The organism is Rhizobium sp. C104 (assembly GCF_022354505.1).
GTDB classification, from domain to species: Bacteria; Pseudomonadota; Alphaproteobacteria; order Rhizobiales; family Rhizobiaceae; genus Rhizobium; species Rhizobium redzepovicii.
In genome coordinates this window covers 60,172-117,842 of record NZ_CP092348.1, presented here as the reverse complement: position 1 = coordinate 117,842, position 57,671 = coordinate 60,172, and the positions used below count along the sequence as shown (strand labels likewise).

The window sequence follows — 57,671 nt, the reverse complement described above, 5'->3', positions numbered from 1 at the left end:
CGGCTGCGGCTCAGCGATGCGACCGGCAAGATCGACATGCAACACCGAACGGTCGATCGTCAGCGCCCCCAGCACCGGCAGCGGCTTCAGCTCCGACCAGCTCGGGGTTTCCAGATAGAAGGCGCGGCCGCCCCAGCCGACGATGAGCCACTCCGCATCCGGATGGCCGAGCGGAAAACCGGTCTCGGCGAGAAAGGAAAAGGCAGCTCGCGTCTCCTCGTCGAGCGGAATGGCAATATCAGTATGGATCGGTCCGGACAGCAGCAGAATCCGATGCGTCGCCGCCGCAGACGACGCCTCGACGGTGGCAATCAGCGGCCGGGGAACGAAGGTCCCGCAGGCCGCCAGAAACACAAGCAGAAACACGGCCCGCAACAGCCAGCGGATGCCTGTTATCATCGGCGCCATCCGTCGCACAGAGGGCCGTGTGGCCTAAAACAGGAAATAGCGCTGCGCCATCGGCAACACCGTCGCCGGCTCACATGTGAGCAACTCGCCGTTCGCCCTGACCTCGTAGGTCTCCGGATCGACTTCGATTTCCGGCGTCAGGTCGTTGTGGATCATCGACGCCTTGGAGATGCCGCCGCGCGTATTCTTCACCGCGACAAGTTGCTTGGCGACGCCGAGCCGGCCCTTCAGGCCAGCATCGACTGAGGCCTGACTGACGAAAGTGACGGAGGAATTGGTGAGGCTCCGGCCGTAGGAGGCGAACATCGGCCGGTAATGCACCGGCTGCGGCGTCGGGATCGAGGCATTCGGATCGCCCATCAATGCTGCCGCGATCGAGCCGCCGAGCAGCACCATGTCGGGCTTCACGCCGAAGAAGGCCGGATTCCACAGCACAAGGTCGGCGCGCTTGCCGACTTCGACAGAGCCGATCTCGTGGCTGAGCCCATGGGCAATCGCAGGGTTGATCGTATATTTGGCGATATAGCGGCGGACGCGGAAATTGTCGTTATTGCCCTTTTCCTCCTTCAGCCGGCCGCGCTGGCGCTTCATCTTGTCGGCAGTCTGCCAGGTGCGGATCGCCACCTCGCCGACGCGGCCCATGGCCTGGCTGTCGGACGAAATGATCGAAAAGGCGCCGATATCATGCAATATGTCTTCGGCAGCGATCGTCTCCTTGCGGATGCGGCTTTCGGCGAAAGCGATATCCTCGGGGATCGACGGCGACAGGTGATGGCAGACCATCAGCATGTCGAGATGCTCGGCGATGGTGTTGACCGTATAGGGCCGCGTCGGATTGGTGGACGACGGGATGACGTTCGGCTGGCCGCAGATCTTGATGATGTCGGGCGCGTGCCCACCGCCCGCCCCTTCCGTGTGAAAGGCATGAATGGTGCGGCCCTTGATGGCGCCGATCGTATCCTCGACGAAGCCGCTTTCGTTCAGCGTATCGGTGTGGATCATCACCTGCACGTCATATTCGTCGGCGACCGACAGGCAGCAGTCGATGGCGCCTGGAGTCGTGCCCCAGTCCTCATGCAGCTTCAGCGAGGTGGCGCCGGCCAGCACCATCTCGGTCAGCGCCCCTGGCAGCGAGGCATTGCCCTTGCCGGCAAAGGCAAGGTTCATCGGGAAGGCGTCGGCCGCTTCGATCATCCGGGCGAGATGCCAGGGACCGGGCGTGCAGGTGGTGGCGAGCGTGCCGTGCGCCGGTCCCGTGCCACCGCCGAGCATGCAGGTCATGCCCGACATCAGCGCTTCCTCGATCTGCTGCGGCGCGATGAAGTGGATATGGCTGTCCATGCCGCCAGCGGTGACGATCTTGCCTTCGGCGGCGATCGCCTCCGTGCCCGGGCCGACGATGATATTGACGCCGGGCTGCATATCGGGATTGCCCGCCTTGCCGATGGCGACGATGCGCCCGTCCTTCAGCCCGATATCGGCCTTGTAGATGCCGGAGTGATCGACGATCACCGCATTGGTGATGACGGTATCGACCGCACCGTCCGCTCGCGTCACCTGACTCTGGCCCATGCCGTCGCGGATCACCTTGCCGCCGCCGAACTTCACCTCTTCGCCATAGGTGGTGAAATCCTTTTCGATCTCGATGAAGAGTTCCGTATCGGCAAGGCGCACTTTGTCGCCGGTGGTCGGTCCGAACATGCCGGCATAGGCGGCGCGCGAGATCTTGTAGGGCATCCATCAGGCTCCGTAGGAGGAAGAGACAAGCGTTTTTCCGCCGAGCCGCTTGAGGCGGCCCAGGGCAATATAACTATCGACGAGCTGTCGTTCGGCCGCAAACGGGTGCCACTCCCAGCCGACGTGACCGAAGCCGGCCAACATCACCTCGGCTTCGGGAAATTTGCTCAGCACTTCGGCAATAACGATCATGCCGCTGCTCGGCACGACATAGGGTGCCGGCGCGAAAGCCGAGAGCGCCGCATCGACCACCTCGTGGATCGATTTGTCGATGACGACGTGCGTCTTGCCAGTCTCTGTGCAGAAGGCGCCGAATGCCTCCGTATAGTCGTCGCAGAAATCGTCGAGATCAGGATGCGAGACGGCAAGCGGCGCCCGCATCGCGGCGAATTTTTCCGGGTCGCGCACGCTCCAGACTTCGCGGGCCGAAACCACGCCGGGATGGGTGCGCCATTGTCAGGGAACCGAGCATCGCCTTTGCGGGCCGGCCGGTATTGCACACCGCGACGGCGTCCGTCCTGCTACCGCCGGTCCCATAGGAACGGCAATCGTTAAAGCGGACGACGAAATCAGCGGCATCGATCACGCCTGCTTCCGCCTCCGCGACCTCGCCATTGCCGACGATTACGATTTTCCTGATCACCTTAGTTGCTCATCGTGTCTTCGAGCTCTTTCAGCTCTTTCGTGCGTTTGTCGGTGATGTTGGCGAGGCACCCGGCGACCAGCATCGGCTCCATCGTGCCGCCGCGGGCCTGGAAACCGAAGGCGTCGCACTCGGCGTCTCGATAATCGATCCAGGCGCGCTGCGCCTTGACCAGCGCCTGCTCCGCGCCCTTCATGTCGCCGTCGAGATCCTTGTCGACCGCCGCCAAGGCGGCGCGGGTCTTCTTGTATTGCACATTCAAAGCCTTGTCAGCGGTCTCGTGGCGCGCCGCCTCGCAAGAGGTCATATCGGATTGCGTCTGGGGATTCTGGCAATCGACATCCTGAGCGGAAACGCTACCAGCCATCAGCAGCATCGCCGCCCCGATGAGGCAGATGTTCAAACGCATGCATCCCTCCCGTTAGAGCTTGCCCATCACCAGCTGACGGAAGCCATAGACCTCGCGCTTGCCGGAAAGCGGGATCAGCGTCACCGAGCGCGTCTGTCCCGGCTCGAAGCGCACCGCCGTTCCCGCCGGAATATCCAGTCGCTTGCCATGCGCCGCCGCCCGATCGAAGGAGAGTCCGGCATTGGTCTCGGCGAAATGATAGTGGCTGCCGACCTGCACCGGCCGATCACCGGTGTTGGAAACCTCCATCGTCACCGTCGGTGCGCCGGCATTCAGTTCGATGTCGCCGCTTGCGGCAATGATCTCACCCGGTATCATCTTATCTCCTTAAGCAGCCCTGGGCGCGCAGCCCTCGGCCTTCAGCACACGCTTCGTCGACGCCGGATGTTTGGCGAGCCTATCAGCCGGCCGGATGGGTCTGGCGACGAGATTGCCGCCGCAGTTGGGGCAGACGCCCTTCAGCACGCGATCAACGCAATCGGCGCAGAAGGTGCATTCATAGGTGCAGATCCGTGCCTCCGCGCTCTCCGGCGGCAAATCCTTGTCGCAGCATTCGCAATTGGGCCTGAGCTCGAGCATATCGGTCTCCCTACCGGATCGGTTCGTGTACGGTAACGAGCTTGGTTCCGTCCGGAAAGGTCGCCTCCACCTGCACGTCATGGATCATCTCGGCAATCCCCTCCATTACCTGATCACGGCCGATCACATGAGCGCCGGCCTCCATCAGCTCAGCGACCGGACGACCGTCACGGGCGCCTTCGACGACGAAGTCGCTGATCAGCGCAATCGCTTCCGGGTAGTTCAGCTTGACGCCGCGCTCCAGCCGCCGCCGGGCCACCATCGCTGCCATCGATATCAGCAGCTTGTCTTTTTCTCTCGGAGTGAGGTTCATCTTCTACCTGCTTATTGAACTCATAGATTCCAGACTTTCGGCACGGGCGCACCATTGCGCAAGGCGGAAATGACCGGGATCAGGATTTTTCTCAGCGAAAAGCCGTCGGCTGCCGCAAGACGGACGACGAGCTTGCCGTCCCAGGCGCTCGCACCGCCCATCGCGCCTTCGACGAGCGGCCGCACCTTGCCGAGATAGGCTTCCGCAAGCGGCCCGGCATAAAGCAGCGTCGCAAAAGCCACCTGTCCGCCGAGCACCGCCTGACGCGCCGCCAGAGCGGCTACCCCTTCGGAAAGCCTCAGTTCTTCCGCATGGATCAGCCGACCCGAGCGGCGGATGCGCCAGCGGTCCCGGAAAAGCCCGGTCGTCACCGTCTCGCCCATCGCCTTGCGGCCGAGCAGTATGGCCTCGACGGCCAAAAATTCTGCGCTCTTGTCGAGATCGACATCCAGCCGGCGAAAAGTGCGGAACGATCAAAGAGGATCGTTTCCTGCGGCAGCCAGTCGACGCGGGCCTGGGCTCCGACATTGATATTGGTCGTCACCTCGGCTGTGCCGGCCGATGCCTTGTAGATCTTCTCGCAGGCCTGAGTGGTGACGTCGATGCGCGTGTCCGCTCCGGCCTCAACGCTCCAATCCATCCGATCGCCGCCGGTCAGTCCACCAGCGGTGTTAATGATGACGGCTTCCATCGAGGCATCGAAGGTATCGGGCAGGCGGATCTTCGCCGCGCCCTCCTGATAGAGCTCACGCAGACGCGTGCGGCCGTCGAGCAGCTTTGCCGCCAGATGCCCGCGTCCTTCCGCTCTTTGCGGTCGCGTGCCTGCCGCCGCAATCATCATAACGTCCCTTTCGGTCGCGCCACCGGTTCGTTCGATTGCGCAGGTGACGGAAAGCAAGCAATTCCCATGCCGTCCTAGGATACCCGCAACGGACCCGGCAAATTTGAAAGGCGCTGCGCCACCTGCCGAAAAATGCAGCAGTTGCCGATCAGACGGTCAGATGACGGCGGGCCTCCGGCGTATCCAGTGTTTCGGCGAGGCCTTGATGGACGATCTCGCCGCGGTCCATGATGTAGACGTAATCGGCAAGCTCCCGGCAGAAGTCGAGATATTGTTCGACGAGCAGGATCGCCATGCCGGTGGAATCGCGGAGATAACGGATCGCCCGGCCGATATCCTTGATGATCGACGGCTGAATGCCCTCGGTCGGCTCGTCGAGCACGAGAATCCGAGGCCGCGTCACCATAGCGCGGCCGATCGCCAGCTGCTGCTGCTGGCCGCCGGAAAGATCGCCGCCGCGGCGCGACAGCATCGACTTCAGCACCGGGAAGAGGCTGAAGATGTCATCGGGGATATTCCGGTCGCGACGGCCGAGCGGGGCGAAGCCGGTTTCGAGATTTTCCTTGACCGTCAGCAGCGGGAAAATCTCCCGCCCCTGCGGCACATAGCCGATGCCCTGCTTGGCGCGGGCAAAGGGCGGCAGGCCGTTCAGCCTGGTATCGTTGAAGGTGACGGTGCCGGCCGACAGCGGATGCTGGCCGGTCACGGCGCGCAGAAGCGAACTCTTGCCGACGCCGTTGCGCCCCAGCACGCAGGTGATCTTGCCCATCTCCGCCTTGATGGAGATGCCGCGCAGTGCCTGCGCCGCGCCATAATGCAGATTCGCGTTGTCGACTGTCAGCATCCGTTCACCCATTCCCCATCAGTTCATCAGCGTCCGCCTCAGCATCTGCAGGGCGTACTCCTGTTCCTTCGTTTTCTCGCCGCCGGCAACGGCCACGTCCTCGGCAATGCCGATCAACTGCTGACGCTCTTGCATATCGAGCGCCTTCATCCAGAGATCCCGGAACCGGCGGATCGGGTCTTCGGGGCTGGTGACGTTCTTGGACGCCCAATCGGCGAAAACCAGCACCTCCTCCATATCGCCCGGCCGAATGATGCCTTTCATGCGGCTGCGGACCACATCCTTCGCAGCGTCGAGATACATCGGCTTCTCCTTGGCGAGGCAGAAGAAGAAGGCCACTGCCGCAATCGCCGGATCGGCGATCGAGGCCAGCGGCGCTGCCTCCGCCTGCTTGCGCAATTTTCCACGCTTATAGGCGCCCCGCATCCGCTCGACGGAATCGATGATCTCGCTTCCCGCCTCACGCACCATCTTAAAACGCCAATACCAGATGACCGCGCCGCTGACCGCCGCGACCAGAATACCGAGAAAAGCCATGATGAAACCCCACAAAAAACCCCGCCCGTTTTAGAGCGTTTTCTTTTGTCAGGTTCAAGCCTCTAAGTTGCATGGATCACCGGCCCAAATAGTTCTCGATCACCTTCGGATCCGAGCTGACGAAATCGATCGATCCCTCAGCCAGCACCGAGCCTTCCGCAAGGCACGTCACCTTGACGCCGAGGTCGCGGATGAAGCCCATGTCGTGCTCGACGACGACCACCGAGCGGGTCCGGGCGATGTCCTTGAGCAGGATTGCCGTTTCCGCCGTTTCGGCATCTGTCATGCCAGCAACCGGTTCGTCGACCAGCAGCAGCTTCGGCTCCTGCGCCAACAGCATGCCGATCTCCAGCCATTGCTTCTGCCCATGCGAGAGGTTGGCGGCGAATTCGTCGCGCCGATGCGTCAGCCGCACCGTTTCGAGGATCTCTTCGATGCGTGCTTTGTCCTCGCCCGAAAGGCGATAGAACAGCGTCGAGAACACGCCGCGGCGGCGGTTCAGCGCCAGTTCCAGATTGTCCCATACCGTGTGGCTTTCGAAGACCGTCGGCTTCTGGAATTTGCGGCCGATGCCGAGCTCGGCAATATCCGCCTCGTCCTTTTTGGTGAGGTCGATCGTGCCGTTGAAAAACACCTCGCCCACATCGGGCCTGGTCTTGCCGGTGATGATATCCATCATCGTCGTCTTGCCGGCCCCGTTCGGGCCGATGATGGCGCGCAGTTCACCGGGCTCGATGACGATCGACAGCGAATTCAGCGCCTTGAAGCCGTCGAAGGAAACCGAGACGCCGTTGAGGTAAAGCACGCTGTTGGGTTTGACGTCGGGGATCATGGCGCTCACTCCGCGGCCTGGATTTTCGGTTCGATGACGTCTTCCTGCGCCACCGGTGGGGCAGCCTTGGAGACGGCTTTCCGCCTGCCGAGATATTGAGCGATCGTGCCGACGACACCTTTCGGCAGAAACAGCGTGACGGCGACGAAAAGACCACCGAGCGCAAACAGCCAGAACTCCGGGAAGAGGCCGGTGAAGATCGTCTTGCCGCCGTTGACGAGGATCGCGCCGATGATCGGTCCGATCAGCGTCGCCCGCCCGCCGACCGCCGTCCAGATGACCACTTCGATCGAGTTGGCGGGGGCGAATTCGCCGGGATTGATGATGCCGACCTGTGGCACATAGAGCGCGCCGGCAATGCCCGCCATCATCGCCGAGACGACGAAAGTGAAGAGCTTGAAGTGTTCGACGCGGTAACCGAGGAAGCGCGTGCGGCTTTCGGCATCGCGCACCCCGACCAGCACCTTGCCGAACTTCGAGCGCACGATCGCTGAGGCAAGCAGCAGCGACAGCGCCAGCAAGACCGCGGTTGCCGCAAAGAGGGCTGCACGCGTGCCGTCAGCCTGGACGTTGAAGCCGATAATATCCTTGAAATCGGTCAGGCCGTTATTGCCGCCGAAGCCCATGTCGTTGCGGAAAAAAGCCAGCAGCAGCGCGTAGGTCATCGCCTGGGTGATGATCGAGAGATAGACGCCATTGACGCGTGAGCGGAAGGCGAACCAGCCGAAGACAAAGGCGAGCAGGCCGGGCACGACGAGCACCATCAGCGCCGCAAACCAGAAATGGTTGAAGCCGTACCAGAACCAGGGCAGATCCTTCCAATTCAGGAACACCATGAAATCGGGCAGGATGGGGTCGCCGTAGCTGCCGCGCGTGCCGATCTGGCGCATCAGATACATGCCCATCGCATAACCGCCAAGCGCAAAGAAGGCGCCGTGGCCGAGCGAGAGAATGCCGCAGAAGCCCCAGACGAGATCGAGCGCCAGCGCCAGCAGCGCATAGGTCAGATACTTGCCGAACAGCGACATGATGTAGGTCGGCACATGCAGCGGATTGGTCGGCCCGGTCATCAGGTTGAGGACCGGCACGAGAGCGGCGACCAGAAGCAGCAGCGCGATGGCAATGACGATCTTGCGATCCAGTGACCGGAGAAGGAAGGCCGTTATCATGCTTCCACCGCCCTTCCTTTGAGTGCGAAGAGCCCGCGCGGACGCTTCTGGATGAAAAGAATGATGAGGACGAGCACCAGGATCTTGCCGAGCACGGCACCGGCGAAGGGCTCGAGGAACTTGTTGACGACGCCGAGCGAGAGCGCGCCGACGAGCGTGCCCCAGAGATTGCCGACACCGCCGAAGACGACGACCATGAAGCTGTCGATGATGTAGGATTGGCCGAGGTTCGGAGAGACGTTGTCGATCTGGCTGAGCGCCACGCCGGCGATACCGGCGATGCCCGAACCGAGAGCGAAGGTGAAGGCATCGACCCAGCCGGTGCGGATGCCCATCGAGGACGCCATGCGGCGGTTCTGCGTGACGGCGCGCATCTGCAGTCCGAAGGCTGACCGCTTGAGCAGCAGGAGCAGCGTCACGAAGACAACCATCGAAAAGACGATGATCCACAGTCGATTCCAGGTGATCGAGAGCCCGCCGAGATCGAAGACGCCGGACATCCAGGTTGGATTGCGGACCTCGCGGTTGGTCGGGCCGAAGATGCTGCGCACGGCCTGCTGCAGGATCAGCGACACGCCCCATGTGGCGAGCAGCGTTTCGAGCGGGCGGCCGTAGAGATAGCGGATGACGGCGCGCTCGATGACCAGGCCGACGAAGCCGGTAAAGACGAAGGCGGCGGGCACGGCAAAGGCAAGTGAATAATCCGCCACGCCCGGGAAGGCCGAGGTGATGTATTCCTGCACGACATAGGTCGTATAGGCCCCGATCATCACCATCTCGCCATGTGCCATGTTGATGACGCCCATGACGCCGAAGGTGATGGCAAGGCCGATCGCCGCAAGCAGCAGCACCGAGCCGAGCGACAAGCCGTACCAGACGTTCTGGGCGACATCCCACAACGCCAGGCTGCGATTGATGGTGCTGATATTGGCCTGGATCGCCGGCTTCAAATCGTCAGGCGCGGTTTCGAGCGTGGTCGTGAGGATGGTCAGCGCATCACGATTGCCGCGAGCCGCGATCGTATCGATCGCAGCCTTCTTGTCTTCGACGCTCGCATCGGTCTTCAGCAGCAGCACTGCGCGCGCCGCTTCCATCGTATTCTTGATCTCGGCGTCCTTTTCAGCCGCAAGCGCCGCGTTCAGCAGGTCGAGATTGGCGGGATCGGCATCATTCAGCAGGCCCTGTGCCGCGGCGAGCCGCGCCGAGCGGTCCGGGCTCATCAGCGTCAGCTGGCTGGTGGCGGCGCCGATGACGCCGCGAAGCGCATTGTTGATCTTGACCTTGATCATCATGTCAGGGTCGACATCGGCAGCGGCTTCGCCGGTGATTGGATCGGAATAGGTCGGTTCGTCATCGGTGCCGCCCTGGAGGAGCACCGGGCCGCCGTCGGAATTGACGTAGAGAAGGCCCTCGCTCAACTGCTCCAGGATCTGACCGACATGCGGGTCCTTGGAGGCGACCAGCGTCTTGATGGCCGCTTCGCGCTCCGGAAAATCGCCGACGCCGAGCGCATCGATGAGCACGTGGATATCGTCCTCGGCGCGAACTTCGCTCGATGTTGGCAGGCCGGGAACCGCGAGGCCGATAAATGTCAGGCCCGAGAATGTCAGGCAGAGCGTGATGAGGAAAATCTTTATGGCGCGATACATCGGCTTTCTCGCCCTTGATAGTGTTGGCCTCGCGGCACAATCGCTGGGACGGAGCTTCCGCCCGGTGTTGAACCGGACGGAAGTCTTCAGGCAATCATCTGATCGGGGTCGTACTCAGGAACCCTTGCCGCCGCACTTGCCGGTGGCAACGTTGAAGTTGCCGCAGGACATCGGCTTGCGCCAATCGGAGATCAGGTCCTTGGAGTCGGGCAGGTAATCCGACCATTCGTCGCCAACAACGGCGGGGGTCTGCTGGACGATTTCGAACTGGCCGTTGGCCTGGATTTCACCGATCAGCACCGGCTTGGTGATGTGGTGGTTCGGCATGACGGTCGCATAACCACCCGAGAGGTTCGGAACGCTGACACCGATGATGGAGTCGAGAACCTTGTCGGTATCGGTCGTGCCGGCAGCCTGGACGGCCTTCACCCATGCGTTGAAGCCGATATAGGCAGCCTCCATCGGATCGTTCGTCACGCGCTTGTCGTTCTTGGTGTAAGCGTGCCAGTCCTTGATGAACTTCTTGTTGGCCGGGCTTTCCACAGACTCGAAATAGTTCCAGGCAGCGAGATGGCCGACGAGCGGCTTGGTGTCGAGACCGGCAAGCTCTTCTTCGCCGACGGAGAAGGCGACGACGGGAATGTCGGTTGCCTTGATACCCTTGTTGCCCAGTTCCTTGTAGAACGGAACGTTGGCGTCGCCGTTGATCGTCGAGACGACGGCGGTCTTCTTGCCGGCCGAACCGAATTCCTTGATCTTGGAAACTTCGGTCTGCCAGTCGGAAAAACCGAACGGCGTGTAGTTGGTCATGATGTCTTCTTTCGGAATACCCTTCGAAATCAGGTATGCCTCGAGAATCTTGTTGGTCGTGCGCGGATAAACGTAGTCGGTCCCTTCAAGAACGAAGCGCTTGACGCCTTCTTTTTCCATCAGGTAGTCGACGGCCGGAATGGCCTGCTGGTTCGGAGCAGCACCGGTGTAGAAGATGTTGCGCGAGGATTCTTCGCCCTCATACTGCACGGGGTAGAAGAGCAGCGAATTCAGCTCTTCGAAAACCGGCAGAACGGACTTGCGCGACGAGGACGTCCAGCAACCGAAGACAGCGGCAACCTTGTCCTTCTGGATCAGTTCGCGGGCTTTTTCGGCAAACAGCGGCCAGTCGGAAGCCGGATCGACAACAACCGCCTCGAGCTTCTTGCCAAGAAGGCCGCCCTTTTTGTTCTGCTCGTCGATGAGCATCAACATGGCGTCTTTCAGGGTGGTTTCGGAAATCGCCATGGTGCCGGAAAGCGAATGCAGCACGCCGACTTTAATCGTGTCGTCGGCGGCAAGTGCGCCCTGGAAGGCGGCCGATGCCGCCATGACGGCACCGAGCGCAGCGCCGGTGATCGTGGATCTGAGATTCATCTGGTTGAGCCCCTCTTCTTGTTCCGCAACAGGCCGGAAACGGAATTTAACTGTTGCCGAGGGGACTATCGGGTGCTGCATCACAAAAACACATACGCAAAATGACGTAGGTGCAGGGGGCAAACGAGCAGGCCGGAAAGCCAAGAGCATCCCCGCAGTTGGGAATGCCCTCTCGGTTCGCAAAGAAAATTATCCTTCGATCGTCAGTGTGACTGAGGTCGGACCGTAAGAGAGGCTCGCCTTATGGCCGGAGATGGTGAGCTTGCCGAAGGTGCCGGAAAGGGTGCCGGCCTTCAGGATCTCGATCTTCGTTCCGGTCGCCGGGACAAAACCATCGGCAAGCGTCACGTCGAGATCGCCGGCCAGCGCTGCTTTGCCCTCGATCGCCAGCGTGCCGGCGCCGTTTGCACCGAGCGCCAGTTTCGCCGTCGCATTGGCTGACTGCTGATAGTCCCCGCTTACGGCCAACGGCTTGTCGGCCGCCACGACGAGCGAACCGCCATCGACCATCAGTCCGCCGGAGCCGAAAGCCGAGGACGACCCGGCCACCAGCGCGCCCTCTTCGAGCACGGTGCCGCCGGCATAGCTGTTGGCGCCGGATAGTCCGAGAATGCCGCTGCCGCGCTTCACCAGCTTGCCCTTGCCGCCGATGTCGTTGCGCCAGCTATCGATCGCACTGAAGCCGCCCTTTGCAGCATCCATCGTCACGGTCACATCTTGATCGAAGGCGCCGTAACCGTCGGCGGCGGCAAACAGGTTGAGGCGGCCATAACCTTCCGCGTCGTCGAGGAGCGGATAGCCGGAGGCGATCTCCGTCGTCTTCAACACGTCGCGGCGCTGCTCGCCATCGAGATAGGGCAGACGCGTTTCGAGAAGCGCTTCGGCACCCTCCGGCACGCCGGGCGGATCGTCGGCAGGCCGTAGCTCAGGCGCTGCAGCACATAGGCGCGATTGGCGTCATGATCGGCAAAACGGTCTGCGGCGGTCGGCGCCGCATGCGCAGCAACTTCGAGCGCACCCGCGTCGGCAACGCCCGATTTGGCGATGAGCCAGGACTGTGTCTGGGCATAAGCATCGCTCTTCAACCCGGCATTGTCGGCCTTGTTCAGATTGTAGACGACCGTCGCGGTGCCAAGCATGCGGCCGCCCATCACGTCGAGAGGGGAATGCATGCCGGCAAGGATGCGATCCTCACCCAGCTCGCTGGCGCGCGTGATCATTTCCTGGAAGCGTTGCGGCGCGAGATAGGCCATGGCGAGCGCATCCCGCCAGGCTTCCGCCGTATGTCCGCTTGGGAAGCCGCCGTCCTCGACCGGCTTGCCGCTCTTGGCAGGCTCAAGCGTCGGGACGACCGAAACGTCCTGGCTCCAGCGGTAGGGACGGCCATATTTGAAGTAGCGCTTGGCGGGCTCCGTCGAGCCGTCACCGCTGGCGGCGTTGATGAAGTCGATTGCGAGGCCCATGTCCGGATTGGCATCGGTCTTGTTTTCGGTGTCCGGCTTGCTGCCGGCGCCGCGATTGTTGCCCTTGTCGTCATATTTGACGGTCGTCGCATCGGCGGCCACCGCGGTGATCGTGGTGGTCTGCTTGGAGCCGGCCTTCCAGGCGTCGGTCAGCGGACCAAGGCCATCGACGATGCTGGCATTCTTGCCCCGCCGGTCGTCGAGATAGGCGGCCACGGCCTGATCGGCCGTCCGCGCCTTGGTCACCTTGACGACATAGGCGATGTTCGCATCATGGACGAGTTTGTTGATGACCTGACCATCGGTCTTGCTGAGCGGAATGCCATCCCAATCCGTCTTGGCAACCGCCGGGCAATTGTCCTTGGCCGGCGCTTCGACGCCCGCATCAACGAAAGGCGTGCGCGGCGTCCAGACTTCGAGGAAACCGGAGAGAAGGTGAACGGCGGCATTGGTGTCCACCGTCGAGAAGCAGGCGTCACCGCGCTTGTTGGTGTTTCCGGTCTCGGCATAAGGCGCGTCTACCGCCGTGGCCTGCTCTGCGACGGCGAGCGACGGCACGATCGAAACGAGGCAGACGAGGGCGGTGCTCAGGCGGAAAAAGCTTGAAACAAACATAGGTGATACCTGAAATGGTTGAAGGAACGGCGGGAGAGTTAGAGGCTTGGTGTGACAGACCGGCTTCAAAAATATGGCGGTTCCGTGAATCTGCCAGTGCTCCGCCCTTGCCTTTCTCACCCATCCCGCCAAAACTGTTTCGAGACGATAGGCCAACCGGAATGCCGGAAGGAAGACATGGCAGCCCGCCAACGCATCATTCCGGTAAGACGCGAATATAATCGCTGGGTCGCCAACCAGACGCTGGAAGATTATGCGCTGCGCTTCACCGCAAAAAGCGCCCGTCATTTCTCCTCGCAGCGCATCGCCCAGACGGCGATCGGCGCGATCTCGTTCCTGGCGCTGGAAGCGATCGGCGGCGCCATCACCCTCTCCTACGGCACCACCAACGCCTTCTATGCCATCATCGTCGCTTCGATCGCCATGCTGGCGATCGGCCTGCCGATCAGCCGATACGCCATCCGCCATGGCGTCGACATCGATCTTCTGACGCGCGGCGCCGGCTTCGGCTACATCGGCTCGACCATCACCTCGCTGATCTATGCGAGCTTCACCTTCATGCTGTTTGCGATCGAGGCCTCGATTATGTCCGGGGCGCTGGAACTCACCCTCGGCATCCCACTCTGGATCGGCTACATCCTCAGCGCCGTCATGGTGATCCCGCTGGTGACGCACGGCGTGCGGCTGATCAGCAAGTTCCAGTTGATGACACAACCCTTCTGGATCGTGCTGAACATTCTGCCCTTCATCTTCATCGCCTTCATGGACTGGCAGAAATTCGATCTCTGGCGCGCCTTTGCCGGCATCCATCATGCCTCAGGGCCGCCCGGCACCGTCGCCGATTTCGATCTGGTGGAGTTCGGCGCCGCCTCCGCCGTCATCCTCGCCCTGATGTCACAGATCGGCGAACAGGCCGACTTCCTGCGCTTCCTGCCGCCGGAGCCGCGGCGCAAGTGGCGCCATCGCCTCGCTGTCTTTCTCGCCGGCCCCGGCTGGGTCGTCATCGGCGCGCCGAAGCTGCTTGCGGGATCGTTCCTGGTCGTGCTGACCCTGGCCTCGGGCGTGCCAGTCGATCGCGCCGCCGACCCGGCGCAGATGTATCTGACCGCTTTCGGCTACATGGTCCCCTGGCAGAATGCCGCGCTGTTGCTAATGGCCGCCTTCGTCGTCGTCTCGCAGCTGAAGATCAACGTGATGAATGCCTATGCCGGCTCGCTCGCCTGGTCGAACTTTTTCTCGCGGCTGACCCACAGCCATCCCGGCCGCGTCATCTGGCTGGTCTTCAACGTCGCGATTGCCCTGCTTTTGATGGAACTTGGCATCTACCGGCTGCTGGAGGAGACGCTCGGCATTTTCTCGATCATCGCCATGGCCTGGCTCTGCACGATCTCCGCCGATCTCTTCATCAACAAGCCGCTTGGCCTCGCGCCGCCCGGCATCGAGTTCAAACGCGCCCATCTCTACGACATCAACCCGGTCGGGCTCGGCGCCATGACGCTGTCGGCGACAGTATCGCTGATTGCCCATTTCGGCGCCTTCGGCGCGACGGCCGCCTCGCTCGCTCCCTATATCACCCTCGTCATCGCGCTCATCGCCTCTCCCGCGCTCGCCTGGGCGACGAAAGGCAGGTTCTACCTCGCCCGCAAGCCGCGCCACAGCTGGAAGAACCTGACGAGCATCACCTGCTCCGTCTGCGAGCATCCTTTCGAGCCGGAGGATATGGCCTGGTGCCCGGCCTATGCCGCGCCGATCTGTTCGCTCTGCTGCTCGCTCGACAGCCGCTGCCACGACATGTGCAAGCCTGCCGCCCGTCTCAACGCCCAGGTCGGCACCGTCGCCAAGGCGCTGCTGCCGGAAACCGTGCTTGGCAAGCTGACGACGCGCCTCGGCCGCTACGGCATCGCCGTCGTGCTGGCCTTGACCGCCATCGGCGCGATCCTGGCGATGATCGCTCATCAGGTCGCCGCCGCCTCGCCCGAGACGGCTGAGGTCGTCAACCGCACCATCCTGATCGTCTTCTTCGTCTTCTCGGTGATTTCAGGCGTCGTCTGCTGGTTCTATGTGCTCGCCCATGACAGCCGCGTCGTCGCCGAGGAGGAATCCTCGCGCCAAAACACGCTGCTGCTCAAGGAGATCGCCGCCCACAAGAAGACCGATACCGCCTTGCAGAGCGCCAAGGAGACAGCCGAGGCGGCCAACCGCGCCAAGAGCCGCTATGTCGTCGGGTTGAGCCACGAACTGCGCACGCCGTTGAACGCCGTGCTCGGCTATGCCCAGATCCTCGAGCGCGACGAAACCATCCCGGCGCCGCGCCAATCCTCGATCAAGGTCATCCGCCGCAGTGCCGAGCATCTCTCCGGCCTGATCGACGGGCTGCTCGATATTTCCAAGATCGAGGCGGGCCGGCTGCAGGTCTATTCCAACGAGATCAACATCCAGGATTTCCTCGACCAGATCGTCGACATGTTCCGCCCGCAGGCGCAGGCAAAAGGGCTTGCCTTCATCCACGACCGCGCGCCGGCCTTGCCGCAATTTGTCCGCACCGACGAAAAGCGGTTGCGCCAGATCCTCGTCAACCTGCTCTCCAATGCCATCAAATTTACCGACGAAGGCAGCGTCACCTTCGATGTCGCCTATCGCAACCAGGTTGCGACCTTCACCGTCACCGATACCGGCCGCGGCATCGCTGAAAAGGATCTGACGCGCATCTACGAACCCTTCCAGCGCGGCGAGGCCGAAAGCGTGCGGCCGATGCCGGGCCTCGGCCTCGGCCTCACCATCACCCGGCTTCTAACCAACACGCTCGGCGGCGAGATTGCGGTCTCGAGCATCAAGGACGAGGGCTCGACGTTCCGCGTCCGCCTCATGCTGTCGGCGGTCATGCGCGCCGTGGCCGCCGCGCCCCAGGAAAAGCGCATCGCCGGATATGATGGCCCGCGCCGCACGGTGGTTGTCGTCGACGATAACGAGGATCATCGCGAGATGATGCGCGAAATCCTGGCGCCTCTCGATTTCATCGTTCTGACGGCGGCGGGCGGCGCCGAATGCCTGACGCTGATCGAAGGCATCATGCCTGATCTTTTCCTCGTCGATATCCTGATGCCCGGCATGAACGGCTGGCAGCTCGTCTCGCGTCTGCGCGAGGCCGGCCAGACGGCACCGATGCTGATGCTTTCGGCCAATATCGGTGATGCCGCCGTGCTCAGCGACAGCGACGACAGCCACAATGATGCGATCGGCAAACCGGTCGACATCCGCCAGCTGCGCGACAAGCTGGCATTGCATCTTGGCCTGAAATGGGTCTATGCCGACGCAGCAGCAGCCGTTCCTGTTAAGACCGAAGCGCCGATGCTGAGCCCGGGTGCCGCCCATGTGCAGGAATTGCTGCGGCTCGGCGAAATCGGCTATATCAGAGGCATCGAGGCCAAGCTTTCGGATCTTGCCAAGGTGGAAGAAAATCAGCCATTCACCGAGAAACTCTACGCCTATGTCGCCGTCTTCGATCTCGCCGGCTTCATGACCTTCCTGCATGACTTCGACGAAAAGGTGGAACCCATTGGCTGAGCCGGCCCTGCCCCGCGACATCGTTCTGCTCGTCGACGACTCGCCCGAAGCGCTCGGCTTCCTGACCGACGCGCTCGAACAATCTGGCTTCTCCGTGCTGATCGCCACATCGGGCGCGGCGGCACTTGGCATCGTCGAGCGCATCACGCCCGATCTCATCCTGCTCGACGCCGTCATGCCCGCCATGGATGGCTTCGAGACCTGCCGCAGGCTGAAGGCGAATGCGGCGGTGGCGCAGGTGCCCGTCATTTTCATGACCGGCCTGACCGAGACCGAGCATGTCGTGCACGCGCTGGAATCCGGTGGTGTAGACTATCTTGCCAAGCCGATCAATATCGACGAGTTGCGCGCCCGCATCCGTGTGCATCTGCGCAATGCCCGCTCGGCGCAGAGCGCCCGGGTTGCACTCGACGCCGCCGGCCGCCATCTGCTGGCGGTCAAGGGCGACGGGGCAATCCATTGGTCGACGCCGCAGGCAACACGGCTGGTCAATGCCGCCATGGGCAGCGACGAGGGCATGGAAATCGTCGTCCGCCATATAGCCGGCTGGATGCGCGACCGCGCGGCCGCAGTGCGCGACGGCATCATCTCGATCGCCCATGCCGGCCAGGCGGCGCTGCAGCTTGCTTTTCTCGGCGCGATCGGCCCGGACGAATATCTTTTCCGCCTCACCGCCGCCAATCAGCGCAGCGACGACGAGATGCTGCGCCAGCGCTTCTCGCTCACCCAGCGCGAATCCGAAGTGCTGCTCTGGATCGCCAAGGGCAAGGCCAACCGCGACATCGGCGAAATATTGGGACTGTCGGCACGCACCGTCAACAAACACCTCGAACAGATCTACGTGAAACTCGGCGTCGAGAACCGGGCGTCAGCTGCGGTAAAAGCCACACACGTGCTGCACGAGATCTGAGCAAAGTCGGGCGGCACAGCGCCCTCGCCGCGGCAGCCCGAGATTGAAACCTCCGCAAAACAAAGAAGCCCGGTCGAAACCGGGCTTCAATCTCATGCAAAAAGGGAAGGCAAGCTTACATGCCCTGCGGCACGTAGGTGTACTTGCCGTCTGCGCCCTTCTTCCATTCGTACATGATGTACCCAGGAATCTTCGGGTCACCCTTTTCGTCGAACGAAATGTCGCCGAGAACCGTCGTGAACGGACCCTTTTCCTTCATGGCCGTGGCAACGGCTTCAGGATCGACCGAACCGGCAGCCTTGGCGGCACCGGCGATCGCCTGCATCGCAGCGTAGGAATAGAGCGTGTAGGCTTCCGGGTTGAAACCGGCAGCCTTGAACTTTTCGACGAGTTCCTTGTTGGCCGGGTTCAGTGTCGGATCAGGACCGAAGGTGTTCAGCGTACCGGCAACGGCGTCGCCAGCGATCGAGGCCAGTTCGTTCGAAACGATACCGTCGCCCGAAACCAGCGTTGCCTTCAGGCCCTGATCTGCGGCCTGACGAATGATAAGACCGGCTTCGGTGTGCAGACCGCCCCAATAGATGATCGAGACGCCGGCTTCCTTCATCTTGGCGATGAGGGCCGAGAAGTCCTTATCGCCGACGTTGATGCCTTCATACATGACTTCCGTCACACCGGCGGCATTCATCGCCTTCTTGGTTTCATCGGCAAGACCCTGACCGTAAGGTGTCTTGTCGTGAACGACCGCGATCTTGGCGTCCTTGAAGTGATCGGCAAGATACTTGCCGGCGATGGCGCCCTGCTGGTCGTCACGGCCGCAGGTACGGAAAGTGTTCCAGAGACCGCGTTCCGTAAACTTAGGGTTCGTAGCGGCCGGGGTGATTTCGAGGATGCCGTTTTCGGCATAGACTTCCGAAGCCGGGATCGAAACGCCCGAGTTGAAGTGGCCGATGACGAACTTGACACCGTCGGCAACGAATTTATTGGCGACCGAAATGCCCTGCTTCGGGTCGGAGACGTCGTCGCCGAGCTCGAGCTTGATCTGCTCGCCATTGATGCCGCCAGCAGCGTTGATATCGGCGGCCGCCTGCTCGGCGCCCTTCTGGAGCTGAGCACCGAACGCAGCGTTCGGGCCGGTCAGCGGACCAGCGACAGCGATGAGAACGTCGGCCCATGCGTTGCCGCTGAAGGCGACCATCGCCGTCAGAGCCACCGCCGACAGAAGAGACTTCTTCATATTGTTACTCCCAATTTTTGGGCGGGTTCCGGTCCAAGGCCCAGCGCACTACCCACCATTGACTGCGCCAGGAAAGCTGTTCCACTCTGAAGGCAATTCATGCCTAGTTTCAACGGACTGTCAATGTTTGTCCTTCCACGAAAACGCGGAAGTTTTTTCGTACAGCCAGTAATAGTTGTTGACCATCTGATTGGTGCGGCGAAAGCGGAAGCCGGCGGTCGAGAAGACCAGCAGCGTCACGAAATCGATGCCGTAGAAGAGAGCGCTGAGCATCGGCCCATCGAACAGGGCGTGGTGCAGGAACTGCATCGCCCAGGCGAGCAGGAAAGTGTAGACGACAGTCAGCGGGTAGTTGTTCCAGCCTTCGGCAACCGCCTTGCCGGCGCGCCAGGCCGTCCAGAAGCCGATCAGCACGACGATCGCGCGGATGATCAACCGGGCACCGGTATCGCTTTCGAAGAAAAGTCCCTGCATGTCAAACTCCCTTCGAGCTCAGTGTCTTCCGCCTTCGAGATAGGCGGCACGGACTTCAGGATTGGCGAGCAGCTCCTTGCCGGAGCCGCTCATCGTCACCTTGCCGTTCACCATCACGTAAGCGCGGTGCGAAAGCCTCAGCGCAGCAAATGCGTTCTGCTCGACGAGGAAAACGGTGAGACCTTCCTGTTCATTAAGCTTGCGGATCGCCTCGAAGATGCCCTTGACGATCAGCGGCGCAAGACCAAGAGATGGTTCGTCGAGAAGCAGCAGCTTCGGGCGCGCCATCAGCGCGCGGCCGATCGACAGCATCTGCTGCTCGCCGCCCGAAAGCGTGCCGCCGCGCTGGGCGTGGCGTTCTTTCAGGCGCGGGAAGAGCGTGAAGATCTTCTCGACGTCCTCGGCGAAGTATTTGAGATTATCGAGGCCTGCGCCCATCTGAAGATTTTCCAGAACCGTCATCCGCGGGAAGATGCGGCGTCCCTCAGGCGACTGCGCGATGCGCAGGCGGGCGATTTCGTGGGTCGGCATGTGTGTGATGTCGCGACCCTCGAAGACGACCGAGCCGGTACGGGCCTGCGGGCTGCCGCAGATCGTCATCATCAGCGTCGACTTGCCGGCGCCGTTGGCACCGATCAGGCTGACGATCTCGCCCTTGTTGACGTGGACATCGATGCCGGCCAGCGCACGGATATTGCCATAATAGGTTTCGACGCCATTCACCTGAAGGAGCGGTTGACCCGTCATTACTTCATCGCCCATCAATTTGCGCCTCCTTCGAGCTGCTCGACGGTTGCGATCACCTCTTCCACTTCTTCATCTTCGACACCGAGATAGGCCGCGATGACCTTCGGATCGTTCTTCACGTGATCCGGTGTGCCATCGGAAATCTTCTGGCCGTATTCGAGGACGACGACGTGGTCGGAGATTTCCATGACCACCGACATGTCATGCTCGATGAGCAAGATAGATGTTCCGGTTTCGGCACGGATGCTCTGCAGCAGCGCATTGAGGGTTGCCGATTCCCGCGGATTCAGGCCGGCGGCTGGTTCGTCCAGGCAAAGCAGCTCGGGGCCAGTGCACATGGCACGGGCAATCTCGAGACGCCGCTGGGCTCCGTAGGGCAGATCACCTGCCGGATCGTCGGCCCGGTCGATCAAATCGGCCTTCTCCAGCCAATGGCGCGCAAGCTCGATCGATGCGGCCGCCTCCCGCTTGTAGGGACCGATGCCAATGAGGCCGAGGATCGTATAACCCGACGCCTTCATCAGCTTGTTGTGCTGGGCGACGAGCAAGTTTTCGAGAACCGTCAGGCCGGAGAACAGCCGGATGTTCTGGAAGGTGCGCGCCACCTTGGCTTCTTTGGTGATGCGAAAGTCCGGCAGACGCTCCAGCAGATACTGCTTGCCGCTCTTCTGGTTAAGCGTGATCATCCCCATCGTCGGCTTGTAAAAGCCGGTGATGCAGTTGAAGACCGTGGTCTTGCCGGCACCGTTCGGGCCGATCAGCGCAGTGATATCGCCGCGCTTGGCTTCGAAGGAGAAGTCGTTGATGGCCATCAGGCCGCCGAACTTCATCGACAGGTGTTCGACCTTGAGAAGCGTGTCGCTCGACATGGTGTTGGTGACGGGGCTCATCAACCATGGCCCTCCTTGATGAAGCTTCCGGAAATTGCCTTGCGCGCCTTGAGGAAGGCGGTCGGTTCACGCGAACCGACGAAACCGCGCGGCTTGAACAGCATAACCACGACCATGGCGAGGCCGAAGATCAGCATACGATACAATTCCGGCGTGAAGGTCGGCCCGAAAACTACTTTCAGGAAGTCCATTTCGCGCAGCAACTCGGTGCCGCCGACCATGACGATTGCGGCGATCGCAATCCCGGTCAGAGAACCCATGCCGCCGAGGACCACGATGGCGAGGATCACAGCCGATTCCAAGAACACGAAAGATTCCGGCGAAACGAAACCCTGACGGGCAGCAAAGAAGGAGCCGGCGAAACCGGCAAACATCGCTCCCGTCGCAAAGGCCGTGAGCTTGGTCGTCACCGTATTGATGCCGAGCGAGCGGCAGGCGATCTCGTCTTCGCGCAGCGCTTCCCAGGCGCGCCCAATCGGCATGCGGCGCAGCTGGATGGTCACGTAGGCGGTCAGCATGCAGAGCGCCAGGATGAGGTAAAAAAGGAAGATCTTGTAGTAAGCCGAGGACATCGACAGGTGAAAGAGCTTGGCGAAGCCGCCGGCCGTCGCGTCGAAGGGAATGCCGAACAGCGTCACCTTGGGAATGCTCGAGATACCGAAAGTCCCCTTGGTGACATCCGTCCAGTTGATAAGCACGAGGCGGATGATTTCGCCGAATGCGAGCGTCACGATGGCGAGGTAGTCGCCGCGCAGGCGCAGCACCGGAAAGCCGAGAATAACGCCCCAAAGTGCGGCGAAAATGCCGGAGAGCGGGAGGAGAACCCAGAAGGACAGGCCGAAATGGCTCGAAAGCAGCGCATAGGAATAGGCGCCGACCGCATAGAAAGCGACATAACCGAGATCGAGAAGACCGGCGAGGCCGACGACGATGTTCAGCCCCCAGGCAAGCATCACATAGATCAAGATCTGGATGCCGAAATTGTCGACATATGTCAGCGACCCCTGCGGACCTTTGATCGCTACCACCACCATGGGATAAAGCAGCAGCGCGATCAGCGCGATCTTCAGGAAATGACGGTGGAAGAAGCTCTTCTCGGTTGAGATGGCGAGTTCGCCCTGTCTCGCCTTTGCCAGCTTGCGGCTGTCGAGATGTGGCCGCAGGAAAACCACCGTGGCGAAGCGCCCGATCGCGGCGACAGCGACGAAGACCGCAAGCAGCCCCCAGCGCTGGACGATGATCAACTCATTATTGATGTTCTGGTCGGTCTTGAGGCCGACATAGAGAACGAACATGCCGAACGAAAGGACGGCGGCGAAAAGGGCTTCGGTAAGGCCTTTACGGACAAGTCCGGCATCGGGCTTGCCTGCAGAATTTTCAATGTTTGCCATGACGTTATACCTTCTCGACTTCCGGCCGTCCAAGAATGCCCGTCGGCTTGAAGATCAGCACGAAAGCGAGGATGGCGAAGGTCGCGACATCCTTGTACGCGATGGTGAAATAAGCCGACCACAGCGATTCGATCAGACCGATCATCAGCCCGCCGAGAACGGCACCCGGCAATGAGCCGATGCCGCCGAGAACGGCTGCGGTAAAAGCCTTCACACCCGGCGTGAAGCCGTCGGCGAACGAAGCGACGCCATAATACATCAGATACATCGTGCCGGCGACGGCAGCCAGCGCCGCACCCATGACGAAGGTGATGGAAATCGTCTGGTCGACATTGACGCCGAGCAGCGCCGCCATCTTGCGGTCCTGCTCCGTGGCGCGCTGGGCACGGCCGAGTGCGGTACGATTGACGATGTACCAAAAGACGGCGAGCAGCACGACCGTGATCACGATGATGACGATCTGCTTCAGCGACACCGAGATGTTGCCGAACTGATAGACCGAGCTGATCATCGGCGGGATCGGCTTGTTGCGCGGACCCTGCGTCACCTGGATGAAATTGGACAGTACGATCGACATGCCGATCGCCGTGATCAGCGGCGCCAGGCGGAAGGAACCGCGCAGCGGGCGGTATGCGATCCGCTCGATCGTCCAATTCCACAAACTCGTCATCAGCATCGCCACGACAAGCATCGCCAGCAGCAGAATTGCCACCGGGAGACCTGCAAAGATGGATGTGAGGACGAGAAAGACGATAAGAGCGGCGAAACCACCGAGCATGAAGATATCGCCATGGGCGAAATTGATCATGCCGATAATGCCGTAAACCATCGTATAGCCAATAGCCACAAGGCCATAGATGGATCCGAGCGTCAGCCCATTGAAGAGCTGCTGGACGAAATACTCCATATGTCGTTTTCCCCTGGATGCGAACCACACGGGCTGCATCTCTTTTTGGTTCTTCGGTTCCCCGTTTCAGAGAACCTCATAGGCCGAATGCATACCGGTTTCGGTGGAAATGTGAAGACAAAAAGGATTTACTCCGACAAATTCTTGTCCGAACAGGCCTAAATGGCGCATTTTGAACCAAAATCCACAGAAAATCGGCAAAGAAAGGCCTATTTTTGATCAGAAACCGCCACTGAGTTAACGATTCGGAGATTTGGTCGGCGATTTCCCTTGTCCGCTTGGCGCGTAAGCTATTCCATAGAATTGGAAGATGGCGCAAATTCACACCCGAACTCCACCAATTTTGCGAATACCATTTCACATCAAGATACTCCTTCTTCGTCTGACAAGGCTAAAAACTTATGGTAGCTTCATGACACTGCGTTAGGGGATGCAGAGCGCGACGGGAAACACCATATCGAGGATCTGGTGACAGGGATGGTTTGCGGACGAGCGACAGTGGGGTGCTCGGCCCGCGCGGCGAACGGCAAAAGGACAATGCTGAGGACATTTGAAAGGGCGGCGCTCGAAGCCGGCAAGGCCATTATCACGGTCCTGCGCGAAGGCTTCCCGGTCGCCATGAAAGCGGATGCAAGTCCGGTCACGGTCGCCGACGAGGAGGCCGAACGCATCATCCTCGCTCATCTCGACAGAGATTATCCCGAAATACCGGTCGTGGCGGAAGAATCGGTCGCCGCCGGAAAAGTGCCCGACATCGCCGGCCGCGGCTTCTTCCTGGTCGATCCTCTCGACGGCACGCGCGAATTCGTCGACGGACGACCGGAATTCACCGTCAACATCGCTTATATAGAGAACGGCGTCCCGGTGGCCGGCATCGTCTACGCCCCGGCACTCGGGCTTGCCTTCTTGGGCGAACGCGGCCATGCCGAAAGGCTCGTAGTCACCGACGATTTCACCGTCGGCGCCCGCAGTGCAATTACCGTGCGCGAACAGCCGGAGGACAGGCTGGCGCTTGCCAGTCTCCGTCACAACAGTCCCGAGACCGGAAGCTTCCTCGCTCACCACGCCATCTCAAAATGCACCAATATCGGCTCCTCGCTGAAATTCTGCCTGCTGGCCGAAGGCAAGGCCGACGTCTATCCGCGCTTCACCCGCACGATGGAATGGGACACGGCGGCCGGCGATGCGGTATTGCGCGCTGCTGGCGGCTCCACGGTGACGCTCGACGGAGCGCCACTGACCTACGGCAAGACGGGCGCTGCAGCCGATTTCGACTTCGCCAATCCGAACTTCATCTCCTGGGGCGGCACGAAACGCGTCCTCGAACCGGTGTAACTACCCGCCGCATCGCCGAACTCGCCTCTATCCACGCGGCCGGGCCTCGGCGGCCAGCACTAAGAGTGATTCGCAAACGGCCGGTGATTCTCGATTTGAACCCCGTTTTTCCATTTTCCCGCGCCGGATCGTTACCCATCTCGCCTTGATTTTGTCATATTGTGACACAGTTTGGGAACGATCGAGCATCCCAGCCAGAAAAATTTGGTGTCGGAACTCGTTAACATACCGCCGGACGATGGTCGGTCGCGTGCCGAAACAACACGTCGCACCACCCCCGGAAGCCCTCGCCAAAGGCCTAAAAACCTTGACGAAATTCCAATTATTAACGAAATATCATGAGGTTGCCTCAACTTAACGCAGATGCGAAAGATTTATTGCGATGCGATATTTCTCTGGACAGCATTACACAATTGTCGCATTTTTCCGTTTTAGTAGGGTTACCAAGACCTGAGTGCAGCCCTGGTGACAGGGTAAACCATTGATCGCCTATTGCCGCCGCACCCCTCGAAGACAACAGAGTACGATCCTTGAGCATCACGGAACTAAACAACAGCATTTCGACTGAGTCCTTCCGGCCGAGCCGCCGCCAGCAGCCGAGCCTGAAGATCCAGACTCCCGTTATCCATAGCGACGCGTCCCAGGCGTCGTGGGTGGATCTTGCCCTGAAGCGGGCGTTCGACATCGTTTCGTCGTTGAGCGCCCTCCTCGTCCTTGCGCCTTTCCTTCTGTTCGTCGCCTTGCTGATCAAGCTCGACAGCCCGGGACCCGTGCTCTTCAAGCAGACCCGCTGGGGCAAGAACTGCAAGACCATCAAGGTCTACAAGTTCCGCTCGATGCGCACGGATCTCTGCGATGTCTCGGGTGTTGCCCAGACGGTGAAGAACGACCCGCGCATCACCCGCGTCGGTGCCATCCTGCGCCGCACGAATGTCGATGAGCTGCCGCAGCTGCTGAACGTGCTGATGGGCCACATGTCCGTCGTCGGTCCACGCTGCCATGCGATCGGCATGCGCGCCGGCGGCATGCTCTACGAAGAGCTCGTCCCGGAATACCACCAGCGCCACGCCATGCGCCCCGGCATGACAGGTCTTGCCCAGATGCGCGGCCTGCGCGGCCCGACCGATCGTCCGGCTAAGGCACGTGCCCGCATTGTGAGCGATCTCTACTACGTCGGAAATTTTTCGATCGGGATGGATATTCGCATCATTGCCGGCACCGTCGTGTCGGAACTGACCCGCGGAAAAGGCTTCTAAGCTTTTAAGAAAGGGGCCGGCAGCGAGAGCCGCCGGCACCCGACCGCTCCGGTGACCGCCTCCTGCGGCTGACCGAATCGAGCTTGCGCATCGCGCACTTCAAATAACCCGACCCCATATGCGACGAGAATTCGAGAATGATCGCAATCTCGTCGCTGCTTTGCCGGCGACCAGCGCAGGCATACGATTTCGCGCCAGGCGCGCCATCGCCTGCGGCCATGCCGGCATGAAACATCCGTCCGAAAGCGAAGATGTATTGTTTCAGGTCAGCGCTGTGTGGGCGCGAAGGCGAAAATATTGTTCGAGGCGTACATCTGAACACGAATTGAAGGTGCTTTTTTGGCGCCGCCGCCCGCCTCACTGAAAATCGGCCTCGATCGTCCGCCTTCTCGCGCTCACATCTGCCTCAAGACAAGAAAATCGCCGGCCCGGTGAAAAAACCGATTAAGCTTTCCGGCCAGTCAGCTGGTTTCCGTGAAAGCCGTGCGACAGCCTCTTGGGAAAGCTGAGCCCAGATAAAAATCGAAGCCCGCAAATCTCGCGATCTTGCCAAACCGCTCCCTGCCGCCGTTTGGCGAGATCCCATCGCGACCTGACTGCGAAGACAAAAAACCCAGCATGCTCAGCGCAATCACCGCGCGCATGCTCATCCATTTTCATCCTCACGCCACGGGTCTGCTTCAGTCTGGCCTCGCCGTCGGTAGTAAGAGGCCCTGTGCCGGGGCATCGACAGAGATGGCTTTTGCTCTCGCATGCCAAGCACACCAAGCATCAAAAGCGCGCGCTGGACTGAACCAGCGGGAAGAACAGAGACGATGTCTCACGTTCATTCCTATGCCCCGCGCGACAAAACTTATCACGGGAAATCAGTCATATTTATTCGGCAAGCCCCCATTCACGCCGCCCCAAGTTGACGGAGCGGAAGATGGCCATCCCGTATCGGCCGGGGGGCCCAGGGCATCTAAATTTGTTATCAAAGTCTTACGATGAGCTTAGGCAATTTTTAAATGTGGCAGGCTAGAGTGGCGTCCGTGGTCTTGCGTTGTGTAGAGAGTCCAATGACCGAAATGATACGTCCCCGAGTAAAATATGTCATCGGCCCCGATGGCAGCCCCCTGACGATCGCGGATCTTCCGCCGCCCAATACGCGGCGCTGGGTGATCCGTCGGAAGGCAGAGGTTGTCGCGGCTGTTCGCGGTGGCCTGTTGAGCTTGGAAGAGGCTTGCGAGCGTTATACGCTCACCGTCGAAGAGTTTCTCTCCTGGCAATCGTCGATCAACAGCCACGGTCTCGCCGGCCTGCGCACCACGCGCATCCAGCAATATCGCCACTGATCGTACGCCATCATCGAGATTTATTTCGGGCCGGACGCATTTCCCATCAGGGAATGAAGAAGGCCCGAAATCATTGACGAGGCTGCGTAGCACCAAAGGCCCGGCTGCGTGAAGGCATCCGCCAACCCCGTTGTCTTCGCCGCCGCAATGACGATCGCCACCAGCAGCACGTCCATCATTGACCACTTGGACAGATGCGGCACGACGCGACGATAAAACAGGCTGCCGGCCCCGCCGCCGGCACCTGCCGCTTCCGCGGAGATCCCGACCATCTTCAGTAGCGGAAGCACGATCGAGACCAATGCGACGATCGCCGCCAGCAGCCTATCCCCGCCCTGCCAGAGCGAGACGACGATTTCGATGAGCGACGGGGTCTGATCGAAGAAATACAGCGTCTCGAAACGGACCAGCGGCAGGATGAGGCCGAGCGCCAGGAGGAATGGCGCGGCCACGAGCAGGACGGGGCGGATCATCGAAAGCGCCCTCATAGGCCCGAACCTCGCGCCGACCCGACATTTTTCATGAACACTCCGTCTCCTCCAGCCATGGCCTTGCCGGCTTGGCACGATCGCGTCGCCGTGTCACCGTCGCCGACGACAATATCCCCATCCCTCAGCGAGGAAAGACAATGGACATTCGAAACGAGGAAGGCGCATCCGGCGGCCGTTATGCGGCCGAGGTCGAGGGGCACGAGGCGGCGATGACCTATTCGCGCACCTCGGCGAAACTCGTCATCGTCGATCACACCGCCGTTCCCGATGCGCTACGCGGCAAGGGCGTCGGCCAGGCATTGGCGCTGCACGCAGTGGAGGCGGCCCGGGCCGGCGGCTGGAAGATCATCCCGCTCTGCCCATTCTTCAAGGCACAGGCGCAACGCCATCCGGAATGGCACGATGTCGTGAATTGATCTTTGCGGCTCAGACGGCTGCGATTTCCGGGTGGGTGATAGAGTGTAAAACGGCGAAACACCAAAAGCCATGTATGACGGACAGCGCGCCCGTCATACATGGCTTCTCAGTGGCGATCCCAGGGCGCCGCAGCCGGCGCCCGCCGTTTTTTTACGCCCTTGCGCGGGCGCTGGTGTCACGTTCTTCCAGCGCCGTCGCCCTTGCATATTCCGCCTGCATCTCTTCGAGCGCCATTTCCAGCGACTCTTCCTGCATCTTCAGTTCCTTGATCGAAACCTGCAGGTTGTCGGCCCGCTGACGCGCGGCCTTGGCGAAGGTCGGATACGCAAAGTGATTCGGATCTGAGATTCCGGACTTCTTTTCCTCGACGACGATCTGGCTCTCCAGATCCTTCGTCATCCGTTCGAATTCGGACATCATCATCTGCAACTGCTGCAATTGACGTCGTTTTTCGTTCACCTGAAACTCTTTCAGGCGAACGAGACTCTCTCGCGACTTCATACGCATTACTCCCGTGATGCGAGACCCCGGCTCAACTTGAAACCGCCCTGCGCGCCGCTTTGACACGGTTTGCTAAAAAATTTCCTGCGATATTAACAAATACCTACCGCTGGTAACCTTTCGTTTACGGGCATCGTTAATGATAGGCCCGATGATTTAAGGGTCGGTAAATGCCGCGGCATTAAGTTCGAACCTTTTCATTGGCGAGTCGGATGAATCACTTAGCGCATTTTCCTAATGTTGAAGATGAAGAGCGCCATTTGAGATTCCTATTGGAAAACAGAGAAATGGAAAAAATATTTAATAAATTCGATACTCCTTGCCAGAGTGAATTAGAATTTGTTAACCATTTCGTGGCAGCTTCCAAATCACGTAGCGCGTTCGGTATCGTGTAGGGGGCCAGACCACCTTTCGGCGGCGGTAAAGGGGATAATTATGCGGGTACTACTCATCGAGGATGATAGCGCGACGGCGCAGAGCATCGAGTTGATGCTGAAATCAGAAAGTTTTAATGTCTACACCACCGATCTCGGTGAAGAAGGCGTCGATCTGGGCAAGCTGTATGATTATGATATCATCCTGCTGGATCTGAACCTGCCCGACATGTCCGGATATGAAGTGCTTCGCACGCTCCGGCTGTCCAAGGTCAAGACACCGATCCTCATTCTGTCGGGCATGGCCGGTATCGAAGACAAGGTTCGCGGCCTCGGCTTCGGCGCTGACGACTACATGACCAAGCCGTTCCACAAGGACGAGCTCGTTGCCCGCATCCACGCCATCGTCCGCCGCTCCAAGGGCCATGCCCAGTCAGTCATCATGACCGGCGAACTCATCGTCAACCTCGACGCCAAGACTGTCGAAGTCGGTGGCCAGCGCGTCCACCTGACGGGCAAGGAATACCAGATGCTGGAGCTGCTTTCGCTCCGCAAGGGCACCACCCTCACCAAGGAAATGTTCCTCAACCACCTTTACGGCGGCATGGACGAGCCGGAACTGAAGATTATCGACGTCTTCATCTGCAAGCTCCGCAAGAAGCTCGCCAACGCTGCTGGCGGCGCCAACTACATCGAGACCGTCTGGGGCCGCGGCTACGTTCTGCGCGAGCCGGATGGTGCCGAATACGCCGAAACCGCCTGATATTTCCGATCCCCCTTATCGGATAACGAAATCCCGCCCTTCCGGCGGGATTTTTCGTTTCTGCCTGGCAACGAGAAGAGGCCTTAATAAAAGAGATGTGAGGCTGGATAAGCGGTCGAACCTTCTCCGTTGCGATCAAGAAAACGGAGTGCGGGCGGCCGAACGTGCTTACGCGTTCGGCGAGGCTGCATGGAAAGGCGACCTGGCGTCAGGCAGCGATCGCGCGGTTTCCGAAAACGGCGGTCAGGATCTTGCGGTCGAACGGCTTCAGCAAGAAGTCGGTGGCGCCGGCCCGTTTGCCCGCCATCAGCTTCTTCAGATCCGCCTCGACGACGCAGTAATAGATCTTGACGTCTTTGCCGCCGTCCATGGCGCGGATGGCGGCGATGAGGTCGAGGGCGCCCTCCATGCCGGAATCGACGATCAAATATTCCGGCAGCTCCGTCTGGCAGCGCTGCAGCGCCTCGCCGGCGTTGGAGGCCTCGCTGACGAGAAAATCGAGTTCGGAGAGAATGCGCTTGCCGACCTTGCGGACGATATCCGAATTATCGGTGATCATGAACCTTTGCATGGGCGCTCCTTTGCCCCTCGCATTCGTCGCAGCAAGAGGCCTCTTACAACCCTGGAGAATAGGTCCATCAGGCTAACGAATCGTTACCGGACGGGCTGAGACACCCGTCCAATCTCGAAATCAGGCCGCCGCCGCGGCCACCGCCGTGAACACCAGTTCTTCGGCACTGGCGCTGTGATCAAGCGTCATTCCGCACTCCTGCGCCAGAAGCACAGTGTAATAGGGCTGGATCGAATGGGCGTCGATCGCTTCCTCGATCGTGCCGGTCGAGATCTCGACGAATTTCGGAGGCAGGCGCATCAGCTTGCCTTTGGCCGTGAGCTTGAACCTGGCATCGAACTCGGGATTCTCAAGCGTTACCTCGAGCACGCCGCCGCGCGGAATTGCCGAATAGGCAACGAGAAACAGGTTGAGCAGCAGCTTGACGCGATTCTTGGCGACGATGGCGCGCGGCCCGTTCCAGATGACCTCGGTTTTCTTCTCGGCGATGGCGAAATCCTTGGCCGCACGCTCGGCCTCGCCGGTATCGATCGAAGCGCCGACAGAACCCGAGGCACCAAAGGCGAGACGCGCGAATTTCAGACGGACGGAAGCGTTGAGCGCGCTGGTGCGGATCAGGTCCATCGCATCGGCGTCGGCACCCCCCTCATCCAGCAGCTCCAGCCCGTTATTGATCGCACCGACCGGTGAGATGACATCGTGGCAAACGCGGCTGCAAAGAAGCGCGGCCAGATCCGGGCCGGACAAGGTGAGATTGGGGTTCTTGGACATCATCGTCTCCTGAGGGGCGGCAAGTTCATCGCGCCCGGGAATATGCTTCATCAAAATTGCGCGAAGTTTGCGATCGTACTCGGTGCCATAATGACACCATATTTGGTAAACCGATTGTTAAGATCATCGGCGCAAAATGCACCAATCGCCGCGAGCGGTTGCCCGCTCCCAGCCAAACGACGAACGGATGACACCATGCGCCCTCGATTTCCGCACCGATTCATCGGCTTCTGCAGGTTGCTTTCGGCCCTCGTCTTTTCCTCGCTGATGGTCGTCGGGCCTGCCTCCGCCCAGGACAACGGCCAGTACACGATGCAGGAAATCGTCGATGCCGGCCACTCCTTCTTCGGCTCCGCCAGCGGCGGACTTGCCAAAGTCGTCGAGAGTGCCTTCCAGAAATACGGCCTGCCGAATGGCTACATCCTCGGACAGGAAGGCGGCGGCGCGTTCATCGCCGGCCTTACCTACGGCGAAGGCCAGCTGAACACCAAGAACGCCGGCGAACATAATCTCTACTGGCAGGGCCCCTCGCTCGGCCTCGATTACGGTGGCCAAGGCTCACGCGTGATGATGCTGGTCTACGACCTGCCCTCGGTAAACGGCATCTATGCCCGCTTCGGCGGCGTCAGCGGCTCGGCCTATGTTATCGCCGGCTTCGGCATGACCCTTCTCAAGAACAACGACGTGCTGGTCGTGCCGATCCGCACCGGCGTCGGCGCCCGCTTGGGTGTCAATGTCGGCTATCTCAAGATCACTCAGGCGCCGACCTGGAACCCCTTCTGAGACCGCAAAGCCGCCTGAAAGCGCCGCCGTTCGCATCGGCGGCCTTGCCCATATGCGTCATGCGTGCTTAATCATCGCGGCTGACCTCTTATCAACCTTCGAATCGATGGCCGCGCCGTGATCGAATACGCTCTCTTGTTCGGATTGGGCTTCCTGACCGCGGCCTTCCTGGTCTTTCTGGTCTCGCCCGCCGTTCACCGCCGTATCGTCTGGTATACAGAGAACCGCCTGAAGGCGACCATGCCGCTCAGCCCGCAGGAGGTTCGCGCCCAGAAGGATATGGTGCGCGCGCTCTATGCGGCCGAAAACGCCCGCACCACCCAGGACCTGCTGCGTGAGCGCGAGAAATCCCTGTCGCTCCAGCTTCGCCACGACGCGCTCGCCGTCGATGCCGGCAGGCTTGCCGCCGAGATCGGCGAATTGCAGGCCCAGATCGGCGAGATGCATGTCGAGGCCGCCGAGCAGCGCTCGCGTCTGCGCAAGGATGAGAATTATATTAGTCAGTTGAAGACCAATCTGCATATTGCCGAACAGTCCGCGGCCAACAAGGAGAGCGAACTGGCAACGATGCGGACGCGGCTGAGCAAGCTCGGTGAACAGACCGATGGGCTGAGGATCGATCTGGCCGCACGCGAAACCGAGGCGGAGAGCCTGAAATCCCGCGTCAACGCGCTACGCGACGAACGAGATACGTTGCGCCAGGACGTCAACCTGCTGCAGAAGCGCGCCAAGGATGCCGAACAGAAACTGACGCAACAGCAGCACATGGTGATCCGCCTGGAGGACAAGGCCGCGCGCGACAGCGCTTCCGCCGCCGAAAAGGAAGCCCTGGTCGCTCGCCGCCAGCAGGAGATCGCCAAGGTGAAGGAACAGTTGAAGGCCGCCAATGCCGAGATCCGCAAGGTCAATCGCGTGCTGCGCGACGCCGGCCTTGCCGGGATGGCCGCGGAGCTTGCCGGCGGAATCGACGGCCGAAGACCCGGCAACATCCACGCCCGACACCGCCGTCGTCACGGCTGAGATCGGCGAAGATGTCCGCAAGCGCAGCGCCGCCCTTGCCGAACGCCTGCAGAATGCAAAGACGGTGACCGGACGCGATGGGGAGATCCGCGAGGAAATCGCCTCAATCGCCGCCAACATGGTGGCCCTGACCGCACTCAAGGAGGGGCCCTCCTCGCCGATCCGCACTCTTTTGCCGAATGCGGCGGAAAAGACCCCGAGTGATCGCGTCAGCCTTGCCGACAGGGCGGCCGCCATCATCGCCGATCCCCAGCGCTAACGCATACCGCCCGGAAGCGTGCCGCGGTTCCGGGATAACGACATGCATCAAAACAAAGGACCGAAGCGCCCCCGCACTTATGCGACGCGCTTTAGGATCACAATTCAGATCCGATCCATCGCCGACGCCATCGAAAACAGCGCAATGCCGGTTGCCGTCGCGGCGTTGAGACTGTCGAGATCCTCCGACTGCGGGATGCGGGCGCTCTGGAAGCGCGCCAGCAGCGCCTCCGGCAACCCCTCCCCCTCGGTGCCGATGACAAGCGCCATGCGTGCCGAGGCAGGAATAGCGCGGATATCGGTCTTGCCGTGCGGGGAAAGCGTCCAGATGGCAAAGCCGCGATCGGCAAGCGAGAGCAGCACATCCATCGCCTTGCCGCCGCGCCGGTGCGGAACGCTCAGCACCGAACCGACGGAGACACGCAGCGCCTTGCGGTAGAGCGGATCACAGCAGGTTTCGTCGAGCAGCACCGCATCCGCCCGGAAGGCGGCTGCATTGCGGAACATCGAACCGGCATTGTCATGATTGGAAATGCCGCAGCCGACGAGCACCAGCGCCCGTTCCGGCAGCGCCTCGAGAAGGGCCGCCTCTCCGCGATCTTCCCGCCGGCCGAGCGCCAGAACGCCGCGATGCAGATGGAATCCGACGACGCCGTCAAGCACATCGGCCTCGGCGACATAGACCGGCACATCGGCCGGCAGCCGCTCGAGGATGGGCATAACGCCGTCGACGCGGTTGCGCAGCAGCAGGATCTTCTCGGCGAAAAAGCCGCGGTCTTGCGCATGCGCCTCAGCGAGCATGCGCAGCACGACGGTGCCTTCGGCGATGAAGCGGTTTTCCCGGCCCGTCAGATCGCGCTCGCGAATATTGCGGAATTCGGCGATGCGCGGATCGTCGGCGCTGTCGATGGCGATCGGGACGGCGGCCATGCCGGCCTCAATTGCCCGCGACGCTGACGTCGGCGACGGTGCGGCCGGTCCTGAGGTCGAAGACCAGCGCCTTGCTCTTGCCCTCGGCCGTTTCGCCGTAAAACAGGATCTGCCCCGCCGAAAACGAGGTGGACTGTACCTTGAAGCCGAGCGGTAGGGAAACTGTCGCCGCAAGCGGCGCATCCGAAGGCACGCCGGCGGCGGAAACGGTCGCCGCCGTCTCCTTGGGTTCGCTGTGCATCGTCTTATAGACAACCGCGCCGAAGACCGCCATAAGGCTCACGAACATGATGGCGCCGGAAACGATCTGCAGGCGGACCATCTTGCGCCGGACACTTTCCATTGCCGGATCAAGGGGCTTCTCTTCCTGGTCGTCTGGCTCGATTGCTGTCATCTGTGCGTCCCGTTCTAAAAAAATACGTCGGAGAAGAAGCGTCTTGAGCGACCCCTTTAAACAAGCAGCCGGCAATAGAAAAGTCCTGACCGCCGATGAAACGGCCGAAGGCCGGCTCGACGCCTGGCTGACGGCACAGGTCGGCGAGGAATTTTCGCGCAGCCGCATCAAGACGCTGATCAAGGACGGCCAGGTTTCTCTGCGCGGCGAACCCGTCACCGATCCGCAGCGCAAGGTGCGCAACGGCGATAGTTTCGAGATCACCCTGCCCGAGCCGGAAGACCCGACGCCGCAGGGTGAGGATATCCCGCTCGATATTCTCCATGAGGATGAAGACCTCATCGTCATCTCCAAGCCTTCCGGTCTCGTCGTCCATCCCGGCTCCGGCAACTGGACGGGGACGCTGGTCAACGCGCTGATCCATCACTGCGGCGATACGCTCTCTGGCATTGGCGGCGTGCGCCGCCCGGGCATCGTCCACCGGCTCGACAAGGACACGACAGGGGTCATGGTGGTCGCCAAGAACGACATTGCCCATCGCCACCTCTCGCTCCAGTTTGCCGATCATGGCCGCACCATGCCGCTGGAGCGGGCCTATCAGGCGGTCGTCTGGGGCCGTCCTCGCTCACTGACGGGCACGGTCGATGCGCCGCTCGGCCGCGCTACCGGCGATCGCACACGCCGCGCGGTCAAGCGGCCCGACAGTCATGACGCCGACGAGGCGATCACGCATTATGAGGTGATCGAGCGCTTCCAGGAGAACCCGGACGCGACCGCGCTTGCTTCGCTGGTCGAGTGCCACCTCGAAACCGGCCGCACCCACCAGATCCGTGTGCATATGGCCCATATCGGCCATCCGCTGCTCGGCGACACGGTTTACGGCGCCGGCTTCAAGACCAAGGCCAACCGCCTGCCCGAAGAAATCCGCAAGGTCGTCAACAGTTTCAACCGCCAGGCGCTGCATGCTTTCATGCTGCAGTTCGAGCATCCCCGCACCGGCGAAATCATGCATTTCGAAGTGCCGCTGCCGGATGATATGGTGGAACTGGTCGAGGCATTGCGGGGATAGGGGCTCGTCTCCGCCCCCTCTCACAGCTGCGTGAGCGGCACCTTGAACCGCTGTTTTGCCACACTTATCTGTATATTGACTTAGTGCGGGCTCGCAGCAGAGCCGCACGTCCCGGTTTGCCATTTTTAACGCGAGGGCGCGTTTCCAACGGGAACCGGAATTCACTTTAGGAGGGTGCACTATGGCCCGAAATACCTTGCCGTCCATTACCGCCGGCGAAGCCGGTCTCAATCGTTACCTCGACGAAATCCGTAAGTTTCCGATGCTCGAGCCGCAGCAGGAATACATGCTCGCCAAGCGTTATGCCGAGCATGGCGATCGTGACGCCGCCCACAAGCTCGTCACCAGCCATCTTCGCCTTGTCGCAAAGATCGCGATGGGTTATCGCGGCTATGGGCTGCCGATCGGCGAAGTCGTTTCCGAGGGTAATGTCGGCCTGATGCAGGCCGTCAAGAAGTTCGATGCCGAGCGCGGCTTCCGCCTTGCCACCTACGCCATGTGGTGGATCAAGGCCTCGATCCAGGAATATATTCTGCGTTCGTGGTCGCTCGTGAAGATGGGCACGACCGCCAACCAGAAGCGCCTGTTCTTCAACCTGCGCCGGCTGAAAGGCCGCATCCAGGCGATCGATGACGGCGACCTGAAGCCGGAGCACGTCTCCGAAATCGCCACCAAGCTGAAGGTCTCGGAGGAGGAGGTCATTTCGATGAACCGCCGCCTGTCCGGCGACGCCTCGCTGAACGCGCCGATCAAGGCGGCCGAAGGCGACAGCGGCCAATGGCAGGATTGGCTGGTGGACGACCATGACAGCCAGGAAGACGTGCTGATCGAACAGGACGAACTCGACACCCGCCGGCGCATGCTGGCGAAAGCGATGAGCGTGCTGAACGAGCGCGAACGCCGTATCTTCGAGGCTCGCCGCCTCGCCGAGGATCCGGTGACGCTGGAAGACCTGTCGACAGAATTCGACATCAGCCGCGAACGCGTCCGTCAGATCGAGGTCCGCGCTTTCGAGAAGGTGCAGGACGCTGTCCGCAAGGAAGCCCAGGAACGCGCCAAGGCCGTCCGCGTCGTCGAAGCAACAGCATAAACCTGGCTTATGAGAAATTGAAAAGGCGGGTCCTTGCGGCCCGCCTTTCTGATTCTCTGCTGTTCGCAACCTCGGCACCCCGTCAAAGGTCGAGAGTTCGAATTACGGCCAGTCGTCACTGGCTCGTCGACACGTCCCCGAGCGCGGTCCATTCCTTGATGGCGGTATTGAAGGCATCCGTTCCCGTATTGCCCTTTTCCATCGTCAGCAGCGCGCGGCGGCCGTTGCGGTAGGTGACGGGGATATCGATCCAACTGCGGGTCGACATCAGGTCGAGATTGGCCTTGCGCGCATCGGGATAGTCGTTGAGCGCGATCATGTGGAAATCGTCGGTGATTTTGGCCGGAACCGCGATCAGCGCGTCGCCGCGGTCCTGCTCGGTGCGCTTCATCGAAATGCGCTGAACGCTGTCGATGCTGCCGCCTTCGAAATTCGGCGGCAGCGAGAAGACGATCTCGACGAGATGGCTTGCCGGCAGCGACGGATCGGAATTGCGTTTGAAGGTGACGAGAGCAGAGAGATTGCGCTCCGGCACGGTGACGTTGCCCTGCACCGTCGCCTCCTGCCGGCCGCCTTGGCCTGCTTCGTGCTGCACGCTCCAGACCACCGATCCTTCGATCGCCGTCGGCGAGCTTTGGCCGATGCGCTCCTCATAGAGGAACATCTTTTGCGACGAGCCGACGAGAGCGGTTTGCTGCGGCGATGCTGTCGGGCCGTTCGGCGTCGGCGTTTCGGCCGGTGCGACATCGCCCTGCGCGGTCGCCGCCGGCGGCGTGTCCGCTGCCGCGACATTCTGTTCGGCGACCGATTTTCCTTCCGCGGTCGGCGTTCCCGGCACCGTCGCCGGTCCGCTGTCGACCTCGGTCCCATCGGTCAGCAGCCGCTGGGTGAATTTCGAATTGGCCGCGGCGCCGTCATTGTTCATTGACGCCACCTGCGGGTTCTGGTTCGGCGGAGCCGGCGCCGCTGGCGTATTCTGCGCTCCCGGTGTGGTCGGCTGGGCCGGCGTCGCTGCGTTCGGCTCGGCAGGCGTTGCGGAGCCGGCAGGCGGCGTCGCCGCCTCGTTCCTGGTCGCCTGCGACGGTGCCGAACTGACGAGCCCGTCGACCATCGCCACCAGCGCCTCTCTGTTCATCCAGCCGGCATAGGCGCCGCCGCCGATCAAGAGAAGCGCGAAGATGAGGGTGATGACGGTGCCGATGCCGAAGCGTCGACGCTTCGGCTCCATCCGGAAATTCTTGCCCTGCAGCTTGGAAGCGACCATCTGGTCGATATCCATCGCCGGATTGGTGTCATCGTCGTCGGCCGCGACAGAGCCGCGGCGGTCGTAGCCGCGTAGCGCCTTCGCCTCGCGCCAGTCCTCGCTCGGCGCGCCGCCTGCGGGGGCCGGCTTGCCGTTATGCACTTCCGCGAAGATATCGACATCGTCGAAATGCGAGGCGACCGGCGCCGCCTTTTTGTTGTTGTCTCCCTCGATCGGCGGCAGATCATCGAAGACTGCGGTCTCCCAGGAGAAACTTTCCTTGGCCGCCGGCATGACGGCCGCAGGTGCGACTTTTTCGAGGCTCGATATCACCTCCTCGAAGGCGCGCGCCGAGGTATCCGGGGTGGTCGGCGCCGTCTGCGAATACTGCCGGAGTTCCTCTTCCGTCCATTCGGTCTCCGCATCCTTCGGCGCCGGAGCCGGAGTCTCGGCGGCGGGCTCGGTCCAGACTGGATCGAAATGCGCTGCGGCATCAGCCTGCAGCGGCTCCTCGCGGCTATGCTCAACGAATTCCTCCGGACGATCGAACTCAGCGACGACCGGCTCTACCAGCCGATGGGCAGCATGGTCCAGGCCGCGCGCGACGCGTTGCGACGAGTCGATAGGCTCGTAGGCCTTCTCGGCAGCCGGCTCCTCGCTTTCCACCGTCGCCGGTTCGGCCGCGAGTTCTTCTGCCTCTGCGGGAGGCTGCTCGTCGGGATGATATTCGCCGGCTTCCTCGTGGCGATGGTCGGCAGGCGGTCCCCAGCGCTCATCATCTGCAGGCCAAGCCTCGGCAGCGATGTCGCGTCGCTCACCGGAATGCCATTCCTCGGCCGGCCCTTCCTCTTCATGCGAGGGATGCCAGTATGTTTCGGCAGGAGCCGGTGTCTCTGCCTGCGCGGGAGCAGTGGCCTCGGCCGCAACGGACGTGGGGAGGCTGGGTGCTTCTTCGGAGAGAGGCTCCTCGTCCGCGAACTCTTCCTGGGGCTCCCGCGGCGCGGCAGCTTCTACGTGATCCGGCTCGGCGGCGGCCTCAACCGCCTGCGGTTCCGCAGAGGCTTCGTCGACCGGCTCTTCGACGGTCGTCTCCGGTGCAGGCGCCGGTTCGCCTTCGTCGTGGACCGCTTGTTCTTCGGCGAATTCCGGCGCGACGGCGGCGGCAACCGGCTCATCGAGCGGCAGCGCCTCGGCGTGTTCGCCTTCCACTTCGCGGATGGCGGCCTCGAGCTTTTCGAGCTGGCGTTGCAGCATGGCTTCCGGCGGACGCGGCTTCATGTTCTCGAGCTGCCGCTGCACTGCGCCGCGGGCACGTTCGTAGACCTTCACCCGCATCTCTGGGGTATTTTCAGCCAGGCCGTCGACGGCCCGCCGAATAACTGCAATAAAATCCGCCATCAGTACTTTCTCAAGAAGTCCGGCACCCTACCGAACCATCCTCCATAGTGACCCGTGAGCTTAGTCCTCAAACGGATCGGTCACAAGTATCGTGTCATCCCGCTCCGGGCTGGTGGAAAGGAGCGCGACCGGCGCGCCGATCAGCTCTTCGACCTGGCGAACATATTTGATCGCCTGTGCCGGCAGGTCCGCCCAACTGCGGGCACCGACGGTCGATTCCTTCCACCCTTCCAGCGTGATATAGACCGGTTCGACCCTAGCTTGCGCTCCCTGGCTTGCGGGAAGATGATCAATCTGTTCACCGTCGAGCATGTAACCGACGCAAATCTTCAATTCCTCAAGGCCGTCGAGCACGTCGAGCTTGGTGAGCGCGATGCCCGTGATGCCGTTGGTGGCAATCGACTGGCGCACGAGGGCGGCGTCGAACCAGCCACAGCGCCGCTTGCGCCCGGTTACCACGCCGAACTCATGGCCTTTTTCGCCAAGGAACTCACCGATGGCATCCTTCAGCTCCGTCGGGAACGGGCCTTCGCCGACGCGCGTCGTATAGGCTTTGGTGATGCCGAGGATATAGCCGAGCGAGCCCGGCCCCATGCCGGAACCGGCGGCGGCCTGGCCGGCCACGGTGTTCGATGAGGTCACGAAAGGATAGGTGCCGTGGTCGATGTCGAGCAGGCTGCCCTGCGCGCCTTCGAAGAGGATGCGGGAGCCCTTGCGGCGCTCCTTGTCGAGGAAGAGCCAGACGGTGTCACGGAACGGCAGCACCCGATCGGCGATCGAGGTCAGTTCGTCCATGATCGTCTGGTGGCTGACTTCGGCGACACCGAGGCCGCGGCGAAGCGCATTGTGGTGCGTGAGAATACGGTCGACCTTGCCGGCAAGGCTGTCGAGATCGGCAAGATCCATCACCCGGATGGCGCGGCGGCCGACCTTGTCTTCATAGGCAGGGCCGATGCCGCGGCGTGTCGTGCCGATCTTGGTGCCGCTGTTCGAGGCCGCATCCTCGCGCATCGCGTCCAGCTCGCGGTGCAGCGACAGAATGAGCGTCGCATTGTCGGCGATACGCAGATTGTCCGGCGTCACCGTCACGCCCTGGGCTTCCAGCCGGCCGATCTCGGCGATCAGCGCATGCGGATCGACGACCACGCCGTTGCCGATCACCGCCATTTTGCCCGGGCGCACGACGCCGGAGGGCAGCAGCGACAGCTTGTAGCTGGTGCCGTCGATGACGAGCGTATGGCCGGCATTATGTCCGCCCTGATAGCGCACAACGATATCCGCGCGCTCCGAAAGCCAGTCGACAATCTTGCCCTTGCCTTCGTCACCCCATTGCGAACCGACCACGACTACGTTCGTCATCCAACTCTTCCTGTTACCGGCGGAAAACCGCGCACCTGCTCAAACCCGCGCATCTATAAAGCTTTGTTTTTGGGAAAGCGACCCTGTTGTCACAGGTGATTGGGCTTTTTACGTGACAAATCAGCAGCCGGCAGGCTATTGCCCGTCACAAAACGCCGCTCGGCGGTCGCGGAAAGACGGGAAAAGCGCTCTTGCAAGCCACGGCCTACATCTGCCTCGTTATCGCCACCCTCTGCTGGGGCGGCAACTCCGTCGCCGGCAAGCTCGCAGTCGGCCATATCAGCCCGATGATGCTGACCTTTCTGCGCTGGTTCATCGCCGTGGCCCTGATCGCCTTGATTTCGGTGCCGCAGCTCAAAAGAGACTGGCCGGTGGCCCGGAAGAACCTGCCGCTGCTCTTCTTCTACGGCGTCATCGGCTACACGCTTTTCAACGCCATGCTTTATTCGGCCGTGCAATATACGACGGCGATCAATGTCGCCATCGAGCAGGCCGGCATCCCGATGCTGATCTTCCTGTTGAATTTCATGTTCTTCCGCACCGGCATCTCGCTGGCGCAATGTCTCGGCTTCGGCATGACGCTGATCGGCGTCGCACTGACCGCCGCTCACGGCGACCTAGCAACACTGCTGCAACTAAGCCTCAACCGCGGCGACGGGCTGATGCTGATCGCCATTGCCGCCTATTCGGTCTACACCATCTTCCTGCGCTGGAAGCCGCCCGTCGACTGGCGCACGCTGATGGCGTTCCCCGCGCTCGGCGCCATGCTGACCTCGGCGCCGCTGCTCCTTTGGGAAGCCGGGCGGGGTGCCGCGCTGTGGCCGGATCAGGCCGGCTGGGTCATCACGTTCTACACGGCGACCTTCCCGTCGCTGCTGGCGCAGATCCTCTATATCAAGGGTGTCGAGGCGATCGGCGCCAATCGCGCCGGCCTGTTCATCAATCTCGTGCCGGTATTCGGAACTTTGCTTTCCGTCGCCCTGATCGGCGAGGCGCTGCAGTCCTTCCACATTGTCGCGCTGGCACTGACCTTAGGCGGCATCGCGATCGCCGAAAAAGGCCGGCCGAAAGCTTCGGCTCCGACCGTTCCAGCCTCACCTGTGGATTAGAGCCTTTCCTGGTTAGATTGAAGCATTCTGTTGGCGCAAACGGAGTCGGATGGTCGACCGGCTGGTGCGCGTCGTAGCCCAGCTCTACGGCCAAGCCGGCCGGTCGATCAGCCGCCCGTTTCAGCCAACCCTCCCGCAGATTTGCCAGGCAAATCTGCAAGACTTGGGAATCGCCGGACGCACTTATCGCTTCGCCACGGCGAAGCGGTGCGGCCGGTGGGCCGGGCATCTCTCCGCCAGGATCAGAGGCGATCGGCTCGAGCGTACCAACGGGCATGCCCTTCGCCAATCGCCTCTGCCCTGACGAAAACCGGCTCCGGCCGAATGCTTCAATCTAACCAGGAAAGGCTCTAACCAAGCTCCAGCGTCGTCACGCCGAAGACGTGCTTCAGCGGGGTGGCCGGCGCCGGGCCGCGATACATGCGCGTCGTCTCGAACACCGGTCGAAGGCCGAGGCCCTCGGCGAGTGCCACCGCCTCGTGGTTCTCCGTGGGGATATCGATGAAGAGAGCAGCCCCTTTCGCTTCGGGGATCAATTCGGCAAGCAGCGCTGCGGCGCTGTCGGCATCGTTGGCAAAGAGCGGCCCGATCTTGTAACCCTCGTAGCAGCGGCGGATCGTGCCGTAACCGCGGATCTTGCCGCTCTTGCGCACCACAGCCGAGCGGCGGCCCTTGCGAGCGGTGCACCAGGCGGCAAGGAAGGCATCCCGCGGCTGCGGAAAGATCGCCGAATCAAAACGCTGCAGGCCTTCGAGGCGCGAATCCATGACCGGGTGCGCGGCAAGCGCCGAGACAGGCAAGGTGGTGGCGACGCCGCCGTAGCGAATGGTGGAATAGGCGGGTTCGAAGCCGGCCTTGCGGTAGTTGTCCTGTTGTGCTGCGACGCCGTCGAGGCCGATCGTGCGGTCCCCCGCGCTTGATATGCCCGTCTCCCAGATCGCCTTGCCGTAACCCTTGCCCCGGAAATCGGGATGGACGATGTAGAGGCCCAGAAAGGCGAAACTCTCACCGTATTTGACGACCGAGATCGAGCCGACGGGGACTTCACCGACTGCGCCGACGAAAAATCCCGACGGATCGGCCTCAAGAAATGCAAGCGAATCGTCGAGGCCCGGGTTCCAGCCCTCCTGACGCGCCCATTCGAGCACGAGTTCCAGTTCGCCGGGCCGCATGGAACGAACGGCAAATTCCGAATTCATGCGACTTTCCCAGATTGAATGTCCCGCAAGTCCATCCCGGCAACGGCAAAGCAATTGTCAGGTCCCCAGTTCCCCGATTGCAGCTGCGAATGATGGAAAGTCGCGCTCATGATCTTGACCACGCGTATAATCATTTTTCGATGCAATGCAGAAAGCTTGGTTTCCGCATTAGCATGAAACAATGCCGATGCAAGCTCAAGAAAATTACTTGCGCCAATTATCTCTCCACGACCGCGAAAGCCTGCCGGCGGTCCCCACCGACGGATCACCGGGCCGTTCCGCCGACCGCCGCCTTCTGCTTTTCGATCCCGTTCGCCATAGGTGAGAAAAGACGAGCCGTCTCGGCCGCCGGTGCGGGATAACCAAACGCGTAACCCTGCAGGCCATCGCAGCCAAGCTGCGCCAGCACGACGGCATGCGCTTCGGTCTCGATGCCCTCGGCGATCACCTCGACGTCGAGCGCCTTGGCGATTTCCACGATCGAACCCACCACGCGCCGCTGCTCGGCGGAGCTGACGACTTCGGCGATGAGCTGCCGGTCGATCTTCAGCCGCTTTGGCCGCAGCTTGACGAGACCGATGAGCGAGGCATGGCCGGATCCGAAATCATCGATCTCGATGTCGATACCCATTTGTTTGATATCGCCGATATGATCCAGCAGTTTTTCGTCGCTGTCGTCGAGAAAAATCGTCTCGACCAGTTCGAAGACGATCACGTCGGGCGGAATGTCGAGTTTCCTCAGCTTGCCGAGCAACGTCGGATCGGCAAGGCGCGACGCCGAGATGTTGACGGCGATGCGCGGAACCGCAAATCCCTGCAACAGCCAGAACAGCCGGTCTTCAAGAACGTTTTTCAGGATCGCCGCATCGATCTCCGCCGCAAGCCCATGCTCGTCGGCGATCTTTAGGAATATCCCCGGGGCGAGCACGCCCTTCTCCGGGTGTTTCCAGCGCGCCAGGGCCTCGAAGCCAATGACTTCCCGCGTCCGGGCATCGAGCTGCACCTGATAATAGGGAACGATCTCGCCGCGCTCCAACCCGAGCTTCAGCTCTTCGGCGAGGCGACGCTTGGCGCGCAGATCTTCCTGCAATTGCCGCGTGAAGAATTCGACGCGATTGCGCCCGAGCTTCTTGGCCTGGTAGAGCGCCAGATCGGATTCGGCAAGCAGGTTGCGCGCCCGCCGATCGCCGCTCCAGGAAACGCCGATCGAGGCGCCGGATTGCAGCATCTCCTGACCGAAGCGGATCTTCTTCCGCAGCCGGCGCTGAAGGTCGTCGGTAATCAGCTTCAATTCGGCGAGATCGCTGAAATTAACCAGCACAATGACGAATTCGTCGCCGCCGACGCGGGCGACCATGCCATTTGCGGGAATGGCGGCGGTGATGCGAAGGGCTGCGGCCCTCAGAACCGCGTCGCCTGCGGCATGACCGTGACTGTCGTTGATCTGCTTGAACTGGTCGAGGTCGAGATGCAGGACGCCAAGCGTCGTGATGCTCCTGTCGGCCGGCAGCTCGGCGAGCCGCTTGTCGAGAAGGCGCCGGTTCGGCAAGCCGGTGAGATAGTCGTGATCGGCGACATGCTCAATGCGCGCATTGCTTTCCTCGAGCGCCAGCGCCCTCGCCTCGGCCACCATCTTCTGGCCGGCGAGTTCAGCGTTGAGCAGGACGTCGGCGGTGACATCCCATTCGGCGCCGATGAAGGAGGGCAGCCCCTCCGCATCCACGTAGAAATGTGCGCGTGACCGCAGATGGCGGATTTCGCCGCTCGGCAGCACGATCCGAAATTGCGAATTATAGGCGCCTCGGGTGGCGATCGCCTGGTCGAAGTCGTATTCGGCTTGCTCGCGGTCGTCGGGATGGATCGCATTCGACCATAACCATGCCGGCACTTCCCGGCATGTCTCGCCGGTCTCGTAGAGACGGTGCATCTGCGCATCCCACAAGATCTCGCTCGTTGCGATGCTGTGCTCCCAGACACCGATCCGGGATGCATCGAGAGCGAGTTCGAGCCGGCGCAGAAGATCCTGAAACTCTTGTTCGGATCGCGTGGGTCTATTTTCTGGCAACGCGGTCTCAGCCTTAGAAGCTTCCATAATCGCAATATGGTCTCAGGCCGGCATTAATGAAGCCTTGTTGCGATGATCGAACTAGTCACTAGGTGAACTGTCCGTTACGATTTTCCCTTTTTGGATCAAAGGACTTGCAGTCCGTAACACAGTCAAGATCAGTGGTTGTGCCGTGGCGGGTTTTTGGCAATCCCGCGGAATTCCGCCGCCCCTTCCAGAACCGCGCCGTCTGACAGTTGCGTGACCGAGCGCCGGTAGATCTGCTGCCACGGCGTCGCATCCGGGGGCACCGGCGGAATACCGTCGCCCTTGCGCCGTTCGATCTCGGTCTCGTCGACCAGCATGTCGCAACGCCCATGGTTGAAGTCGATGCGAATGATATCGCCGCTGCGAAGCCAGGCAAGGCCGCCGCCGGCCGCACTCTCCGGCGAGGCGTTGAGGATTGAGGGGCTGTCGGCCGTGCCCGACTGGCGGCCGTCCCCGATCGTCGGCAGGCTGCTGATGCCGCGCTTCAGAAGATGGTCGGGCGGCTGCATGTTGACGACCTCTGCCGAACCCGGCCAGCCGAGCGGCCCGGCGCCGCGGATGACCAGAATGGTATTCTCGTCGATGTCGAGATCGGGATCGTTGATGCGCTTGTGATAATCTTCCGACCCGTCGAAAACGACCGCCTTGCCTTCGAAGACGCCCTCCCGCCCGGGCTCCTGAAGGTAGCGCCGGCGAAAATCCTCAGAGACCACGCTCATCTTCATGATGGCGAAATCGAAGAGATTGCCCTTGAGAACGAGGAAGCCGGCCCGCTCCTTCAGCGGCTCGCCGAATGGCCGGATAACCTCGCGGTCGCTGGCTTCCTTACCCTGCAAGTTCTCGGCCATCGTCCTGCCCGTCACCGTATCACAGTCGCCATCCAGTTTTCCGGCCTGCAGCAATTCCCACATGATCGCCGGCGTACCACCGGCGCGGTGGTAACGTTCGCCGAGATAGGCGCCGGCCGGCTGGACGTTCGCCAGCAGCGGGATGTCGAAGCCGTGCACCTGCCAATCATCGGGATGAAGCTCGACGCCGGCATGCTTGGCCATCGCCGCCAGATGCGGCTGCGCATTGGTCGAACCGCCGATCGCCGAATTGGTACGGATGGCATTGAGGAAGGCCGCGCGCGTCAAGATATCCGACGGCTTCAGATCCTCGAAGACGATCTCGACGGCGCGCCGCCCGGTGCGGTAGGCCATCTGCCCGCGCTCGCGGTAGGCAGCCGGAATGGCGCCGCATCCGGTCAGCGACAGGCCGAGCGCCTCGGCAAGGGCGTTCATCGTCGAAGCCGTGCCCATCGTGTTGCAGTGGCCGACGGAGGGGGCAGAATCGAGCGCCGCCTGCAGGAATTCCTCCCGGTCGATCTCACCTGCCGCATATTTCCGCCGCATCCGCCAGATCACCGTGCCGGAACCGGCCAGCTCTCCCTCGTGCCAGCCGTCGAGCATCGGCCCGCCGGAGAGCACGATCGCCGGAATATCGACCGTCGACGCCGCCATGATCGCGGACGGCGTGGTCTTGTCGCAGCCGGTCGTCAGCACGACGCCGTCGAGCGGATAGCCATAGAGGATTTCAACGAGGCCGAGATAGGCGAGATTGCGGTCAAGTGCCGCCGTCGGGCGCTTGCAGTTCTCGAAGATCGGATGTGTCGGAAATTCGATCGGAATGCCCCCGGCATCGCGAATGCCGTCACGGACGCGCTTGGCAAGTTCGACATGCACCCTGTTGCACGGCGTAAGATCGCTGCCGCTTTGGGCAATCCCGATGATCGGCTTGCCGGAGCGCAGCTCTTCCGGCGTGATCCCGTAATTCATGAAACGCTCCAGATAGAGCGCCGCCATGTCGATATGATCTGGATTGTCGAACCAATCCTGCGAACGCAGGCGCCGCTTCGGAGACTGGCTGTCGGTCACCTCTTGCCTCCGGGCAGAGCATTCTTCTCTTCGAGGTGCAGGAGCAGGCCGCTATGATCCTTTTCGCCATTGCCGTTTGCGACGAATTCGCCGAATTCGGCGTGTACCGCCGCAGTCAGGGGCAGCGTCAGCGACAGGGCATTGGCCGTCTCCATGGCGGCGTTCAGATCCTTCAGCTGGTTGCTGGACGAACCGCCTGGAGTAAACTGCCGATCGACCATGCGTTTCCCGTGGAGGTCAAGGATACGGCTCTCGGCAAAGCCGCCGCGAATGGCGTCGCGGAAGGCCGCCGGCGAGCCGCCGCCGGCGGCAATCAGCATCATCGCTTCGGCGACGGCGCCGATCGTCACCGCGACGATCTGCTGGTTGGCGAGCTTGGCAAGCTGGCCCGCCCCGCTTGGACCGACGCGGGTAACGCGCCCCATCGGCGCAAAGATATCTGCAAGTGCGTCGATCACACCTTTCTCGCCGCCCGCCATGATGGCGAGCGTACCGGCGTCGGCCCCGACGACGCCGCCGGAAACCGGCGCATCGACATGAGCGATGCCGCGCTCAGCAAGCCTGGCAGCATGGTCGCGGGCAAAATGCGGGGCGATCGAACTCATATCGATAACGGTGGCCGCTGAGGTCATCGCATCGGCCGCTCCGCGGTCGAACAGCACGTCCTTCACCGCTTCGGCATTGGTCAGCATGGTGATGACGACGTCGGCGCCCGAAACAGCATCCGCGGGTGTCTCTGCACAGATCGCGCCGTCTCCCGCCAGAGCCTCGGCTTTGCTGCGATCGCGATTCCAGACGGTGACGGCAAAACCCGCGCCCAGCAGCCGGCGAGCCATCGGCGCGCCCATCAGCCCGGTGCCGAGAAAGGCGATCCGCCTGCCGTCATGACCTCTGCTCGAACCTGTCATTCAGTCCTCCCAACTGTTGTTCGTCTTTGATAACCCCCTCACCCATCGTTGCAACCGTTTTGATGACGCATCGGCTCGAAAACGATACGGGCGAGAACCGAAGTTCCCGCCCGATTTACTCGACAAAGGAAGGTTGAATTCCGTTATTCCGCCGCGAGCCGGATGACCTCCGCCTCTTCGTCCTTGTGTTCGTCCGGCTTGTGTTGGACGAGCGGACGGTTGCCCGTCAGCCGGCGCAGCAGCACGTAGAAGACAGGCGTCATGAAGATGCCGAAGAAAGTCACGCCGATCATGCCCGAGAACACCGCGACACCCATGGCCGCGCGCATCTCCGCGCCGGCGCCTGTGGAGACGACGAGCGGCACAACACCCATGATGAAGGCGAGCGAGGTCATCAGGATCGGGCGAAGACGAAGGCGGCTGGCCTCGATCGCGGCCTCCCGCGGCGTCCTGCCCTCGAACTCCAGTTCGCGGGCGAATTCCACGATCAGGATCGCGTTCTTCGCCGATAGTCCGACAAGCACCACAAGACCGATCTGGGTGAAGATGTTGTTATCTCCACCGGTGAGCCAGACGCCTGTGAGCGCAGCCAGCACACCCATCGGCACGATCATGATGATCGCAAGCGGCAGCGTCAGACTTTCATACTGGGCGGCCAGCACCAGGAAGACGAGCAACAGTGCTAGCGGGAAGACGACGACGCTCGAATTACCGGCAAGGATCTGCTGATAGGTCAGATCCGTCCATTCGAAGTCGATGCCTGCCGGCAGGGTCTCGTGAAGGATCTTTTCGATCGCCGCCTGTGCCTGGCCGGACGAGAAGCCCGGCGCCGGACCGCCGTTGATATCGGCAGCGAGGAAGCCGTTGTAGCGGTTCGCACGCTCGGGACCGGTGCTCGGCTCTACCTTCAGCAGGGCCGAAAGCGGGATCATCTGACCCGATGCCGAACGGACTTTCAGCTGGCCGATATCTTCCGGCTGGGCGCGGAATTTCGCATCGGCCTGCACCCGGACGCTGTAGGTGCGGCCGAAGGCGTTGAAGTCGTTCACATAGAGCGAACCGAGATAGATCTGCAGCGTCTGGAAGACGTCGGTGACGGAAACCCCGAGCTGCTCGGCCTTGGCGCGGTCGAGATCGGCATAGAGCTGCGGCACGTTGATCTGGAAGCTGGAGAACAGCTCGGCAAGCTCAGGCGTCTGATAGGCCTTGGCAAGCACCGCCTTGGTTGCCTCGTCCAGCGCCTGATTGCCCAAGCCGGCGCGGTCCTCGATCTGCAGCTTGAATCCGCCCGTCGTGCCGAGGCCGTTGACCGGCGGGGGCGGGAACATGGCGATGAAGGCATCCTGGATGGCTGCGAATTTCTGGTTCAGCGCCATGGCGATGGCCCCGCCCGAAAGATCCGGCGTCTTGCGCTCCTCGAAGTCCTTCAGCGTCACGAAGACGATGCCGGCATTCGACGAGTTGGTGAAGCCGTTAATCGACAGACCAGGGAAGGCGATCGCATTGGCAACGCCCGGCTGGGCGAGCGCAATATCGGTCATGCGCTTGATTACATCTTCCGTGCGGTCGAGGCTTGCGGCATCCGGCAGTTGGGCGAAGCCGATCAGGTACTGCTTGTCCTGAGACGGCACGAAGCCGCCGGGGACCGTGCTGAACAGACTGTAGGTCGCACCGACCAGCGCCAGATAGATCACCATGACAATGCTCTTACGCGACAGCAATCCGCCGACGCCCTTGCCGTAGGCATTCGAGCCGGCGCCGAAGACCCGGTTGAAGCCGCGGAAGAACCAGCCAAAGATGGCATCCATGAACCGCGTCAGCCAGTCTTTCGGCTGATGATGACCCTTCAGCAGAAGGGCTGCCAGCGCCGGCGACAGGGTGAGCGAGTTGAAGGCCGAGATGACGGTCGAGATCGCGATCGTCAGTGCGAACTGGCGATAGAACTGACCGGACAGGCCGGAGATGAAGGCGAGCGGCACGAAGACCGCGACGAGGACCAGCGCGATCGCGACGATCGGACCGGAGACTTCCTTCATCGCCTTGTAGGTGGCCGCCCGCGGCGACAGCCCCTGTTCGATATTGCGCTCGACGTTCTCGACCACGACGATCGCGTCGTCGACGACGATACCGATCGCCAGCACCAGCCCGAACAGGCTGAGCGCGTTGATCGAGAAGCCGAAGACGTACATCACCGCGAAGGTGCCGATGATCGATACCGGAACCGCGATCAGCGGAATGATCGAGGCGCGCCACGTCTGCAGGAACAGGATGACGACGAGAACAACGAGCGCGATGGCTTCGAGCAGCGTGTCGATGACCTTCTCGATCGAGGCACGCACGAATTTCGTCGTATCGTAGACGATCTCGTATTTGACGCCCTCGGGCATGGCGAGCTGCAGCTGATCCATAGTGGCGTGCACATTGTCGGCGATTTCGATCGCATTCGAACCGGGCGCTTGAAGCACGGCAACGGCGACGGCCGGCTTGCCGTCGAGCAGCGAGCGCAGCGTATAGTCTGCGGCGCCGAGCTCGATGCGGGCAACGTCGCGAAGGCGGGTAATCTCGCCACTGGCGCCCGTCTTGACGATGATATTGCCGAACTCCTCAGGCGTGCGCAGGCGGCCCTGGGCATTGACGTTGAGCTGCAGATCTACACCCGGCTGGCTCGGCGATGCGCCGATGATGCCGGCCGCGGCCTGGACGTTCTGGGAACTGATGGCGTTGCTGATGTCGCTGGCGGCGAGATCATGCTCAGCAGCCTTCTGGGGGTCGATCCAGACACGCATCGAATAGTCGCCGGCGCCAAAGACCTGCACCTGACCGACGCCGGCGATGCGGGCAAGCCGATCCTTGATATTCAGCGTCGCATAGTTGCGGAGATAGGTAATGTCGTGATTGTCGCCGTCGGAGACGAGGTTGACGACCATGATGAAGTTAGGCGAACTCTTGACCGTCGTGATCCCGAGCGAGCGGACTTCCGCCGGCAGCCGTGGTTCGGCCTGAGAAACGCGGTTCTGCACCAGCTGCTGCGCCTTGTCGGGGTCGGTGCCGAGCTTGAAGGTGACGGTCACGTTGAGCACGCCGTCCGACGTCGCCTGGCTGGACATGTAGAGCATGCCCTCGACACCGTTGATCTGCTCTTCGAGCGGTGTGGCCACCGTTTCGGCGATGACCGAGGGGTTGGCGCCGGGATAGGTGGCGCGCACAACGATCGACGGCGGCACGACCTCCGGATATTCGGAAATCGGCAGCGCCCTGAGGCCGATCAGGCCGGCAACCACGATGAGGACCGAAAGAACGCCGGCAAAGACCGGTCGGTCGACAAAGAATCTGGAGATGTTCATATCAAAGCCCTCTCCGGGGTGAACATGGATGCAACGTCCCTCTCCGGCGGTTGGAGCCGCCGGCGGGTCATTTATTTCGGGTATTGGCCCTCCCCCGCGAGGGAGAGCGAAGACTTATTGAGCGGTCGCGACCTTCTCTTCCATCTGCGGTATGACGACCGCGCCCGGACGAATGCGCTGCAGACCGTTGACGACGATCTTTTCGCCGGCGTTCAGGCCGCTTTCGACTACCCGCTGGCCGTCGGAAAGCGTGCCGAGCTGGACCTGCCGGTAGGCAACCTTGTTTTCGGCATCGACGACGAAGACGAATTTCTTGTCCTGGTCGGTGCCGACGGCGCGGTCGCTGATGACGATCTTGTTCTCGGCCTTCGGCTGGCCCATGCGCACCCGCACGAACTGGCCGGGGATGAGGCGACCGCCCGGATTGTCGAAGACGGCGCGTACGCCGATCGTGCCGCTTGCCGCATCGACCTCATTGTCGATCGAGCTGCAGCTTGCCTTTGATCGGCGTCCCGCTGTCGGCCAGCGTGCCGACCTCGACCGGGATCTGCTCGACCGGCGGCAGGGCGCTATCGGTCTGCGGAAGCTCGGCAAGCGCGCGTGTCACCATTTCTTCGCTGGCGTTGAAGCTCGCATAGATCGGATCGACCGACACCAGCGTCGTCAGCGCCGGCGAGGCCGAGCCGGCGGCAACCAGGTTACCGGCGGTCACCTCGATCTTGCCAATGCGGCCGGAAACCGGTGCCCGCACCTCGGTATAATCGAGATCGAGCTGGGCCGACTGCAATGCGGCCTGCGCCGAACGCAGCCCCGCCTGCGCCTCGGCCAGCGTGCTGTGGCGCTGATCGAGATCGCTCTGGGAGATGGTGCGGTTGTCGGAAAGCCTGCGGCCGCGATCGAGCTCGGTCTGCGCCAGGCTGACTTTGGCTTCGGCCGAAGCAACCTGGCCCTCAGCCTGCGCCACGTTCGCCTGATAGGGAGCCGGGTCGATGGTGAAGAGCAGGTCGCCCTGCTTGACCAGGGCTCCTTCCCGGAAGGCCACGGACAGGATGGCGCCGGCGACGCGGGAACGAACCTGGACACGGTCGACCGCTTCGAGACGGCCGGAGAAACTCTCCCAGGCCGTTACGTCGCGCGCCGCGACGACGGCAACCGTCACCGGCACGGCAGGCGGCTGCGCCGGAGCGGAAGCAGCCGTGGCGGTTGTGCTCATCGGCAATTCGAAAAACAATGCGGCGCCTGAAACGGACGCAACAAGGCCCATGCCGGCGCCCACCAGGGCCCAGCGCTTACTTCTGGACGTCATCAGTACTCTCCTTGCGGCCCAAAGCCGCTGAAATATCAGATCATCTTCAATGCAATTGCGGTTGGTCGCTTACGTCCTGAAGGAAGCTTCCGAAATGACGGCTGACGTGTTCCTGCCAGTCGGGCACTCCTTCGGATTTCCCACCATAAAGCGAGGGCCAGCCCGTCCCGGCGGGAAGGACATGCTGGCGCACACCGACGCCGGCCTTTTTCAGGCGGGCACCGTAACCAAGTGTTTCGTCGTGCAGAGGGTCGTCCTCGGCGGTAAAGATCAGTGCCGGCGCGACGCCTGAAAGACGCGAACAGAGGCAAGGCGCCGCATAAGGGTGGCAGCCACCACCGCTCAAGTAATGGCTCCAGCCCTCCGTCCAGCGCTGGCGCATGCCGATCGCCTCGGCCTTGCGGATCGAGGAGGTGCCCATGAAGGGATCGAGCAGCGGCGAAATCAGCACCTGGCCGTCGAGCGCATCCGGCATCTGGTCTCGCGCCTTCAGCGCCACGCCGGCGGCGACATTGCCGCCCGCCTCTTCGCCGGCGACGAAGAGCAGCGACTTACGGTCGCCGAGACCGGCGGCGCGCTTGTTGGCGAGATAGCTGAGAACGGAGAAGGAAACTTCCAGCGCCTTCGGGAAGAGATTGCCGGACAGACTGCTATAATCGACGGCAGCGACGATGGCGCCGGCCTTCGCGAGGCTAATTGCCACCGGCCGGTCGACATTCGTCTCGCTGTCGAGAAAAGCGCCGCCATGCAGGTAAAGCACGATGGGCGGACCCTTGCCGTAATCGGCGCCCTGGTAGATGCGTGCGGAAACGGGGCCGATGGCCACCTTATCCAGCATCATATCTTTCCATGCCACCGTCATGTTCCGGTCTCTTTTGCGTCGGCCACAAGCAGGCAACGCCTGCCGCTTGCATTTTGTACAAAAAAGATATTGTTATTCCATTCAGGGAATAAGAAGCGATATCGCGATTACACTGTTCCAGATCTCGAACAATGGTGCAACGCAAACTGCGGATTTCAAACCGATGGATCAGCTCTCGGCAATGCGCGTCTTCATCCGCGTGGTGGAGACGGGCAATTTCACCCGCGCCGCCGACATGCTCGCCATGCCCAAGGCGACGGTCACCAATCTCATCCAGGGCCTGGAGGCGCATCTGCGCACCAAGCTTTTGAATCGCACGACTCGCCGGGTGATGGTGACCACGGACGGCGCGCTTTATTACGAACGCGCCGCCCAGATCATTTCGGAATTGGAGGAACTCGACGGTAGCCTCTCCAATTCGCAAAGCCTGCCGAGCGGGCGGCTGCGCGTCGAAATGGCCGGTGCTTTCGCCGATTGGATCGTCGTTCCCGCACTCTGCGATTTTTATCAGCGCTATCCCGATATCCGCATCGACCTCGGCGTCGGCGACCGCACCGTCGATTATCTTGCGGAAAATGTCGACTGCGCGCTGCGGGCCGGCACGCCGACCGACCAGTCGCTGATCGCCCGACGTGTCTCCGAAGTCGAGATGATCACCTGTGCTTCGCCGACCTACATCCAGAAGTTCGGCATGCCCGAGCGGCCGGAGGATCTGGAGGCCGATCATTACTCGGTCAACTATTTCCGCGCCCAGAACAACCGAACACTGCCTTTCGAATTTCGTCGGCACAACGAGGTGATCGAGACCAGTCCGCGTTACATCGCCTCGGTCAACGACAGCCGTACCTATCTGACAGCTGCGCTGACGGGTCTCGGCATCGCGCAGGTGCCGATCTTCATGGCGCGTGAGCCAATGGCAAGGGGCGAACTCGTCCGCGTGCTGCCGGATTGGCGTCGCGATCCGCTACCGCTTTACGTCGTCTACCCCCCGAACCGCCATCTCAGCAACAAGGTTCGCGTCTTCGTCGACTGGCTGGTGAAGCTTCTGGTCGAGGCGAAATTGAACGACGTCTGAGCGTTAAGACAAATACGGCCCGGAAGGCAGGGGAAACCTTCGACGGGCCGCAATGTACAACTTTGAACATCAAGCCTGTCGCACCATAGCAAGGGCGCAGCAGGCTTTGGAGGCCGGAAGAGAGCGGCAGGGAATTCCACTCTCTCGCGATAAAACAGATATACGCACTCCCCGCACGATTGTAAGGAAAAATTCCGCAATCACGTTCACAGAATTGCGATAACGGGTTGGCTCCCATGTTCCCGCGCCAGCGGCGGGCGGGATTTCAATTCCTGGCAGCCGGCTTCAGCAGGTCCCCGAGGCCGATGCGGCGGAACAATTCCGCCCGGACACGGTCGGCGATGCCGTTGACGATCTCCGCGCCGTCCTCGGATGGATCGATATGGACGCGGAACGGCCTCGTACCGAACGGCTTGCCGACGACATCGACGATGGCGACGGCTACCGTGCCGGCATCGGCGTCAGCAGGTTCGAGTGCTGCCAGGCCCTGCAGCGCCTGTTCCGGCACACCCTTGTAGGGTCCTTCATTATATTCGGCGGCGCGGGCGGTATCATCCGGCGAACCGGAATGGGCGAAGTGGTTGGTGCCCCTGGTGAAGGCGCCGGGCACGATGATCGAGGTCTCGATGCCCCAGCGGGTAAGCTCGCTGGCATAGGAGACGGCAAGTGAATCCATCGCCGCTTTGGCGGCGAAATAGGGCGAGAGGTAGGGAGGCGTGCCGCCGCGGCTGCTCGACGACGATACCCAGACCAGCAGGCCTGTACCCTGCTTGCGCAGATAGGGGAGTGCCGCGCGGTTGACGCGCTGGGTGGAAAGCACGTTGATGTCGAAGAGTTCGGCGAACTGTTCCGGCGTGAAGGCTTCGGCCGGGCCGAAGGACATATGGCCGGCATTGTGGATGATGACATCGAGGCGGCCCTCATCGGCGATAATCCGGGCGATACCGGATACAACCGAGGCGTCGGAGGCGACATCGAGTTCGACCGAGCGCAGATCGACGTTATTGTCCCTGGCGAATTCAGCCGCGTCGGCGACGGCCGGAGCGTTGCGGCCTTCCGTTGCGCGCATGCCGGCATAGACGGTATGGCCGGCCTTGGCGAGGGCGCGGGCGGTAAGAGCGCCGAAACCGCTGGAAGCGCCGGTGATGATAATGACTTGCTTGCTCATGATCCTATTCCTTCTGGGATTGGGGTTTGGTTGAAGTGGAAGCTTGAGATTGGCGGCGGCATCGAGACAGCCGCCAGCCCTTCATCAGATCACGCCGCCATTGGCGCGCAGCGTCTGGCCGTTGATCCAGCCGCCATCCGGACCGGCAAGAAAGGCAACCGCAGCGGCGATGTCTTCAGGTGTGCCGAGGCGTTCCAGCGGGTTCATCTTCGCCATGCGGGCGATCAGTTCGTCCGACTTGCCGTTGAGGAAGAGGTCGGTGGCCACAGGGCCAGGTGCGATGGCGTTGACCGTGATGTTGCGGCCCCGCATCTCCTTGGCCATGATCGCCGTCAATGTTTCCACGGCAGCCTTGGTGGCAGCGTAAACGCCATAGGTTTCGAGCTTCAGGCCGACGACCGACGTCGAGAAGTTAACGACCCGGCCGCCGTCACGCAGCCGCTTGGCGGCTTCTCGCAGCGTATTGAAGGTGCCCTTCAGATTGACGCCGATCTGCCGATCGAAATTGGCGTCATCGGCCTCGGCAAGCGAAGAGAGCATCATGATGCCGGCATTGTTGATAAGCACATCGACGCCGCCGAAAGCGGCTTCCGCGGCATCGAACATGCGGCGGACGGCTTCGGCGTCGCTGACATCGGCTTTCGCCGTCAGCGCCTTGCCGCCGGCCTGCTCGATCTCCTGGACCAATTCCTCGGCCGGAGCGGCATTGCCGGAATAGTTGATGACGACGGTGAAACCGTCCTTGGCGAGGCGTCGGGCGACTGCCGCTCCAATGCCGCGGGAAGCACCGGTGACCAGTGCCACCTTGCCGTTTTCTTTGGAAGCCATTGTCCTTCTCCTTCATCATGCGCCGCAGCGCGTTTTCAATGAGGAGAAGATGCACCTGTTCATTCTGCGGATAATCAGGCATTATCCGGCATCACTATCCGGGAATTACGAACAACTAGATGGACAGATTTGATGCCATGCGCGTGTTTTGCCGCGTCGTGGAACGCCGCAGCTTCACGCTTGCCGCCGAAGACACCGGCCTGCCGCGCTCGACCGTCACCGATGCGATAAAGCAGCTCGAAGCCCGCCTCGGCGTGCGTCTGCTCCAGCGCACGACACGCCATGTCAGCCCGACGCTCGACGGCGAAGCCTATTACCAGCGCTGCCTGTCGATCCTTGCCGATATCGAAGATGCCGAAGGCGCTTTCGCCGGCGCCAAGCCGAAGGGCCTGCTGCGCGTCGATGTGCACGGCACGCTCGCCCGGCATTTCGTGCTGCCGAGCCTGCCGTCTTTTCTAGAGACCTATCCCGAGATCGAATTCTACATGAGCGAGGGCGACCGGCTGGTCGATCTGGTGCGCGAAGGCATCGATTGCGTGCTGCGCGTCGGCACGCCGCAAGACAGCGACATGGTCGCCCGGCGCGTTGCCCTGCTCGATGAGGTGACACTCGCCTCTCCTGAATATATCGCCACCCATGGCCCGCCGCAGCACCCTGACCGGCTTGACGGCCATCGCATGGTTGGCTTCCGCTCCAGCAGCACCGGCAGTCTGTTGCCGCTCGAATTCATCGTCGACGGCACGGTGCGTGACATCTCCATTCCCGCCACCGTCGCGGTCAATGCCGCCGAAAGCTATATTTCAGCGGCGAGGATGGGCCTCGGCATGATCCAGATTCCGCGCTATCACGCCGAAAAGGACCTTGCCGCGGGCACGCTGGTCCGCGTGCTGCAGGATTTTCCGCTGACCCCCACGCCGGTTTCCCTGCTCTACCCCCGCAAC

49 protein-coding genes and 5 pseudogenes (2 of these 54 only partly in view) are annotated in these 57,671 nt (G+C 61.7%); 14 read left to right on the top strand and 40 right to left on the bottom strand.

The genetic code is table 11. The features are described from left to right. From MF410_RS01635 to MF410_RS01565, 15 genes and pseudogenes are all read right to left on the bottom strand, one after another. A protein-coding gene (locus tag MF410_RS01635; RefSeq protein ID WP_097629195.1) for a TIGR02117 family protein crosses the window boundary here: on the bottom strand, positions 1-399 show its 5' portion. Its footprint begins 273 nt before the window's first position; 399 of the gene's 672 nt are visible here — the first part of the coding sequence; its start codon is at positions 397-399; the stop codon falls past the left edge of the window. 33 nt (positions 400-432) lie between these two features. Beyond that, on the bottom strand, positions 433-2,145 hold the full coding sequence (gene ureC, locus MF410_RS01630) for an urease subunit alpha (protein WP_097629111.1): 1,713 nt from the start codon (positions 2,143-2,145) through the stop codon (positions 433-435). Between the two features lie 3 nt (positions 2,146-2,148). Beyond that, positions 2,149-2,788: pseudogene (locus MF410_RS01625) on the bottom strand (Urease operon accessory protein). Position 2,789: 1 nt separating this feature from the next. After that, the gene (locus tag MF410_RS01620) at positions 2,790-3,197 is read right to left on the bottom strand and encodes a lysozyme inhibitor LprI family protein (protein ID WP_097629113.1); all 408 of its coding nucleotides are present in this window, start codon (positions 3,195-3,197) and stop codon (positions 2,790-2,792) included. Positions 3,198-3,209: 12 nt separating this feature from the next. Further along, positions 3,210-3,515 carry an urease subunit beta gene (locus MF410_RS01615; RefSeq protein WP_097629114.1) on the bottom strand — a complete coding sequence of 102 codons (306 nt, stop codon included), beginning with the start codon at positions 3,513-3,515 and terminating at the stop codon, positions 3,210-3,212. 9 nt (positions 3,516-3,524) lie between these two features. Next, positions 3,525-3,776, bottom strand: coding sequence for a DUF1272 domain-containing protein (locus MF410_RS01610; RefSeq protein WP_097629115.1), 252 nt, complete (start codon positions 3,774-3,776; stop codon positions 3,525-3,527). A 10-nt stretch (positions 3,777-3,786) separates the two neighbouring features. Then, entirely contained in the window at positions 3,787-4,089 is a 303-nt protein-coding gene (locus MF410_RS01605) for an urease subunit gamma (protein ID WP_003561955.1), read from the bottom strand. Positions 4,090-4,109: 20 nt separating this feature from the next. Next, positions 4,110-4,930: pseudogene (locus MF410_RS01600) on the bottom strand (urease accessory protein UreD). A 148-nt stretch (positions 4,931-5,078) separates the two neighbouring features. Then, entirely contained in the window at positions 5,079-5,774 is a 696-nt protein-coding gene (gene urtE / locus MF410_RS01595; protein WP_097629196.1) for an urea ABC transporter ATP-binding subunit UrtE, read from the bottom strand. Between the two features lie 18 nt (positions 5,775-5,792). Beyond that, complete coding sequence (locus MF410_RS01590; protein WP_097629197.1) at positions 5,793-6,311, bottom strand: hypothetical protein; 519 nt, start codon at positions 6,309-6,311, stop codon at positions 5,793-5,795. Between the two features lie 76 nt (positions 6,312-6,387). Further along, complete coding sequence (gene urtD, locus MF410_RS01585) at positions 6,388-7,143, bottom strand: urea ABC transporter ATP-binding protein UrtD (RefSeq protein ID WP_097629198.1); 756 nt, start codon at positions 7,141-7,143, stop codon at positions 6,388-6,390. A 5-nt stretch (positions 7,144-7,148) separates the two neighbouring features. Continuing rightward, complete coding sequence (urtC, locus tag MF410_RS01580) at positions 7,149-8,312, bottom strand: urea ABC transporter permease subunit UrtC (RefSeq protein ID WP_097629117.1); 1,164 nt, start codon at positions 8,310-8,312, stop codon at positions 7,149-7,151. Next, positions 8,309-9,961 carry an urea ABC transporter permease subunit UrtB gene (urtB, locus tag MF410_RS01575; RefSeq protein ID WP_239620102.1) on the bottom strand — a complete coding sequence of 551 codons (1,653 nt, stop codon included), beginning with the start codon at positions 9,959-9,961 and terminating at the stop codon, positions 8,309-8,311. Before urtB ends, urtC begins: the two co-directional genes overlap by 4 nt. Positions 9,962-10,075: 114 nt before the next feature. Beyond that, positions 10,076-11,368, bottom strand: coding sequence for an urea ABC transporter substrate-binding protein (gene urtA, locus MF410_RS01570; RefSeq protein WP_054182904.1), 1,293 nt, complete (start codon positions 11,366-11,368; stop codon positions 10,076-10,078). Positions 11,369-11,557: 189 nt separating this feature from the next. Further along, positions 11,558-13,570: pseudogene (locus tag MF410_RS01565) on the bottom strand (phosphatase PAP2 family protein). Positions 13,571-13,623: 53 nt separating this feature from the next. On the opposite strand from MF410_RS01565, the gene MF410_RS01560 reads away from it, so the two are divergent. Both MF410_RS01560 and MF410_RS01555 read left to right on the top strand, forming a co-directional pair. Next, positions 13,624-17,010 carry an ATP-binding protein gene (locus tag MF410_RS01560; RefSeq protein ID WP_097629121.1) on the top strand — a complete coding sequence of 1,129 codons (3,387 nt, stop codon included), beginning with the start codon at positions 13,624-13,626 and terminating at the stop codon, positions 17,008-17,010. Next, a complete protein-coding gene (locus tag MF410_RS01555; RefSeq protein WP_097629122.1) occupies positions 17,003-17,920 on the top strand; it encodes a DNA-binding response regulator in 918 nt (305 codons plus the stop codon). The genes MF410_RS01560 and MF410_RS01555 overlap by 8 nt, the downstream gene beginning before the upstream one ends. Before the next feature lie 115 nt (positions 17,921-18,035). On the opposite strand, the gene MF410_RS01550 is transcribed toward MF410_RS01555, so the two are convergent. The 6 genes from MF410_RS01550 to MF410_RS01525 form a co-directional block, all read right to left on the bottom strand. Then, entirely contained in the window at positions 18,036-19,157 is a 1,122-nt protein-coding gene (locus MF410_RS01550; protein WP_097629123.1) for a branched-chain amino acid ABC transporter substrate-binding protein, read from the bottom strand. Positions 19,158-19,277: 120 nt separating this feature from the next. Then, positions 19,278-19,631, bottom strand: coding sequence for a DUF6867 family protein (locus MF410_RS01545; RefSeq protein ID WP_097629124.1), 354 nt, complete (start codon positions 19,629-19,631; stop codon positions 19,278-19,280). 18 nt (positions 19,632-19,649) lie between these two features. Beyond that, positions 19,650-20,393 (bottom strand): ABC transporter ATP-binding protein, encoded by a 744-nt coding sequence (locus tag MF410_RS01540; protein ID WP_179867178.1) that lies wholly within the window; start codon positions 20,391-20,393, stop codon positions 19,650-19,652. Continuing rightward, positions 20,393-21,268 (bottom strand): ABC transporter ATP-binding protein, encoded by an 876-nt coding sequence (locus MF410_RS01535; protein ID WP_003581862.1) that lies wholly within the window; start codon positions 21,266-21,268, stop codon positions 20,393-20,395. Before MF410_RS01535 ends, MF410_RS01540 begins: the two co-directional genes overlap by 1 nt. Beyond that, complete coding sequence (livM, locus tag MF410_RS01530; RefSeq protein WP_097629125.1) at positions 21,268-22,659, bottom strand: high-affinity branched-chain amino acid ABC transporter permease LivM; 1,392 nt, start codon at positions 22,657-22,659, stop codon at positions 21,268-21,270. Before livM ends, MF410_RS01535 begins: the two co-directional genes overlap by 1 nt. 4 nt (positions 22,660-22,663) lie before the next feature. Further along, the gene (locus MF410_RS01525) at positions 22,664-23,566 is read right to left on the bottom strand and encodes a branched-chain amino acid ABC transporter permease (protein WP_049731672.1); all 903 of its coding nucleotides are present in this window, start codon (positions 23,564-23,566) and stop codon (positions 22,664-22,666) included. 537 nt (positions 23,567-24,103) lie between these two features. Here MF410_RS01525 and cysQ point away from each other — a divergent pair. Together cysQ and MF410_RS01515 are read left to right on the top strand one after the other, a co-directional pair. Continuing rightward, positions 24,104-24,901 carry a 3'(2'),5'-bisphosphate nucleotidase CysQ gene (gene cysQ, locus MF410_RS01520; RefSeq protein WP_239620099.1) on the top strand — a complete coding sequence of 266 codons (798 nt, stop codon included), beginning with the start codon at positions 24,104-24,106 and terminating at the stop codon, positions 24,899-24,901. A gap of 530 nt (positions 24,902-25,431) precedes the next feature. Continuing rightward, on the top strand, positions 25,432-26,157 hold the full coding sequence (locus MF410_RS01515) for a sugar transferase (protein ID WP_003590533.1): 726 nt from the start codon (positions 25,432-25,434) through the stop codon (positions 26,155-26,157). A gap of 461 nt (positions 26,158-26,618) precedes the next feature. Here the strand turns inward: MF410_RS01515 and MF410_RS01510 are convergent, their stop codons facing one another. Beyond that, positions 26,619-26,807, bottom strand: coding sequence for a hypothetical protein (locus MF410_RS01510; RefSeq protein ID WP_131711333.1), 189 nt, complete (start codon positions 26,805-26,807; stop codon positions 26,619-26,621). Positions 26,808-27,215: 408 nt separating this feature from the next. On the opposite strand from MF410_RS01510, the gene MF410_RS01505 reads away from it, so the two are divergent. After that, positions 27,216-27,491, top strand: a complete 276-nt coding sequence (locus MF410_RS01505; protein WP_007533628.1) for a DUF1153 domain-containing protein — start codon at positions 27,216-27,218, stop codon at positions 27,489-27,491. A gap of 20 nt (positions 27,492-27,511) precedes the next feature. On the opposite strand, the gene MF410_RS01500 is transcribed toward MF410_RS01505, so the two are convergent. Next, entirely contained in the window at positions 27,512-27,979 is a 468-nt protein-coding gene (locus MF410_RS01500) for a paraquat-inducible protein A (protein WP_097629128.1), read from the bottom strand. 140 nt (positions 27,980-28,119) lie between these two features. On the opposite strand from MF410_RS01500, the gene MF410_RS01495 reads away from it, so the two are divergent. Further along, positions 28,120-28,398, top strand: coding sequence for a GNAT family N-acetyltransferase (locus MF410_RS01495; protein ID WP_097629129.1), 279 nt, complete (start codon positions 28,120-28,122; stop codon positions 28,396-28,398). A gap of 151 nt (positions 28,399-28,549) precedes the next feature. Here the strand turns inward: MF410_RS01495 and MF410_RS01490 are convergent, their stop codons facing one another. Continuing rightward, on the bottom strand, positions 28,550-28,900 hold the full coding sequence (locus tag MF410_RS01490) for a hypothetical protein (RefSeq protein ID WP_003566024.1): 351 nt from the start codon (positions 28,898-28,900) through the stop codon (positions 28,550-28,552). A gap of 435 nt (positions 28,901-29,335) precedes the next feature. On the opposite strand from MF410_RS01490, the gene ctrA reads away from it, so the two are divergent. Continuing rightward, positions 29,336-30,037 (top strand): cell cycle two-component system response regulator CtrA, encoded by a 702-nt coding sequence (ctrA, locus tag MF410_RS01485; RefSeq protein ID WP_003542362.1) that lies wholly within the window; start codon positions 29,336-29,338, stop codon positions 30,035-30,037. 208 nt (positions 30,038-30,245) lie between these two features. Here ctrA and MF410_RS01480 read toward each other — a convergent pair whose 3' ends face one another. Together MF410_RS01480 and MF410_RS01475 are read right to left on the bottom strand one after the other, a co-directional pair. Next, entirely contained in the window at positions 30,246-30,608 is a 363-nt protein-coding gene (locus MF410_RS01480; RefSeq protein WP_097629130.1) for a response regulator, read from the bottom strand. Positions 30,609-30,728: 120 nt separating this feature from the next. After that, a complete protein-coding gene (locus tag MF410_RS01475) occupies positions 30,729-31,379 on the bottom strand; it encodes a histidine phosphotransferase family protein (RefSeq protein WP_097629200.1) in 651 nt (216 codons plus the stop codon). 195 nt (positions 31,380-31,574) lie between these two features. Between MF410_RS01475 and MF410_RS01470 the strand changes: the two genes are divergently transcribed. Further along, the gene (locus MF410_RS01470) at positions 31,575-32,162 is read left to right on the top strand and encodes an EipA family protein (RefSeq protein ID WP_131711334.1); all 588 of its coding nucleotides are present in this window, start codon (positions 31,575-31,577) and stop codon (positions 32,160-32,162) included. Positions 32,163-32,279: 117 nt separating this feature from the next. Next, positions 32,280-33,441 (top strand): annotated as a pseudogene (locus tag MF410_RS01465) (hypothetical protein). Between the two features lie 104 nt (positions 33,442-33,545). On the opposite strand, the gene MF410_RS01460 reads toward MF410_RS01465, so the two are convergent. Together MF410_RS01460 and MF410_RS01455 are read right to left on the bottom strand one after the other, a co-directional pair. Beyond that, positions 33,546-34,370, bottom strand: coding sequence for an RNA methyltransferase (locus tag MF410_RS01460; RefSeq protein WP_097629133.1), 825 nt, complete (start codon positions 34,368-34,370; stop codon positions 33,546-33,548). 7 nt (positions 34,371-34,377) lie between these two features. Then, a complete protein-coding gene (locus tag MF410_RS01455; RefSeq protein WP_097629134.1) occupies positions 34,378-34,764 on the bottom strand; it encodes a hypothetical protein in 387 nt (128 codons plus the stop codon). A gap of 43 nt (positions 34,765-34,807) precedes the next feature. Between MF410_RS01455 and MF410_RS01450 the strand changes: the two genes are divergently transcribed. After that, a complete protein-coding gene (locus MF410_RS01450) occupies positions 34,808-35,833 on the top strand; it encodes an RluA family pseudouridine synthase (RefSeq protein WP_097629135.1) in 1,026 nt (341 codons plus the stop codon). A gap of 181 nt (positions 35,834-36,014) precedes the next feature. After that, positions 36,015-36,923, top strand: coding sequence for an RNA polymerase sigma factor RpoH (rpoH, locus tag MF410_RS01445; RefSeq protein ID WP_003566040.1), 909 nt, complete (start codon positions 36,015-36,017; stop codon positions 36,921-36,923). Between the two features lie 115 nt (positions 36,924-37,038). Here rpoH and MF410_RS01440 read toward each other — a convergent pair whose 3' ends face one another. After that, the gene (locus MF410_RS01440) at positions 37,039-39,564 is read right to left on the bottom strand and encodes a hypothetical protein (protein WP_097629136.1); all 2,526 of its coding nucleotides are present in this window, start codon (positions 39,562-39,564) and stop codon (positions 37,039-37,041) included. Between the two features lie 60 nt (positions 39,565-39,624). Beyond that, positions 39,625-40,923, bottom strand: coding sequence for an adenylosuccinate synthase (locus tag MF410_RS01435; protein WP_003590514.1), 1,299 nt, complete (start codon positions 40,921-40,923; stop codon positions 39,625-39,627). 191 nt (positions 40,924-41,114) lie between these two features. On the opposite strand from MF410_RS01435, the gene MF410_RS01430 reads away from it, so the two are divergent. After that, positions 41,115-42,032: a DMT family transporter gene (locus MF410_RS01430; protein WP_097629137.1), complete on the top strand. Its 918-nt coding sequence runs from the start codon at positions 41,115-41,117 to the stop codon at positions 42,030-42,032. A gap of 350 nt (positions 42,033-42,382) precedes the next feature. On the opposite strand, the gene MF410_RS01425 is transcribed toward MF410_RS01430, so the two are convergent. The 8 genes and pseudogenes from MF410_RS01425 to MF410_RS01390 form a co-directional block, all read right to left on the bottom strand. Next, positions 42,383-43,231 carry a GNAT family N-acetyltransferase gene (locus MF410_RS01425; RefSeq protein ID WP_097629138.1) on the bottom strand — a complete coding sequence of 283 codons (849 nt, stop codon included), beginning with the start codon at positions 43,229-43,231 and terminating at the stop codon, positions 42,383-42,385. Further along, positions 43,228-43,500, bottom strand: coding sequence for a hypothetical protein (locus MF410_RS01420; RefSeq protein WP_239620097.1), 273 nt, complete (start codon positions 43,498-43,500; stop codon positions 43,228-43,230). Before MF410_RS01420 ends, MF410_RS01425 begins: the two co-directional genes overlap by 4 nt. Beyond that, on the bottom strand, positions 43,497-45,323 hold the full coding sequence (locus MF410_RS01415) for a GGDEF domain-containing phosphodiesterase (RefSeq protein WP_097629139.1): 1,827 nt from the start codon (positions 45,321-45,323) through the stop codon (positions 43,497-43,499). Before MF410_RS01415 ends, MF410_RS01420 begins: the two co-directional genes overlap by 4 nt. Before the next feature lie 131 nt (positions 45,324-45,454). Beyond that, entirely contained in the window at positions 45,455-47,239 is a 1,785-nt protein-coding gene (locus MF410_RS01410; protein ID WP_097629140.1) for an IlvD/Edd family dehydratase, read from the bottom strand. After that, complete coding sequence (locus MF410_RS01405) at positions 47,236-48,147, bottom strand: NAD(P)-dependent oxidoreductase (protein ID WP_097629141.1); 912 nt, start codon at positions 48,145-48,147, stop codon at positions 47,236-47,238. Before MF410_RS01405 ends, MF410_RS01410 begins: the two co-directional genes overlap by 4 nt. Before the next feature lie 143 nt (positions 48,148-48,290). After that, positions 48,291-51,491 carry an efflux RND transporter permease subunit gene (locus tag MF410_RS01400; RefSeq protein ID WP_097629142.1) on the bottom strand — a complete coding sequence of 1,067 codons (3,201 nt, stop codon included), beginning with the start codon at positions 51,489-51,491 and terminating at the stop codon, positions 48,291-48,293. 114 nt (positions 51,492-51,605) lie between these two features. Further along, a pseudogene (locus MF410_RS01395) lies at positions 51,606-52,704 on the bottom strand (efflux RND transporter periplasmic adaptor subunit). A 139-nt stretch (positions 52,705-52,843) separates the two neighbouring features. Continuing rightward, the gene (locus MF410_RS01390; protein ID WP_097629143.1) at positions 52,844-53,659 is read right to left on the bottom strand and encodes an alpha/beta hydrolase fold domain-containing protein; all 816 of its coding nucleotides are present in this window, start codon (positions 53,657-53,659) and stop codon (positions 52,844-52,846) included. A gap of 163 nt (positions 53,660-53,822) precedes the next feature. Here MF410_RS01390 and MF410_RS01385 point away from each other — a divergent pair, with 163 nt between their 5' ends. Beyond that, positions 53,823-54,734 carry a LysR family transcriptional regulator gene (locus MF410_RS01385; RefSeq protein ID WP_097629144.1) on the top strand — a complete coding sequence of 304 codons (912 nt, stop codon included), beginning with the start codon at positions 53,823-53,825 and terminating at the stop codon, positions 54,732-54,734. A gap of 265 nt (positions 54,735-54,999) precedes the next feature. Here the strand turns inward: MF410_RS01385 and MF410_RS01380 are convergent, their stop codons facing one another. Then, positions 55,000-55,902 (bottom strand): SDR family oxidoreductase, encoded by a 903-nt coding sequence (locus MF410_RS01380; RefSeq protein ID WP_097629145.1) that lies wholly within the window; start codon positions 55,900-55,902, stop codon positions 55,000-55,002. Between the two features lie 84 nt (positions 55,903-55,986). Further along, positions 55,987-56,730 carry an SDR family oxidoreductase gene (locus MF410_RS01375; RefSeq protein WP_018243332.1) on the bottom strand — a complete coding sequence of 248 codons (744 nt, stop codon included), beginning with the start codon at positions 56,728-56,730 and terminating at the stop codon, positions 55,987-55,989. A gap of 119 nt (positions 56,731-56,849) precedes the next feature. Between MF410_RS01375 and MF410_RS01370 the strand changes: the two genes are divergently transcribed. Further along, a protein-coding gene (locus MF410_RS01370) for a LysR family transcriptional regulator (RefSeq protein ID WP_097629146.1) crosses the window boundary here: on the top strand, positions 56,850-57,671 show its 5' portion. The gene runs 87 nt beyond the window's last position; the window shows 822 of its 909 coding nt (coding positions 1-822); it begins with the start codon at positions 56,850-56,852; the stop codon falls past the right edge of the window.

What these genes read in the sequence shown, in the direction of transcription:
- urtC (WP_097629117.1), bottom strand. Translation starts at nt 8,312, where the DNA reads ATGATAACGGCCTTCCTTCTCCGGTCACTGGATCGCAAGATCGTCATT.
- MF410_RS01495 (WP_097629129.1), top strand. Translation starts at nt 28,120, where the DNA reads ATGGACATTCGAAACGAGGAAGGCGCATCCGGCGGCCGTTATGCGGCC.
- MF410_RS01380 (WP_097629145.1), bottom strand. Translation starts at nt 55,902, where the DNA reads ATGAGCAAGCAAGTCATTATCATCACCGGCGCTTCCAGCGGTTTCGGC.
- MF410_RS01590 (WP_097629197.1), bottom strand. Translation starts at nt 6,311, where the DNA reads ATGGCTTTTCTCGGTATTCTGGTCGCGGCGGTCAGCGGCGCGGTCATC.
- MF410_RS01545 (WP_097629124.1), bottom strand. Translation starts at nt 19,631, where the DNA reads ATGCAGGGACTTTTCTTCGAAAGCGATACCGGTGCCCGGTTGATCATC.
- MF410_RS01605 (WP_003561955.1), bottom strand. Translation starts at nt 4,089, where the DNA reads ATGAACCTCACTCCGAGAGAAAAAGACAAGCTGCTGATATCGATGGCA.
- MF410_RS01560 (WP_097629121.1), top strand. Translation starts at nt 13,624, where the DNA reads ATGGCAGCCCGCCAACGCATCATTCCGGTAAGACGCGAATATAATCGC.
- MF410_RS01525 (WP_049731672.1), bottom strand. Translation starts at nt 23,566, where the DNA reads ATGGAGTATTTCGTCCAGCAGCTCTTCAATGGGCTGACGCTCGGATCC.
- MF410_RS01610 (WP_097629115.1), bottom strand. Translation starts at nt 3,776, where the DNA reads ATGCTCGAGCTCAGGCCCAATTGCGAATGCTGCGACAAGGATTTGCCG.
- ureC (WP_097629111.1), bottom strand. Translation starts at nt 2,145, where the DNA reads ATGCCCTACAAGATCTCGCGCGCCGCCTATGCCGGCATGTTCGGACCG.
- MF410_RS01460 (WP_097629133.1), bottom strand. Translation starts at nt 34,370, where the DNA reads ATGGCCGCCGTCCCGATCGCCATCGACAGCGCCGACGATCCGCGCATC.
- urtB (WP_239620102.1), bottom strand. Translation starts at nt 9,961, where the DNA reads ATGTATCGCGCCATAAAGATTTTCCTCATCACGCTCTGCCTGACATTC.
- rpoH (WP_003566040.1), top strand. Translation starts at nt 36,015, where the DNA reads ATGGCCCGAAATACCTTGCCGTCCATTACCGCCGGCGAAGCCGGTCTC.
- MF410_RS01535 (WP_003581862.1), bottom strand. Translation starts at nt 21,268, where the DNA reads ATGAGCCCCGTCACCAACACCATGTCGAGCGACACGCTTCTCAAGGTC.
- MF410_RS01550 (WP_097629123.1), bottom strand. Translation starts at nt 19,157, where the DNA reads ATGAAGAAGTCTCTTCTGTCGGCGGTGGCTCTGACGGCGATGGTCGCC.
- urtA (WP_054182904.1), bottom strand. Translation starts at nt 11,368, where the DNA reads ATGAATCTCAGATCCACGATCACCGGCGCTGCGCTCGGTGCCGTCATG.
- MF410_RS01390 (WP_097629143.1), bottom strand. Translation starts at nt 53,659, where the DNA reads ATGACGGTGGCATGGAAAGATATGATGCTGGATAAGGTGGCCATCGGC.
- MF410_RS01620 (WP_097629113.1), bottom strand. Translation starts at nt 3,197, where the DNA reads ATGCGTTTGAACATCTGCCTCATCGGGGCGGCGATGCTGCTGATGGCT.
- MF410_RS01455 (WP_097629134.1), bottom strand. Translation starts at nt 34,764, where the DNA reads ATGACAGCAATCGAGCCAGACGACCAGGAAGAGAAGCCCCTTGATCCG.
- ctrA (WP_003542362.1), top strand. Translation starts at nt 29,336, where the DNA reads ATGCGGGTACTACTCATCGAGGATGATAGCGCGACGGCGCAGAGCATC.
- MF410_RS01385 (WP_097629144.1), top strand. Translation starts at nt 53,823, where the DNA reads ATGGATCAGCTCTCGGCAATGCGCGTCTTCATCCGCGTGGTGGAGACG.
- MF410_RS01440 (WP_097629136.1), bottom strand. Translation starts at nt 39,564, where the DNA reads ATGGCGGATTTTATTGCAGTTATTCGGCGGGCCGTCGACGGCCTGGCT.
- MF410_RS01540 (WP_179867178.1), bottom strand. Translation starts at nt 20,393, where the DNA reads ATGGGCGATGAAGTAATGACGGGTCAACCGCTCCTTCAGGTGAATGGC.
- MF410_RS01400 (WP_097629142.1), bottom strand. Translation starts at nt 51,491, where the DNA reads ATGAACATCTCCAGATTCTTTGTCGACCGACCGGTCTTTGCCGGCGTT.
- MF410_RS01480 (WP_097629130.1), bottom strand. Translation starts at nt 30,608, where the DNA reads ATGCAAAGGTTCATGATCACCGATAATTCGGATATCGTCCGCAAGGTC.
- cysQ (WP_239620099.1), top strand. Translation starts at nt 24,104, where the DNA reads ATGCTGAGGACATTTGAAAGGGCGGCGCTCGAAGCCGGCAAGGCCATT.
- MF410_RS01500 (WP_097629128.1), bottom strand. Translation starts at nt 27,979, where the DNA reads ATGAGGGCGCTTTCGATGATCCGCCCCGTCCTGCTCGTGGCCGCGCCA.
- MF410_RS01490 (WP_003566024.1), bottom strand. Translation starts at nt 28,900, where the DNA reads ATGAAGTCGCGAGAGAGTCTCGTTCGCCTGAAAGAGTTTCAGGTGAAC.
- MF410_RS01375 (WP_018243332.1), bottom strand. Translation starts at nt 56,730, where the DNA reads ATGGCTTCCAAAGAAAACGGCAAGGTGGCACTGGTCACCGGTGCTTCC.
- MF410_RS01475 (WP_097629200.1), bottom strand. Translation starts at nt 31,379, where the DNA reads ATGTCCAAGAACCCCAATCTCACCTTGTCCGGCCCGGATCTGGCCGCG.
- MF410_RS01505 (WP_007533628.1), top strand. Translation starts at nt 27,216, where the DNA reads ATGACCGAAATGATACGTCCCCGAGTAAAATATGTCATCGGCCCCGAT.
- MF410_RS01425 (WP_097629138.1), bottom strand. Translation starts at nt 43,231, where the DNA reads ATGAATTCGGAATTTGCCGTTCGTTCCATGCGGCCCGGCGAACTGGAA.
- livM (WP_097629125.1), bottom strand. Translation starts at nt 22,659, where the DNA reads ATGGCAAACATTGAAAATTCTGCAGGCAAGCCCGATGCCGGACTTGTC.
- urtD (WP_097629198.1), bottom strand. Translation starts at nt 7,143, where the DNA reads ATGATCCCCGACGTCAAACCCAACAGCGTGCTTTACCTCAACGGCGTC.
- MF410_RS01405 (WP_097629141.1), bottom strand. Translation starts at nt 48,147, where the DNA reads ATGACAGGTTCGAGCAGAGGTCATGACGGCAGGCGGATCGCCTTTCTC.
- MF410_RS01510 (WP_131711333.1), bottom strand. Translation starts at nt 26,807, where the DNA reads ATGAGCATGCGCGCGGTGATTGCGCTGAGCATGCTGGGTTTTTTGTCT.
- MF410_RS01415 (WP_097629139.1), bottom strand. Translation starts at nt 45,323, where the DNA reads ATGGAAGCTTCTAAGGCTGAGACCGCGTTGCCAGAAAATAGACCCACG.
- MF410_RS01615 (WP_097629114.1), bottom strand. Translation starts at nt 3,515, where the DNA reads ATGATACCGGGTGAGATCATTGCCGCAAGCGGCGACATCGAACTGAAT.
- urtE (WP_097629196.1), bottom strand. Translation starts at nt 5,774, where the DNA reads ATGCTGACAGTCGACAACGCGAATCTGCATTATGGCGCGGCGCAGGCA.
- MF410_RS01435 (WP_003590514.1), bottom strand. Translation starts at nt 40,923, where the DNA reads ATGACGAACGTAGTCGTGGTCGGTTCGCAATGGGGTGACGAAGGCAAG.
- MF410_RS01470 (WP_131711334.1), top strand. Translation starts at nt 31,575, where the DNA reads ATGCGCCCTCGATTTCCGCACCGATTCATCGGCTTCTGCAGGTTGCTT.